48 protein-coding genes (1 of these 48 running past the window's edge) are annotated in these 57671 nt (G+C 41.7%); 15 read left to right on the forward strand and 33 right to left on the reverse strand.

Features of this window, described 5'->3' with window-relative positions:
* Together J8L98_RS18355 and J8L98_RS18360 are read right to left on the reverse strand one after the other, a co-directional pair.
* A partial coding sequence (locus tag J8L98_RS18355) for a calcium-binding protein (RefSeq protein ID WP_282098781.1) occupies window positions 1-2809 on the reverse strand: 2809 nt, incomplete at its 3' end.
* A gap of 468 nt (window positions 2810-3277) precedes the next feature.
* Window positions 3278-4270 carry a LysR family transcriptional regulator gene (locus J8L98_RS18360; protein ID WP_247682610.1) on the reverse strand — a complete coding sequence of 331 codons (993 nt, stop codon included), beginning with the start codon at window positions 4268-4270 and terminating at the stop codon, window positions 3278-3280.
* 139 nt (window positions 4271-4409) lie between these two features.
* Between J8L98_RS18360 and J8L98_RS18365 the strand changes: the two genes are divergently transcribed.
* The 3 genes from J8L98_RS18365 (at window position 4410) to J8L98_RS18375 (ending at window position 8767) form a co-directional block, all read left to right on the forward strand.
* Entirely contained in the window at window positions 4410-5573 is a 1164-nt protein-coding gene (locus J8L98_RS18365; RefSeq protein WP_210997629.1) for an MFS transporter, read from the forward strand.
* 232 nt (window positions 5574-5805) lie between these two features.
* On the forward strand, window positions 5806-6363 hold the full coding sequence (locus J8L98_RS18370; protein ID WP_210997630.1) for a hypothetical protein: 558 nt from the start codon (window positions 5806-5808) through the stop codon (window positions 6361-6363).
* A gap of 220 nt (window positions 6364-6583) precedes the next feature.
* Window positions 6584-8767, forward strand: a complete 2184-nt coding sequence (locus tag J8L98_RS18375; protein ID WP_210997631.1) for an OsmC domain/YcaO domain-containing protein — start codon at window positions 6584-6586, stop codon at window positions 8765-8767.
* 141 nt (window positions 8768-8908) lie between these two features.
* Here J8L98_RS18375 and J8L98_RS18380 read toward each other — a convergent pair whose 3' ends face one another.
* Window positions 8909-9814 (reverse strand): LysR family transcriptional regulator, encoded by a 906-nt coding sequence (locus J8L98_RS18380; RefSeq protein ID WP_210997632.1) that lies wholly within the window; start codon window positions 9812-9814, stop codon window positions 8909-8911.
* Window positions 9815-9930: 116 nt separating this feature from the next.
* On the opposite strand from J8L98_RS18380, the gene J8L98_RS18385 reads away from it, so the two are divergent.
* A complete protein-coding gene (locus tag J8L98_RS18385) occupies window positions 9931-10233 on the forward strand; it encodes a hypothetical protein (protein ID WP_210997633.1) in 303 nt (100 codons plus the stop codon).
* Window positions 10234-10260: 27 nt separating this feature from the next.
* On the opposite strand, the gene J8L98_RS18390 is transcribed toward J8L98_RS18385, so the two are convergent.
* From J8L98_RS18390 to J8L98_RS18405, 4 genes are all read right to left on the reverse strand, one after another.
* On the reverse strand, window positions 10261-10614 hold the full coding sequence (locus J8L98_RS18390) for a HopJ type III effector protein (protein ID WP_210997634.1): 354 nt from the start codon (window positions 10612-10614) through the stop codon (window positions 10261-10263).
* 107 nt (window positions 10615-10721) lie between these two features.
* Window positions 10722-11939 carry a hypothetical protein gene (locus J8L98_RS18395; protein ID WP_210997635.1) on the reverse strand — a complete coding sequence of 406 codons (1218 nt, stop codon included), beginning with the start codon at window positions 11937-11939 and terminating at the stop codon, window positions 10722-10724.
* Between the two features lie 551 nt (window positions 11940-12490).
* A complete protein-coding gene (locus tag J8L98_RS18400; protein WP_210997636.1) occupies window positions 12491-13102 on the reverse strand; it encodes an FMN-binding negative transcriptional regulator in 612 nt (203 codons plus the stop codon).
* Complete coding sequence (locus tag J8L98_RS18405; protein WP_192509890.1) at window positions 13099-13674, reverse strand: GNAT family protein; 576 nt, start codon at window positions 13672-13674, stop codon at window positions 13099-13101. The genes J8L98_RS18400 and J8L98_RS18405 overlap by 4 nt, the downstream gene beginning before the upstream one ends.
* Window positions 13675-13852: 178 nt before the next feature.
* On the opposite strand from J8L98_RS18405, the gene J8L98_RS18410 reads away from it, so the two are divergent.
* Window positions 13853-15346 (forward strand): PLP-dependent aminotransferase family protein, encoded by a 1494-nt coding sequence (locus J8L98_RS18410; protein ID WP_210997637.1) that lies wholly within the window; start codon window positions 13853-13855, stop codon window positions 15344-15346.
* A gap of 5 nt (window positions 15347-15351) precedes the next feature.
* Here J8L98_RS18410 and J8L98_RS18415 read toward each other — a convergent pair whose 3' ends face one another.
* From J8L98_RS18415 to J8L98_RS18515, 21 genes are all read right to left on the reverse strand, one after another.
* Window positions 15352-15792, reverse strand: coding sequence for an SRPBCC family protein (locus J8L98_RS18415; RefSeq protein WP_192509892.1), 441 nt, complete (start codon window positions 15790-15792; stop codon window positions 15352-15354).
* 50 nt (window positions 15793-15842) lie between these two features.
* Entirely contained in the window at window positions 15843-16316 is a 474-nt protein-coding gene (locus J8L98_RS18420; RefSeq protein WP_210997638.1) for a histidine phosphatase family protein, read from the reverse strand.
* Between the two features lie 105 nt (window positions 16317-16421).
* Window positions 16422-18110 carry an acyl-CoA dehydrogenase family protein gene (locus tag J8L98_RS18425; RefSeq protein WP_210997639.1) on the reverse strand — a complete coding sequence of 563 codons (1689 nt, stop codon included), beginning with the start codon at window positions 18108-18110 and terminating at the stop codon, window positions 16422-16424.
* On the reverse strand, window positions 18091-18771 hold the full coding sequence (locus J8L98_RS18430; protein WP_210997640.1) for a 4'-phosphopantetheinyl transferase family protein: 681 nt from the start codon (window positions 18769-18771) through the stop codon (window positions 18091-18093). Before J8L98_RS18430 ends, J8L98_RS18425 begins: the two co-directional genes overlap by 20 nt.
* 9 nt (window positions 18772-18780) lie before the next feature.
* A complete protein-coding gene (locus tag J8L98_RS18435; protein ID WP_210997641.1) occupies window positions 18781-19086 on the reverse strand; it encodes a RedY protein in 306 nt (101 codons plus the stop codon).
* Window positions 19087-21783, reverse strand: a complete 2697-nt coding sequence (locus J8L98_RS18440) for a PEP/pyruvate-binding domain-containing protein (RefSeq protein WP_210997642.1) — start codon at window positions 21781-21783, stop codon at window positions 19087-19089.
* A 26-nt stretch (window positions 21784-21809) separates the two neighbouring features.
* Complete coding sequence (locus tag J8L98_RS18445) at window positions 21810-22823, reverse strand: class I SAM-dependent methyltransferase (RefSeq protein WP_210997643.1); 1014 nt, start codon at window positions 22821-22823, stop codon at window positions 21810-21812.
* A gap of 9 nt (window positions 22824-22832) precedes the next feature.
* A complete protein-coding gene (locus J8L98_RS18450; RefSeq protein WP_210997644.1) occupies window positions 22833-24026 on the reverse strand; it encodes a hypothetical protein in 1194 nt (397 codons plus the stop codon).
* The gene (locus J8L98_RS18455; protein ID WP_192509899.1) at window positions 24023-24742 is read right to left on the reverse strand and encodes an ABC transporter ATP-binding protein; all 720 of its coding nucleotides are present in this window, start codon (window positions 24740-24742) and stop codon (window positions 24023-24025) included. Before J8L98_RS18455 ends, J8L98_RS18450 begins: the two co-directional genes overlap by 4 nt.
* 10 nt (window positions 24743-24752) lie before the next feature.
* Window positions 24753-26009 (reverse strand): FtsX-like permease family protein, encoded by a 1257-nt coding sequence (locus J8L98_RS18460; protein ID WP_210997645.1) that lies wholly within the window; start codon window positions 26007-26009, stop codon window positions 24753-24755.
* Window positions 26006-27415: an FtsX-like permease family protein gene (locus tag J8L98_RS18465; protein WP_210997646.1), complete on the reverse strand. Its 1410-nt coding sequence runs from the start codon at window positions 27413-27415 to the stop codon at window positions 26006-26008. Before J8L98_RS18465 ends, J8L98_RS18460 begins: the two co-directional genes overlap by 4 nt.
* Before the next feature lie 9 nt (window positions 27416-27424).
* Entirely contained in the window at window positions 27425-28186 is a 762-nt protein-coding gene (locus J8L98_RS18470; protein ID WP_210997647.1) for an outer membrane lipoprotein-sorting protein, read from the reverse strand.
* A gap of 10 nt (window positions 28187-28196) precedes the next feature.
* The gene (locus J8L98_RS18475) at window positions 28197-29276 is read right to left on the reverse strand and encodes a nitroreductase (RefSeq protein ID WP_210997648.1); all 1080 of its coding nucleotides are present in this window, start codon (window positions 29274-29276) and stop codon (window positions 28197-28199) included.
* Window positions 29251-32076, reverse strand: a complete 2826-nt coding sequence (locus J8L98_RS18480) for an aminotransferase class III-fold pyridoxal phosphate-dependent enzyme (RefSeq protein ID WP_210997649.1) — start codon at window positions 32074-32076, stop codon at window positions 29251-29253. The genes J8L98_RS18475 and J8L98_RS18480 overlap by 26 nt, the downstream gene beginning before the upstream one ends.
* Before the next feature lie 11 nt (window positions 32077-32087).
* On the reverse strand, window positions 32088-33254 hold the full coding sequence (locus J8L98_RS18485) for an acyl-CoA dehydrogenase family protein (protein ID WP_210997650.1): 1167 nt from the start codon (window positions 33252-33254) through the stop codon (window positions 32088-32090).
* A 27-nt stretch (window positions 33255-33281) separates the two neighbouring features.
* Complete coding sequence (locus J8L98_RS18490; RefSeq protein WP_210997651.1) at window positions 33282-35579, reverse strand: polyketide synthase; 2298 nt, start codon at window positions 35577-35579, stop codon at window positions 33282-33284.
* Window positions 35576-37108 carry an AMP-binding protein gene (locus J8L98_RS18495; RefSeq protein WP_210997652.1) on the reverse strand — a complete coding sequence of 511 codons (1533 nt, stop codon included), beginning with the start codon at window positions 37106-37108 and terminating at the stop codon, window positions 35576-35578. The genes J8L98_RS18490 and J8L98_RS18495 overlap by 4 nt, the downstream gene beginning before the upstream one ends.
* Before the next feature lie 9 nt (window positions 37109-37117).
* The gene (locus J8L98_RS18500) at window positions 37118-38728 is read right to left on the reverse strand and encodes an aminotransferase class I/II-fold pyridoxal phosphate-dependent enzyme (RefSeq protein WP_210997653.1); all 1611 of its coding nucleotides are present in this window, start codon (window positions 38726-38728) and stop codon (window positions 37118-37120) included.
* A 16-nt stretch (window positions 38729-38744) separates the two neighbouring features.
* Window positions 38745-39863 carry a Rieske 2Fe-2S domain-containing protein gene (locus J8L98_RS18505; RefSeq protein WP_210997654.1) on the reverse strand — a complete coding sequence of 373 codons (1119 nt, stop codon included), beginning with the start codon at window positions 39861-39863 and terminating at the stop codon, window positions 38745-38747.
* Window positions 39860-40132 carry an acyl carrier protein gene (locus J8L98_RS18510; RefSeq protein ID WP_192509910.1) on the reverse strand — a complete coding sequence of 91 codons (273 nt, stop codon included), beginning with the start codon at window positions 40130-40132 and terminating at the stop codon, window positions 39860-39862. The genes J8L98_RS18505 and J8L98_RS18510 overlap by 4 nt, the downstream gene beginning before the upstream one ends.
* Entirely contained in the window at window positions 40126-42207 is a 2082-nt protein-coding gene (locus J8L98_RS18515; RefSeq protein WP_210997655.1) for an AMP-binding protein, read from the reverse strand. Before J8L98_RS18515 ends, J8L98_RS18510 begins: the two co-directional genes overlap by 7 nt.
* Window positions 42208-42954: 747 nt before the next feature.
* Between J8L98_RS18515 and J8L98_RS18520 the strand changes: the two genes are divergently transcribed.
* The 6 genes from J8L98_RS18520 (at window position 42955) to J8L98_RS18545 (ending at window position 50265) form a co-directional block, all read left to right on the forward strand.
* Window positions 42955-44217 (forward strand): HlyD family efflux transporter periplasmic adaptor subunit, encoded by a 1263-nt coding sequence (locus J8L98_RS18520; RefSeq protein ID WP_210997656.1) that lies wholly within the window; start codon window positions 42955-42957, stop codon window positions 44215-44217.
* Between the two features lie 70 nt (window positions 44218-44287).
* Window positions 44288-44992, forward strand: coding sequence for an ABC transporter ATP-binding protein (locus tag J8L98_RS18525; protein ID WP_192509913.1), 705 nt, complete (start codon window positions 44288-44290; stop codon window positions 44990-44992).
* 2 nt (window positions 44993-44994) lie between these two features.
* Entirely contained in the window at window positions 44995-46308 is a 1314-nt protein-coding gene (locus tag J8L98_RS18530) for an ABC transporter permease (protein WP_210997657.1), read from the forward strand.
* Between the two features lie 9 nt (window positions 46309-46317).
* Window positions 46318-47523 carry an FtsX-like permease family protein gene (locus tag J8L98_RS18535; protein WP_210997658.1) on the forward strand — a complete coding sequence of 402 codons (1206 nt, stop codon included), beginning with the start codon at window positions 46318-46320 and terminating at the stop codon, window positions 47521-47523.
* A gap of 82 nt (window positions 47524-47605) precedes the next feature.
* Window positions 47606-48946 carry a sigma-54 dependent transcriptional regulator gene (locus J8L98_RS18540; RefSeq protein WP_192509916.1) on the forward strand — a complete coding sequence of 447 codons (1341 nt, stop codon included), beginning with the start codon at window positions 47606-47608 and terminating at the stop codon, window positions 48944-48946.
* A gap of 83 nt (window positions 48947-49029) precedes the next feature.
* Entirely contained in the window at window positions 49030-50265 is a 1236-nt protein-coding gene (locus tag J8L98_RS18545) for an ATP-binding protein (RefSeq protein WP_210997659.1), read from the forward strand.
* Window positions 50266-50304: 39 nt separating this feature from the next.
* Here the strand turns inward: J8L98_RS18545 and J8L98_RS18550 are convergent, their stop codons facing one another.
* Both J8L98_RS18550 and J8L98_RS18555 read right to left on the reverse strand, forming a co-directional pair.
* Complete coding sequence (locus tag J8L98_RS18550; RefSeq protein WP_210997660.1) at window positions 50305-50943, reverse strand: 2OG-Fe(II) oxygenase; 639 nt, start codon at window positions 50941-50943, stop codon at window positions 50305-50307.
* Window positions 50944-51046: 103 nt separating this feature from the next.
* The gene (locus J8L98_RS18555; RefSeq protein ID WP_210997661.1) at window positions 51047-51517 is read right to left on the reverse strand and encodes a low molecular weight protein-tyrosine-phosphatase; all 471 of its coding nucleotides are present in this window, start codon (window positions 51515-51517) and stop codon (window positions 51047-51049) included.
* Between the two features lie 457 nt (window positions 51518-51974).
* Here J8L98_RS18555 and J8L98_RS18560 point away from each other — a divergent pair, with 457 nt between their 5' ends.
* The gene (locus tag J8L98_RS18560) at window positions 51975-52142 is read left to right on the forward strand and encodes a hypothetical protein (RefSeq protein ID WP_210997662.1); all 168 of its coding nucleotides are present in this window, start codon (window positions 51975-51977) and stop codon (window positions 52140-52142) included.
* A gap of 271 nt (window positions 52143-52413) precedes the next feature.
* A complete protein-coding gene (locus J8L98_RS18565) occupies window positions 52414-52752 on the forward strand; it encodes a hypothetical protein (RefSeq protein ID WP_210997663.1) in 339 nt (112 codons plus the stop codon).
* Between the two features lie 323 nt (window positions 52753-53075).
* Here J8L98_RS18565 and hmpA read toward each other — a convergent pair whose 3' ends face one another.
* The 3 genes from hmpA to J8L98_RS18580 are packed head-to-tail and all read right to left on the reverse strand — an operon-like array spanning window position 53076 to window position 55692.
* Window positions 53076-54230: an NO-inducible flavohemoprotein gene (gene hmpA, locus J8L98_RS18570; RefSeq protein WP_210997664.1), complete on the reverse strand. Its 1155-nt coding sequence runs from the start codon at window positions 54228-54230 to the stop codon at window positions 53076-53078.
* A 20-nt stretch (window positions 54231-54250) separates the two neighbouring features.
* The gene (locus J8L98_RS18575; RefSeq protein ID WP_210997665.1) at window positions 54251-55468 is read right to left on the reverse strand and encodes an NnrS family protein; all 1218 of its coding nucleotides are present in this window, start codon (window positions 55466-55468) and stop codon (window positions 54251-54253) included.
* On the reverse strand, window positions 55468-55692 hold the full coding sequence (locus J8L98_RS18580; protein WP_192509923.1) for a hypothetical protein: 225 nt from the start codon (window positions 55690-55692) through the stop codon (window positions 55468-55470). The genes J8L98_RS18575 and J8L98_RS18580 overlap by 1 nt, the downstream gene beginning before the upstream one ends.
* Window positions 55693-55852: 160 nt before the next feature.
* Between J8L98_RS18580 and norR the strand changes: the two genes are divergently transcribed.
* Window positions 55853-57415, forward strand: coding sequence for a nitric oxide reductase transcriptional regulator NorR (norR, locus tag J8L98_RS18585; protein WP_210997666.1), 1563 nt, complete (start codon window positions 55853-55855; stop codon window positions 57413-57415).
* Between the two features lie 238 nt (window positions 57416-57653).
* On the forward strand, window positions 57654-57671 hold the start of the coding sequence (bfr, locus tag J8L98_RS18590; RefSeq protein ID WP_192509925.1) for a bacterioferritin. Its footprint extends 453 nt past the window's final position; the window shows 18 of its 471 coding nt (coding positions 1-18); the start codon lies at window positions 57654-57656; its stop codon lies off the right edge, out of view.

Genomic DNA, 57671 nt, shown 5'->3' on the forward strand with positions numbered 1-57671 from the left:
GAATATCATTGTGATTACCACCGTATAGCATGTCGTCGCCAAGCCCGCCACTAAGTTCATCGTCACCGCCATAGCCGTATAAGGTATCATTGCCAGCGAGACCCTTAATAAAGTTTTTATGTATACTCCCTTTAAGCGTGTCATTATCCTGCACTGAACCAATAACAAATACGCCTTTTTGAGTCAACATATCATTTAACGTATGAGTGCTTCCTTCAATGACAATATTTTCGATTTGATAGGATGAATGATAAAAGTGGCGTTTGAGTGTTATGTGGTCGCTCGTGCCGAGGATATTAATGATTAAATCATCATTTTTTCGACTAAAGTTGATAGCACTAATAGTAATATTACTACCTATAATTAGGGTATTAATAAGAGTGGTATCAGTGTCAATATTCTCAATACAATCCTGACCATCCCCAAGGTTAAAAATGAATGTATCAGCGCCATAACCGCCGATGAGTTGGTCATTGCCGCGCCCGCCATAAAGGGTGTCATTACCTAAATCACCATGTAATATGTCATCACCAGCTCTCCCAAGTAAAACATCATTTCCATCTCCTCCATGAGCAATATTGTCACCACTAGAACCTAAAATAATATCATTACCAGCGAGGGCTTTGACAATATCAGCGTTTAAACCAGCAACCATGTCACTTTCATGAGTCATATTTTCTCGATAAGAGGTTATACTCAATAGTTCGTTCCGCGTGTGCTCTTCAATTTCTTCAAGAATATTGAGCAACATCAATTTAGTACTTTCTGAAGCCTGAATGATTGTGATGTTTAAATATAGGTCAATGAAGTCAGCAATACCGCTGACTTCATTTAACGTGATATGGGTTTGGATTGCAGATTGAAACTTATCAAAATTGTATTTAAAACCACCGTCGCTGAATACTATATCAATGGTGTCTAGTAAAGGTTTTAAACGAGTTTGGGAAGCAAGACTAAAGTAAACGGTATTTTCAATTTTTTGATATGCAATCCTTTTTGTTCTGCCAACAGCCTTTTGCTGCTGCTCAGACATAGAGATCATGTCCTCATACTGTTTATATTGATCGCCCTCACTACTCGTTGTAAAAGATGGATTGTGATATAGGCTATCTAAATTTGCACCAAATGCTTGCATAATTGACCGATTAGCAAAGCGCTGATTTATGGCATGAGTCGTGTGAGGTAAGGCATGATAGATTTGTGTGTTCTTAAAGCCTTCAATAATTTGTATCCAACCCCTATTATTTTGTCCTTTTCTATAGCCTAGTTTTGTAAATTCAGTGATTAACTTTCTCATTCTTTGAGCTGTAGTAGGGATTGGTGATGTTTCACTCCATTCAAAAAGGATTTCTTCCATTAGGCTTTTTTGTGCTGATCGTGTGTTTCTTGTGGTAAAGGTTTCAATAGAGGTTGCTAATCTTTCATTTAGAGTGGCAGCTTCACGCAGATTGCGCTGTCTATATACCCCTTTAACGTCGGGCAATAATGCTGCACGTTCGCTAATTTCAATTGGTTCAATATATGCGCTAACGTAATTATTATGTTCAAACAATAAAGAAGAAACATTCCCTTGTTCTCCAGTTTGCCAATTAAAATGGCCGTCATATTCGATTATATTTCCATTTTGAATTCGGTAATTTCGAGTGGCTCCTAACGAAATTGACGCTATTTTCCAATACTCTAGAGTGTTTAATTCAGATGTTTGGCTTATCCCATCTAAGTTACTGTCTTGCCATATCTTTAAATTAGCGTAAACACTATCTTGAGAGTTTATTTGATTATCCGCATTTTTATCATGCTGTGCTAATGCGTGAAAACCATGTATTGCCGTTTCGCTTGTTGTAGGGTCGATAATGGTATTGTCACCAAATAACTCTCCCCCATTATCAATTAAACCATTGTTATTGATATCAAGTACGAGAAGGCCATCATCAGGAGCGACCCAACCAGTGGCAGTTTTTACAGCATTCCTCGAGTGATCGAACAATACTCCAGTATCGATATTAACAGTGTTGATCCCATCACCATTTAGATCGAACACGAGTGGGTCAACAGGGGCAGCTGCATTTCTGATAGCATCGAAGTAAGTTTTTAGTTCAGACCACAAGTTATTATTAACTTTTTTAATAAACTCGCTTAGTGCGTCAATTAATTTATTTAAGCTATCATAGAATTCAGCAATGTTATTATTAAACCAATCGGCTAAGGTATTAAATTGCCCACTAATATCATATAGAATTTTATCAATTAATGTATATATGATTTCATTTCCTCCATTGTCTAGAAAGTCTATAAAATCATTGCCTAATTTGCCACCAGCAATTCCACCAATTATTCCACCCATTAATGCTGCGGCGGTTAAAGGAACACCTACATAAAATACGACTGCGCTAATCCCCATACCGAAAAGGTAGCCTAGGCAAGCACCTACTACTGCTTTTTTAAAGGTATTGCGTTCTGCTTCTGGAGTTGACCGGTCACCAATTAGCAAACTAACAAATACCGCGCCTACAGGACCACCGAATGGGGCAACTAGTTTTTTAGCAACATTCAATTTATCGGCAGAGGTGGCAGCCTGCCATTGACGACCAATAGAATAAATGTCTGATGGGTCTCCCCCTAACGATCTAAGCCGCAATGTTTCTGCTCGCATATAAGTGGCAATTGTTGCAGCCGTGGCTGGGGGAAGCACCTCACCAGAAGTGGGGGAGTTCTTATTCCAGTCGTTTGTTCCTGTCCAGGTATATTTCATGTACAAGAGTAATTCGTAGTATGAAAAATCATTTGGGCTGTAGGATGGGTTTCTCATTTTAAATTAATTCCTTCTGATATAAAAATGATGAAATCTATAAAGTTACTTACATATAAAAAATATAAATTTTACTGTGGGAATATCCGTTTTTGTGGTTTTTTATATAAATACGTTGCTTTATTTAAATGGCGGTGTAGTGATGTTTTGTGCTTAACTAAATATTTATAAATGTAAACTAGGCTATCCTTCTTGTACTTAAATTTTTTTTTCGTGTTTTTTTACATTTAACTGAAGGTTTAAATTTACCTTGGTGTTTTTTTGCCATCCGTGCAATTTTTTTCATTCGTTAAATTTACATATCTATTAGAAAATAAAACCAACAAAATTATAATTTTAAAAAATTTATCTGAACTTTGTTTTCTTGTCAATGTTTAGTAATGATATTTTATCAATGGTAATTAATTTATGTGGTGCACTTCGGACTTGTATCTACACTTAAAAGCCTAAGGTTTAATATAAACGTTATCATGGGTCTATTTTCGATAAATTGACTAATGGCTGCCAATTCTCAGCCCATGTATGGTTCGTTGTTTCGTCCATATCCTTTAAAGACGATTGGATGAACTCGATAAAAACACGGACTTTTTCAGGCAAATAATCACGTTTTGTATAAATCGCAAAGACGCCATTATCGGGGGTAGGAGGCCTAAAGTAAGGGTAAAGTGATATCAGGTCACCTGAATCTAAGCCTTTTTTGGCTAGAAAGTGAGGAAGTTGTGCAAACCCAAAACCATCCGCACACATGTGTGCCATTGCTTCACCGTCATCGGTAATATGGCTGCGCTTTAATTCGTACGGTACGTATTCACCTTCTTCATTTGGTAAGAAAATAGGCTGTAATTGCTGTGTTTCTTTGATGCGAAAACCAATCCAATTATGTTGATGAAAATCATTGGCGCAACGGGGGATGCCGTGTTTTTTAATATATTGCGTCGACGCACAAATCAGGAAGTCCATTGGACTGAGTCGCCGAGCAACTAAGCGGCTGTCTTTGATGTAACCCGTACGTAATGCAATATCTATATCAGCATCAATAATATCCACATGAAAATCACTGACTTGAAAGTCTAATGTAATGTCGGGGTAGCGCTGGCAAAAAGCCATGAGTAGCGGGCGAAGATATAAGTGACCATAGCACACCGCGGCGCTAATGCTTAAGATACCACTGGGGGAGTCATTACGCTGTTTTAGCTCTTCTTCGCAGACGTTTAAATCTTGGAGCATTTTACGGACCGTGTTTGCGTAGCGTTTTCCCGCTGAGGTTGTGCGCAATTTCCGCGTCGAGCGTTGAAAAAGCGTTAATTCTAATTGAGCTTCTAAGCGTGTTATCGCTTTACTGACCGTTGATGGGTCGGTATTACACGTTTTGGCGGCCTCAGCGAAACTTCCTCCATCACATGTGGCTAAGAAAATCTCTAATGCACGCAGTTTATCCATCATATCGTCCCACAAAGCCATTTTAATGACCTTAATATAGCATGGGAAATTCGTGAATTATATTCATGATAGATAGGTTTTTTTACCTATTTTTTATTTATTATCAGTTGCATAGAATTTATATACACACAAAATATTCAGTCTAACTGAAGGAGGTTGGATGAAGGACGCTAAGTTAGCGAGCGTATCTATCACGGGTGCCATGAGCTATGTACTGTTTGCATTTATCGCCATGGCGGGGTTGTCGTATATTAATTATTTGCCCGGAGTTGTAAATGCGCTGGCAGGCGGGATTGGGTTTACGGATGTAGAGGCGGGTGAAATTGTTGCACTCAATGGTTACGGTGGTTTGGTTGGCAGTCTTGTGGCAATTTTCCTGGTGAGACGAATTCGTTGGCGGCCGGTGATGTTTGTACTGTTAGCGACATTGGTTGCTGTGGACTTCGGCAGTGGGTGGGTGGAAGACTACACCATGATGTTAGTATGGCGTTTCTTCGCAGGTGTGTTAGGCGGGCTATGTGTGGGTATTGCATTTGCAACCCTTGCTAAATTAAATAACCCTGATGCGGCGTTTGGCACTGTGCTATTTATACAATTTAGCGTCGGATCCTTGATCATTTATTTGCTTCCTGTATTGGTGCAAAAAATTAATGCCTACGCCGTCTTTTATGTTATGGCAAGTTTGGTGTTAATGAGTTTAATAATGCTCATGTATGCACCATCTCTTCCAGAGAAAGCGCTACCACAACGGCAATCATCGATGTTGGTTGGGGTCTCAGGCCGAGCGATACTGTTATTGTTAGCAATTACTTGTTATCAAATTGCGGCCAGTGCTATTTGGACGTATGTTGGTTTGATTGGTCACAGTGCAGATATTGTCGAAACTAAGGCCAATTTATATATTGCAATTACGGGGTTATTGGGGTTGTTAGGAGCTATGTTACCGGTGGTTAGTGGTCATCATTTTGAGCGTAAATATATGATTATTTTCGGTATAACCTTATCTATTATAGCTGCTATTTTACTTAACTTTTCTTATTACACGCCGCTTTATATTGGTGCTATGGCTTTATTGTTTTTTTCATGGCCCGCAGTTCAATCATACTTATTGGCCATCACCGCAGAAATGGATCGAACGGGCAGGCTATCAACGATGGCTGTGGTTGTTACTTCTGTGGGTTTAGCGACTGGACCGCTATTTGCGTCAAGTTTACTCGTGGATGGAGAGTTCACTGTGATGCTGTATGGCTGTGCAATCGTGTTCTTTGTGAGTTTTTTGTTTGTTATTTCAACGAACGCTGAAGCCAAGAGACTGCAAAGTTAAAAGTTGTTTTTCTATTAATATTTAACCTCAGCTCTGGATAAGCGAATTTGCCCAATAAAGCTATTTTTCTCACTCTCGGCGTTGCTTTCATTTGTAATAGCCCGCTATTACTGCATAAAAGCGCCTTGGTATTGAACGAAATATCATCATTGGATTGGACGTAAGTTTGCTTACAAAACATTTTCTATTCCAAAACCCTTATCCAAACCTGAGGTTATTTAAGGAGCACGTTGTGATTAAAACCATGTTTAATAAAATACTATTGTCGATGAAAAGCCGTTACAACTATGATGTGCGTTATATGCAAGACATTCTAAATGCAGACCTCATGGCTTTTTTAAAGCTCATGGGGTGTCAAATAATGTCTTCTCATGCAGGAAACTTACCCACAGGACCTCTGTTTGCGGCAAGATTACGCGCAATTATCTGGGATGACTGCGGGCCATGCACTCAGCTAGTGGTTAATATGGCGTTAGAGGCAAATATAGAACCGCGCATTGTACGGGCAATTGTAGACCGAGATTTGGCGCAATTACCTGCTGATATTGCGTTGGTGGTAGAATTTACAGAGCGGGTACTTGCTCATGACCCGCATGCCAATGAATTACGAAAAAAGGTGATGTCCTTATGGGGACAAAAAGGACTGATAGCGATAGGGTATAGCATTAGTTCATCACGTGTGTACCCTGCTTTAAAGTATACTTTGGGGTACGGGGATACATGCCATAAAGTGAATGTGCATGACTTATCTCTGGTGCCAAGACGGTACTCTGATGCTCACCAAAACTGACTGGCTTGATTCTACATGATGTTTGAAGCAATTGGGCGATAGTGCACTGAATGATGAAATAGCGGCATAATTCGGTATTTTTGTAATTAACCCAAGACTATTGCCGCGAAAAAGCAGATAATTAGCCTAATTTAGATTAGTTTGTTCGCGGCTTTTGTGTGGGAAGTGTAAAGCATGCCCATATACGATAATGCGCAGCACCAAAACGTGGAATACCTCAATGGAAATTAAAGTTAATTTTCTCGATAACTTAAGACTTGAAGCTAAGTTTGATGATTTTACTGTCATCGCAGATCAACCGATTCGATATAAAGGTGATGGCTCTGCGCCGAGCCCATTTGATTACTTTTTAGCGTCTTCAGCACTGTGTGCGGCTTACTTTGTAAAAGTATATTGTGTGGCCCGTGATATTTCGACAGATGGCATTCGGTTATCGCAAAACAACATCGTTGATCCAGAAGATCGTTACAATCAAATTTTTCAAATTCAAGTTGAATTACCTGAGAGTATTTCAGACAAGCACCGTGAAGGCATCTTACGTTCAATTGAGCGTTGTACAGTTAAAAAGGTGGTACAGACAGGGCCAGAATTCAAGATAGAAACGGTTGAAAATCTTGATGAAGATGCACAAGCTATGTTGATGACGCAAGCTGATAATGGTTCGAGTACGTTTATTGCGGGTAAAGATTTACCCCTAGAGCAAACTATTGCTGATATGACCGATATTTTGGCTGAGTTAGGGATGAAAATTGAGATTTCATCTTGGCGGAATATAGTACCACATGTGTGGTCTTTACACATTCGTGATGCTGCGTCACCGATGTGTTTTACCAATGGTAAAGGGTCAACAAAAGAAAGTGCATTATGCTCCGCGTTAGGTGAATTTATCGAGCGTTTAAACTGTAACTTTTTCTATAACGACCAGTATTTGGGCCAAGACATTGCTCACAGTGAATTTGTACATTATCCCAATGAAAAGTGGTTTAAGCCAGATGAAAGCGATGCATTGCCCACTGAAATACTCGATGAATATTGCTTAGAGATCTATAACCCTGAAGGGGAATTACGTGGTTCCCATTTAATCGATACCAATTCAGGCAATGTAGAACGTGGAATTTGCTCAATTCCATATGTGCGTCAATCAGATGGTGAAACGGTTTACTTTCCCTCTAATTTAATTGAGAACTTATTCTTAAGTAATGGCATGAGTGCCGGCAATAATTTCGAGGAAGCCAAAGTTCAGTGCTTGTCTGAAATCTTTGAGCGGGCGGTTAAAAGGCAGATCATTGAGCAAGAGATTGTTTTACCTGACGTTCCTCGCAGTGTGATTGAAAAGTTTCCAGGTATTTTAGAAGGCATTGAAGGGTTAGAAGCGCAAGGGTTTCCAGTCGTCGTTAAAGATGCTTCACTTGGTGGCCAGTTTCCAGTGATGTGTGTGACTTTGATGAACCCGAAGACAGGCGGCGTTTTTGCTTCATTTGGAGCACATCCAAGTTTTGAAATTGCGCTAGAACGTAGTTTAACCGAGCTCTTACAAGGACGCAGCTTTGAAGGGTTGAACGACGTACCAAAGCCAACTTTTAACAGTATGGCGGTGGCTGAGCCGGAAAACTTTGTGGACCATTTCATTGACTCAACAGGTGTGATCTCATGGCGCTTCTTTAGTACCAAATACGATTATGCGTTCTGTGAGTGGGATTTCTCAGGCTCTAACGAGCAAGAGTGTAAGCAGCTATTTGGGATCTTGAAAACATTAGGTAAAGAAGCATATGTTGCTGAGTTTTCAGATTTAGGCACGGCCTGTCGAATTTTAGTACCTGACTATTCTGAGGTTTACCCAGTTGAAGACCTTATTTGGGATAATACCAATAAAGCGTTGCAATATCGTGAAGACATACTGAATTTGCATGCATTGGATGATGATGCGTTAGTAGATTTGGTTGAGCGCTTAGAAGAAAGTCAACTTGATAATTATATTGATATTCGCACCTTAATTGGAGTTGAGTTCGATGAGAATACAGTGTGGGGCCAAGTCACCATATTAGAGCTTAAAATATTAATTTACCTTGCATTAGGTGAATTGGAAGAAGCGATTGAGTTGGTAGATTCATTCTTACAATACAACGATAACACGGTTGCGCGAGGCTTGTTCTATCAAGCGGTTCATGCAGTACTTGAAGTCAGTATTGATGAGGCGCTTGAATTAGCTCACTTTGAGGGTAACTTTGCCAGAATGTTTGGACAAGAAGTCATTGAAAATGCCATTGGCTCAGTGTTTGGTAACGTGAAGTTTTATGGCCTAACACCAACAAACATGGCATTAGAAGGGCTTGATAAGCATTTACGCTTAATTGATAGTTATAAAAAGCTGCACCAAGCACGCGCCGAAAAAGCTGCGCAATAAAGTCGCAGTCTTATACCGCATGAAAGCCGATACCGTTAATGTATCGGCTTTTTTATGGGCAGTGCTTGTTTATAAATCCTGACATTCGTATCGGGTTCACTTTTGCATTGGCTTTAAGCACTTGAACTACCAGTCTGTAAGTTAATCAGGCAGTTCCAATCGGGCTAAGCGTTGCTCAACAAAGCGCAAGAAGGTATCTAGTTTTTTAGAACTTTCTCGTTTTACGCGATACAGTGCGCCTAAGGTTTTTTGTTCTCGTGTTAACTCAGGCAATAGTTCAACAAAACCTCCGGATGCAATGTCTTTTTGACAAAAGTAGGATGGCAACATACCAATCCCAATACCGGCTAGAACCGCCTCTCGGATATGAAATCGATTGTTAGCGATTAAGTTACCAGTAAAAGTATATTGAGGGCCATTGTCTTGTATCCATGCATTTTCGAGTACTGAATGACGGGTGAGTAATACATTGTGCTGAGCTAGGCAATCAAGGCTGTTTGGCGTGCCACAACGTGTTAAATACTCAGGAGAAGCAACAAATAACAGCTTCACTTTGAGTAGACTCATACAATAAAATGGACTGTCGGGGAGTGTGTGCCATGTACGAAATGCAATATCTATGTTTTCTTCAATCAAGTCTAAATGGGAGGCGGTAAATATGAGCTCTAGCTCAAAATCTGGGTAAGATTTTAGAAAATCATTACAGATTTGGCTAAATAACATGCGGCCTAAAGTATTCGGAAAAGTAACGCGTAGTTTGCCTTTTGGGGCACTGCTTAACTCTTCTAACTCCTCTTCGAGAGAGCGAAAGCCCTCAAGTAAAGCTTGTGCGCGTTTATACACGAGCTTACCTTCGTCGGTAGTTGATAGTGCTCGTGTGGTGCGCAGCAATAAGGTTTTACCTAAATGGCTTTCAAGTTGTGATACCGCTTTACTAACCGAAGAGTTAGGTAAATCAAGGTGCCGAGCTGCTTTTGAAAATGAACCTTTTTCAATTACTTGGCAAAATACATTGAGCAAGTGATGCTTGTCCCATTCTCGTCGCATAGGTACCCTTTATTATTTCCATAAAAGAAAAAGAGACTTTCTTTTTTACATCTATATTTTCTTTATAGCATAAATATAATGTGTACGTAATTCAATAGGAATACCAAGGAGCTAATATGATAGAGCAGCAATGTTATTGTGCGGAAGTAAAATATCAAGTGTTGTCCGATTACGTGCCAGTGTACAGTGAGCATGATAACTTGTGCTTTATACATGCTGTCGGATTAGTGAATGATCCCAAAAAATGCGTAAAGAAGTATGTGCAAAGGGCTGAGGGAGCATTTGAACATGCGTTTTGCGGCCAATGTGGTTGTCCAATTTATCAAATTAATGAAAAAGGTGAAGTAAAGTACTGTATTTGGCAAACAAGTACAGTACATAAAGGTCTTTATAGTGGTGCAATGCAGTTTGGTTTGTAAGACAAATTTTGCCTGTGAGCACGTAGTTTAGGTGTTCTCAGACAAGGGGACTGCATCAAAATGGACTTCTTCTAGGCCATTCCGATTTGCTAAAAACGCGCGAATGTTTTGGTGGTCAATTGCATCAGGGTGAGCTAATACATCTTTTCTATAATAGTCGCCAAAGCAATGTAATGTTTGTTGTTTAGTTAGGTTATGTAATTGGGCAAAGGAAAATATTTTACATGATCCCGAGTTTGTACCGGCTTCGTTGTGCACACCACTGTTTTTAAATGAGGTGGCTGTAAAATGATACAAGCTGTCTATTACGCTCATAGTTTGTGTGAAAGAGACTGAATCAGGATTGTCTTTTAAAGATTGCAATAATGCGTCTAGTTTCATGCTATTACCCTAAAATTATGATGATATAAGCATACAATAGAAGGGTATAAATGTTGAGTGAAATATCTCAATAATGGCCACAGCAGCTTGATACTGTGGCCAGTGTTTTAGTCTTGAATCACTGATACATCACCAGTGGTTGAGTCATATACCAATCGCATCGATGCATCGTCGTTTAAGCTGTAAGTACACAAACCATTTTGTGCACTGACTACTTTGTAGTCGCCATCTGTCGTAGAGTAATACCATTTAGTTGAACCATCGGCTTTTTTGCCCCCAGCACCACTTTGATTCAGCGTGTATTGGTGGTCCAGAAAGTTATTCCACATCCTTGCACAGCGGTTTGCATTAGGGTGCTTGGTTATTTTGTTGTGATTTCCGCCTTGGTCTTTAGACTCTACCGGAAAACCAGCTGCATTAAAGTTAAACGAGCCGTCTCTAAACCCTTCAACATTGGCTATTGCACCATTGAATGCATTATCAAGGTAATATTGGTGTGCAGCATTTACACCATTACGGTATAAATTATCAATGCTTATCAAACGATTTCCGCAACCATTCACATAGGTCAAGTCAGCCATATGCCTTGGGCCATCCATCAGATAAGCGGCCTGTGCCGTATTTACATCAAGCGTATAGATCTTTGCATTTTCATTGGTATTGCGTGCCGAAACATAGAGGGTACCGTCGCTGCCAATCGCTAAGCCAGACGCCCAGTTGAGACCATGTTCCCCAATTTTGTCTAATGTCATGTCGTTTTCATTGAGCATGTACAGTGATTTTGCGTTCAATACATATATAACGTTGCCATCATTGGAGTAAGCAATATCGCCATGTTTAAAATCTGCATAGCTGGCATCGCTAGTTTGCATTTTCCCCATGACTGTTTTTACACCCGTTATAGCATCAAATTGATACATGTAAGTTTGGCTCGTAGCCAGTAAGTAGCTGCCATCGGGTGACATTGCAGAGCGCTTAATCGTATACGAGGTCGTATCTGCCAATGTGCGCTGTTGCCCAGTTGATAAGTCAAATGCATAAAGCTTTGATGCTCTGGTATTACTGTCCACTTTCTCCATCATATATAGGGTATTACCAAAACTTGCGATATTGCTTGCGGCAGTAGTAGTACCTGATAGTAAAGTGAATGATAAATTGGCCGTGTCCAAATGATACAAACTTCCTTGTTCACTTTGCCCTGTGCGGTCGATCGCAATTAACCCAGATAAACAGGCATTGTCGTCCGCAGCCATGCTTACTGTGCTCAGTGCGACGGCACCCATCAAGGCACACTGTAGTGACGTTTTGGTTAAGGTTTGTGTCATATTTGACTCCTAATAAGTCTGCTATTTAAGCAGTGTTTACTTTGTATTTACTTACTAAAAGCAAATTTCACGCCATTGCACCCTAAAAGTACAACTAAAGTACTGAATTTGTGATATTTAGAAATTAACGTTAGCGAATACAGTAGGTTACTGAGTACACATAATATAAATTTAAGCGTATATTCTTTGTACTCTGGGTAAAGCAGTATATTTACTTTGTTTTAGATTCTGAACATGCTAAAAATTCATTGCAAAGTGCGATCATGTCTATACTTATCTTTGCAAAATGCGAATGATGTGATAGCTGAGTGTTTGTAATAGGACCTATTTTGACATGTGTCAAATAACGATTACCCGAGCATACCGAGCATAGTTATGAGAGCTGAGAGTTATAAAACTTGTATAGTATCAACTGCCGGTGGTGACTTTGCTGTATAAGTATTGCGCTTAATTAATGAGTTTAAAACGCGTCGTTGCTTTTCAACTTGATGGATTAAGTTAAAAAGCGATCACGTCGTGTTACTTACCAAGCAGGCTATAAAAACCTAATCTCAGCGCTGCTTCGAGTGTGTTCTCATTAATTCAGCGACAGAATCTTGGCCCTCAGTCATTAAGCTTTTGATTACTTGTTGTCTAATGTGACTGGGTTTATTTTGGCTTAGCTTAAATACGCCTGTGCACTGTAAGGGTTTGATGCGTAAAAAGCGAATGTGTTTGAACATAGCATTTACCAATTGGTCATCCAGATCTGCTACTTGCCATGGCGTATCAAAGCCACGTTCAAAGTGATCAGTTAGCGTATTCATCGCAGCAAGTTGCGCTTGCGGTTCAGTGATTAATTCCAAAATGCCTTCAACTTCGACTGTGGCGTACAGCCAGCTTGGCAAGGTTTCATTATTACAGTGATTTGGGGATAAATACGCGTTTGGTCCATTAAACAATAGTTTAACGCTTTTACTTATTTGCAAAGTGAGAGGATTGTTTGCTGTAACATGGCAAATAAAGTGCGAACAAGTTTCATCAAATAGCATTGGAATTTGACACGTATTATTAAGTGCCGTGTTGGGGTCAGCACTGAGTATGGTTGCCAGTGGATACTGGGCCATAAGGTGATATAAGTCGGTTTCATTCACTTCGGTAAATGGCTTTGGGGGATAATTCATAGGCGGCTCTCCAAGAAACGTTTAACCTCAGGCCAGGTATCATCGGTGATACTATGAATCGCTGAGTTACGAAATGTTCCGTCGGGGGATAAACGGTTTTTATAGGCAATGCCTTCTAATTTTGCACCTAAGCGCAAGATAGCTGAGCGCGACTTGTCATTTTTTTCATTGGTACATATGGTCACACGTACTAAGTTAAGCTGCTCAAATGCATAAGTTAATATCAGATGTTTCGCATGCGTATTAACGTAACTTCTTTGCCATGGAACACCAATAAATGTGTGCCCTACCTCAGCACTTAAATTATGACTATCTAGTCTAAACAAGCGAGTGGTACCTACCACGGTGTGTGTGTCGATGTCGATGATGGCAAACGTTAATTGTGCTTGTGGGTTGAACTTAGCGTTGTCGTCTAACCAAGTTTGTAGTGTGCTTGGTGACCGGCAGTAATTGGTGGGTACCCAGCGCCAAATACTGGCATCTTGTCCTGCTATTAACAGCTGCTTAAGGTGCTTCTGAGCGATCGGTTCAAGTGTTATTTTGTGGCTTGATAGTGTCGTTGGAGTAAGCATAATATCTTCCTGAATCTGTTTTATACTGAGTAATTTACGATATTCTGGTTGTATATATACAACCAGAATGAAGAAATGATATAGACCAGATTAAAAGCCTCACACCTCGATACTGGTTTCATTGCTCCAGTCATCTGGTATGGTAGATAACAACAAATTGAATCAATGTATTAGACCAATGAACCCAATTAGTATTGAATTTAGTTCGATAGGGCCGGCACGTTATTTACAACTGGCAAAAGCGCTTAGAAAAGCCATCAAATCTGGTGATTTAGTACCGGGTACAAAACTCAGCTCGGCACGCAAAATGGCTGACATATACGCTTTGAATCGCCATACAGTAATGAACGCATTGCAAATACTGGTAGCCGAAGGCTGGTTGGAGTCTCGTCAGCGTGCAGGGTATTTTGTGACAAATAGCCTACCCATAGATTCAAGTGTTACACGCAGTGAGAATAAACACACTCAATCCGAAGGAGGGCGTGAATACAGCACTTACCAGTTTAGTTTTGCGAACGACATTAAATTTCAAAAGACGATGTCATTGGCCGATTATCAATATAATTTTGCTGGTGGCTTGCCTGATCTGGCCGCGTTTCCATTTGCAGAATTTAAACGGGCGACAAGCAGTGCTTGTCAGCGACTCAATACCAATTTACTCCATTATGGTGAAGCAGCTGGGGTGCCTGAGTTAAAGTCACAAATTTTGGCTTATTTGCACCGAGCCCGTAATTTGAATGCAAAGGAGCTATTGATCTGTAATGGCTCGCAAGAAGCTCTGTTCATAATTGCGAAAGCATTTGTTAAACAGGGAGACTTTATTGCTGTCGAAACATTAGGTTATCCGCCGGCTCGCAAAGTATTTTCAGCATGTGGTGCATCTTTAATTGATATTCATCAGGATGAAGAAGGTTTATGTGTGGATGATTTAGCCATGCAGCTTAAGCAATATCCGATAAAACTATTGTACTTAACGCCGCTTCATCAATATCCAACAACAGTCACACTGTCGATGACTCGGCGTATGCAAATTTATCAATTGTGCTACGAACATGGTGTTGCAATTATAGAAGATGACTACGATCACGAATTTCATTATCGATGTCATCCGGTTGCGCCTTTGGCATCCGATGACCCCGCAGGCATTGTAATTTACGTATCGACCTTTTCAAAATTGATGTTTGCAGGCGCAAGGCTTGGCTACGTGACATGTAGTTCAGGGATCATGGCGCAATTACAAGCCATTAAACAGTTGATTAATCATAAAAATGATGTATTGACGCAATTATCGGTTGCTCAGTGGATGAAAGAAGGTGGGTTTGAGCGTCATTCAAAACGCATGACCAAATTGTATAAGCAGAAATACGCTCACCTCGATAGTTTGCTTAAGTCATATCAATTAAAAGGATATCCAATTACCTATGATAAACCTGATGGTGGTATGGCAATGTGGGTGAACATGGGGGTCAATGTCAGCAAGTTAAAAGAAAGCGTCAAGTCACACGGTGTTTATGTGCAAACTCAAACTGAATTCTACTTTAATGAGAGTAGTCGGTCGCTAAACTTGGCTGAGAATAAACATACTCACCTTCGCCTTGGTTTTGCAGGCCAATCATGTGAAAACGCCAGTCATGGATTAAAAATAATTATTGAGCAATTGTATCATTTATGAGCATGTTAAAGCGCACTTTTCAGATCAAGTAAGTCTTGTGACAATGCTGTTTTTAATTGCCGGTTCATAAAAGGGGAAAATACCCAGTTGAGTATTTTCGACAGTGTTGTATGTGCTTCTGCCCTAAAATGCATTGTTAGTTCACACCCTTTGGACTTTTCTATAATTTCTAACGTTGTAATATAAATACAGCCATGGCTTTGGGCGCATGTGGTGTAATATTTGTTGGTTTGTGCGCTGGTGATCCACATGGTTTCTGTGGCGTCTTTACCAAACATGGTGCGTGTTTCTTGCCACTTTAGGCCAATCAACCCTGAACTAGGTCGGGATAATACACGCAAGGTTTTAATGGCGCGTATGCGTTGTTGTGCGCCGTCGATGTCGGTAATGATAGACCATACATGCTCGGCTTTGGCGGGGAAAAACGCACTGACACTGACTTTCATAACAGGGTTACTCGGCAGGTTACTTAATGTCAGTGTAGTTGATTAGTAAGCTAATTGGATGATAATTTTTGCATTTTCCACTGTGATTGATTAGGTGTCAAAATAAAGACTTTACTAAATTGATTTTCGTTAATTGTCACAATGTGACCACTTAATAGCTTTATGAGCGCCGGCGTTGTATTACTGTGACCAGCAATCGCTACCGTGCCTGTGAGTTTTCGTATATTGTCAGCGAAAGTACTCAGATCATGCGGCTCATAGTGGGTAACGGGTAGAGCAACTTTTTTAGCCAGCGGTAAAATCGTTTGCTGCGTGCGGTTATAATTGGTACTAAACAAATGTTTAGGCGCATAGGACTGCACCATCGTCGCTAATCGCTTAGCGCGTTCTTGACCTTTGGCTGTGAGGTGTGGGTCTTTCCCTTGCATTTTTTCTGCATGTCGAAATAAAATAATGTGGTCAGGCTGTGAAAAAGCGTGCCAAGTTGTTAATGTACACAGCAATCCGATGAGTATAATTTTCATGATATGAAACGTAAGCTTGTTGATTTTTAGAGACTTTACCAAAGAGAAAAGCGTGAAGCAAATAGGCAGGTTTCCCTGCCAAAGTGCGTAACTTTATCTTTAACATCAGAAATTTAATAATGAATAAATAGCTTGCGTTTGATGCTGTGTGTTGAGTGTGTGAAGTAGTGCCTCACTTGGTTCGAACAAATCAGAGTCATTTAGAGTAACCTGCAATAGATCTTCAGCAATCGTGTTATTGCTAAGCAAGGGATGTTCAGGGTTATAAACAATGAATAGTGCACAGCAACTCGCTGCAAATAGTTGTGTATATTGTTTGGTTATCGCAAAGCGAGCGATACTTGTTGGTTCGTTTTGTTCACTATGTTGAAGCGTTTGTACGCAATCGCACCAGCTTAAAATTTGCTGTTTCAGGACTGCGAATTGCTGCGCTAAAGACGCGGTTACTGTATGTTCATGGAGTTGCTCGGTGATGGCGAGAAATGACGATAGAACCGGATCATTACCCATGTTATTTATTGATAAATCATGGCTATCAAGGTTTGCTACTGGTTTGGTGGTATCTAGGCTGAACCACAGCTCTAAGTCTTGATGAAGCTCCACTTGAGCCAGCAATTTGGCTGCAATGGCATTAGTTTGTGACGATATCAACCCGAGATTCAACTGACTACTGCCATCAAACAAAGAGACAACGGCATTGTCCCTTTGCATTTTTTGAAATATACCCGCTTGGTACTCTTCACGTAAATAATACCGAGCGCCTAAAATGACTTTTAGTTCGTCAATCGCTAACTCAGTGGTTTTAGGCACCCAATATTTACAACATGCAGAATAGACGCTTAAACTTTTACTAGCATAACTAATGGCTTTACTACTGGCTAAAGACACCATTTCAGCAACAATTAGCTTCGCAAAACTGCGGCCAAGACCTTGCTTCACCGTTGGCATATCAAGTACGGTTTTTTGGTATAAAGCGCGGGACTTTGCAAAGTCATACGTTAAGCGTAAGCAGGTATCAAAAGCCCCCAATGAAAAGCCCGCACATAATATGCGTGAAATTTGCAATGCTTTAAGCACGCCATACATACCGGGTTCATTGGTTTCAATCAGTGCTGACTTGGGCACTTTTGTGTTATTGAAACGAACTCCACTGATATCTGCGCATCGGATCCCATGAGTGTTAATTTTCTCGATTGCTTCATAATCAGTAAGCTGAGTTTTATCTAGTAGAAATACTGCAAGCGATTCACGTTGATTGCTATCGTATTTGCGAACCAGAATAGTCATAGTGTGGCCCTCAGTTGCATTGTTGATAAGCCACTTTTCGCCATTTAGCAGGTAACCATCGGTGCAGGGCGTCGCACTGACTTCACTGGCCAATAAGTTACTGCCATGGCGTTTTTCGGTGAGCGCCAAGCAGCCTAAATGGCCTTCGAGTATATGTTTAGCTAATTGCTTTTTTTGCGTCTGATTAGCACATAACCAAATAGGCAGTGCACCTAACATGGTTTGCCCAGTTGCAATGGCTGCGGTCAAATCTCGACGAGAGAGTGCTCTGCACATAAGCAGTAGCTCTGAAAACTCACCTAATTGCCCCCCCAACTCTTGTGGAACAAAGTAGCGAAAATACCCGATGTGGGTTAAATAACTGATATATTCTTCTGGAAATTGCTGTGTTTCATCCAGCGCGACAGACCGTGCAAAGTGAATGGTATTGCTCGCATCGGTTGGGTCGCCGAGGGTGTTTTCAAGTAACTGAACATGATGTAAAAAATCAGGAGTAAGATGCGTCATAATTAGGTTCTAATAATAAAATATCGTGTTGATGAAGTTGCCACGCCTGATATTGCCAATGCGTGATTTGTGTGTAGAGATTGTTGTTAATGATGATGCTATTTGGTTGCCATTTTACAACGGAAACAGCTTGACAAAATGTAAGGAAAGGGCCATGCCCAATAGCTTTATAAAGCGCTTCTTTAATACACCATAACTGGGTTGCAGTGCGTTTTTCCAGTGTACTCAAACATACTTGTTCACCGGGAGTTAGCCAAGGAGCGGGTGTGTTATTAAACCTTGACTGGTGTTCGGTATCAATGCCGAATGTGCCAGTACACAGTGCCGCAATGGCCAACTCAGCGGTGTGACTGAGGCCTACTGGTAGACCAGAAACTGCACAAAAAGGGGCGCCTTTATTATTCTTAATTAATGATAATTGATGGGTCTTTAGATGAGAGTGAACGTGGTTTTTTAATAACCATTTGGCACTAAGACGCGCACCGAGCCAGCGCAGAGCCGGTTGTTTGAATGTAAAGTCATGATATGTGGCAAGCTCATCATCAGATAAATGTGACATGAGCTGTAGCTTCATAGCAGGGACCATTAACCGCAGCTTTAACTGCGGTAAATGGAGTGCATAGACCTCATGTGTGGGAGATGATTTAAGTTGCGTAAGCATATTAGATGATCACCATTGATAACCCGGCATGAGCTCATCTGCGTGGATGGTTTCCACCACATCTGCCATTTGTGTGAATCTTTCGACTAGAGACTGAAACAAAGGAGTATGGGTTTCTAACTCGAATTCAGCCAATGACGTGACGGATACAACTTCTACATAGTCATAATCTAGGTTATGTACTTTACTCACCACAAAACGTTTTACGGTTTGTAAATCATGACATGCGACGTAATCCGTGTCTGTGACCCACTGTTCAAACTGCGCTCTATGTGCGGTTGATTTCAATTTTATTTTATCGATAATAATCGGCATTTAATCTTCCTTATCTACAATTACCAGCCCTCTATGGGCATCAATAGTGACTACGTCTGCGGTGTTGATCAGGGTGCTGGCGTGGTGGGTATTTACCACACACGGAATCCCAAATTCACGGGCGACAATTGAACTATGAGATAGCATTGAGCCAATATCCGTAACAACCGCACTGGCAAGTGCAAACAGTGGGGTCCACGAGGCATCGGTGAAGGGCGCAACCAGGATATCGCCTTTTTGAAAGTCGCTGGCTTGGGTTGCTAAATCGGTGATCACGCAGGCACGTGCTCTGCAAAAACCTTCTGAGGTCGTTAACCCCTGTAACGACGTTAAGCTCGGATCAAAAATAAGATCAGGTTGACTGTTAGGTTGACCAATGAAAGTCAGCGGTGGCTCTGGTTGTGTTTGCCATTGCTGGTATTGCGTGCGATGCTTATTAAGTTGCGCTTGATCGACGAGGTGTTCGGCTGTGCAGCGCTTGTCTAAGTATTTAATGATGTTTTCAAAATCGAGATACGCGACGTCGTCAAGATGGGTTAACAGTCCTTTTTGCAATAAACGTCTGGCGACTTCATACACTACGCGACGAATTAACCAAATTGAGGTGGTCATACTCATACGTGTTTCTTCGCGTAATTTGGCACATCCACAATATAGTGAAATAACTCGGTTAATTGTAAAACGTTGTGTCCAGCTCAGTTCATTCAGTAGATCACGACTGATTTTTTGCTGTTTTTGTGTTTGTTCAGCCAAGGCACCATCAACTTCATAGCCTTGTTTTAGATAGAGCTTTATCATTTGTAGCACGTAGGTTCTATCGTCTAACCAACGTGGGTTTGTGAGTTCCATTTCTTCACGGCCACGTACACCATTATCGCGCATAAAATTGGCCAAAGGGCCTTGCGAAAATCTCAGTCCGAGTGAGGTCGTGGTGAGGAAGTCTTCAATTTCAGAAATCGTTTTGTTCGTAAATACATCTTTAACCTGAGGCCATGCATTTAGTACTTTACACAATTGCCAAAGCTCTTGTGCACTGGCGACGGTTCGCAAGTTTGACATGTCACCTTTAATTTTATTTTGTAGGTGCTTACTTTTATCGCCTAACCATTTAGCACTGAGCTCTTCCAATAACCCATAACAGGCAAACGCATTGATATAATAGGGTAAATAACCTTCGTGCATGGTTTTAAAATACGTTAAGCAATGTGTAAATTCATCGTTGAGTGCTTCGTGAGACAACGCGGTAATATCTTGAACTTGGACTCGATCAAACTCTTCATAACGTGATGCTATCATTGATTTAGCACGACGTTTTGCTTGAAAAAATTCTTTAATATTTTGCTTGATCCAATACTTTAAACACTGTTTAGGTGTCATATCGGGATGGCTGTGAGCGGTACCGTAGGGGTTTTCATATCCAGTTAGGTCGATGGCTTCACTACTAAAGCGTGCTAAAAATGGGGTTTGGTCTGCTCCGACAGGAGTTTGAGATAGCTGCCACGCTGTATACGATACGTTTAAATAAACGTGACCTTTGTAATAAGCGATAGTTTCATTGGCTTCACCGAGATCCAGTAAACCAAGCTTTTTACCGCAATCAATGTGTACACGGGTTTGATAGTACTGGGCAAATGACAGTCCCAATGGTGTCATACGACCGGTAAATATTTCACCAATGTCCATACGAGACCAGAGAATGTCTTTTTGTACGTGCATTGATTTATTACCTAAATAAAAAGGCTCTGGTTTCACTTTTTGACTGGTAATAGGTCGACTTTGTAGTAGCCAGACTTTGCCGTCACTGATTGTCCATTCGACATCTTGCGGACGGCCAAAATAAGACTCGATTTGACGGAGCACACTATACAGAGCTTGTTGATCAATATGGTTGAGTACTGGCTCATTTTGTAAAGTTGGTGGAACTGAAAGCTTTTTTATATCGCCATTAAGATAAACGACTTGATGTTGCTTTGGTTGGGTTGCATGCGCAAGTAACTCGCCATGCGTTTTATCAATATGATAACTATCACTGCTCACTTGGCCTGAAACTAGCCCTTCACATAAACCGTAACAGCCTTCAATAATAAATGCATTTTGTTCGAGTGTGGTTGGGTGTTGGCCAAATGCCACTCCGGATACATCACCAAATTGCATTTGCTGGACAACTACAGCAATTTTTGGCAGCTCAGTTGCTTGGCCCAAGGTTTGCCGATATTGAAATGCGGCGTCACTCAATGCCGAAGCCCAACAAGCTTTAACTGCCTGTAATATATTGTCGGTGCCTTCTACTGCAAGTTTAGTCAGGTGTTGGCCTGCAAATGAGTGGCTTTCGCTGTCTTCATCCGTTGCAGAAGAACGCACTGCAACAGGGCCAATTAATAGGGATGCGGCATTACTGATTTGCTCAGCGATGTGCTCTGGTATACTGGCTATCAAAATAGCCTCAGCCAGTGCGCGCCATTGTGTCGCGCCCTGGTTCAGATCAAAGTGTACAAGTAGCTGAGTTTGCTCAAGAAATTCTTCAAATAATGCGACACTGATGCAGTAGCCATTGGGGACTGGTAAGCCAGCATTGTGCATCGCAATTAGTGACGCACCTTTACCACCGACCTGTTCGGCACGCGCACTGCGCCGAGTATCAAAATGAATAATGCCCTCACAGAGCGGTTGTTTAATGGCAAGAGAATGAATTGTCATGTGTATGTCCTTACGCAAGAAATAACTTATTTTTGTGCCAAAAATGCAAAGTAGCTTTCACCGGGCATTAAGCGTTTACTGTTGACTTGAGAAAAGCCCGTGCGAGTGAGCGAGCGTTTAAGTTGTTCAACATCAGGCAATGCCCCGCCAATATCACTTAAGCTGAACCAGAGATTTAACGCCGTGATGGCGCTACTGCCCCCTTGGCAACTGGTGGTCATGAGTAGCTGTCCACCCGGTTTGAGAAGCGAGTGGGCTTTGGCTAGCACTGCTTTTCGCTGGCTCTCAGTGAAGTAATAAATATTGTTATGTAACGTGATCAGGTCATAGTGTGATTCGCCTTGTAAATCAAAGAATGATTGATGGCGTAAATCGACACCTTTGATACCGTGCTTAATTAAGGTTTGACTAGCGTGGGCAACAACATCAGCTTGATAATCAATTGCGGTAATATCGCAACTGTTAAGACGTTTACTGAGGTACACTAAATACTTGCCAGCACCACACCCGACTTCTAAAATGGCCTTCGGTTGAGGTTGCTTTTTTAGTCCCCACTCGATGGCTTCTTCCACGAAAGGTTCTAAAATTTGGGATGACTGGGCAATCACTTTACCGTCTTGGTCTGAGAGTTGGTAAGCGTTGTTTTGTTTCATTCGAGTTGGGGCACTCAGTAGCGCGTCATAATGATAACGAATGGCTTCTTCGAACATGGCCGCAGCAATTTGATTTTCTTGTTTAGCTAAGTGACGACTTAGTTTACCTTTTAAACGATATCGGCCTGCGCTAAACCCAAGCTCACCTAAACGTACACCACATTCTAACCAAGCCTCAAGCGCATCTCGTTTATTGTCTTCAATGGTGAGTTGCTGCTGTAACTGGTCTAAGCTTTGTTCAGCTTGACTCAAACTGTTGAGTAAACCACTGGAGTTTGCTGCGGTGACAAAGCTGGTTCGATATACGGTATCTACTTGCTTTCCAAGGCGCAGGAACGCAAAGATATTTTTATCAAAGATGAGCTTTCTTAAAGTGCTTAATTGCATCATTTATCCTTAAAAATAGTAACGGATCCCAAACTGCAAAAGATCTGAAAACTGTTCAAATTCACTGTTTCTTTGCCCTTTCTGTGGGGTATAGGCCAGCGCGAGTCGTATTTGTAAGTTGTCACTTGCAGAATGGGTAATTACGGCTGAAATGTTAACGTGGTTGTCAATTAGGTTTTGGATTGCCAATAATTCATAGCGAGTTAAATCGCTCCATTCATCAGTGAAAGAAACCGCCATGTAACGCTTAGCAATTCCGAGGTTGGAAATGTTGCTTTGTGCGTAACGTTGTTGCCAAAGCAGATAATCAGAAGCAGTGTCGGCTGCCAGCGTTTGTTGAGTCCATTCGATGATCAACATGCCATTGGCACCGAGTTTCCTACTTAACCCTAGCAGCATGCGTTGCTGGGATGATTGCTCAAAAAGTTGTTTACTGGTTTGTGATAAATCACCGTATAAGTACTCGGCATATGCATCAACGTTGAGCCAGTCGATGAAATGCTGTGTACTCAAAGAGGCGTATTGCTGTGACTCTCGGTTTGCCAGAGTCAGCAGCCAAACACCCTGCTGTAAGCTTCCCTTTAGCGTTTGTAGCAGATTGACGTGGCCATTATTATTTACAGTGATAACGCTCTGGGTTTGTACTGTATTGGGGAAGAAATAGTCGTATTTAATGGCATCTACGCCTGACTTGTATAGCCTATCCAAATCGAAGACGTTAAATGCTCCAAGCGGGTCAATTGGTGAAAAAATCCGACCCAGACCAATCGTGATCGGCTGTCGACCAAGCGTGAGACTGCTACGAGAAAAACGGCGTTGCCAGTAACTCCAATCAAGCTGTCCGAGCCATTGATGATGGCTGTGTTCATCTTGCCATGTCGCAGCGAGTTTACGGTCAACAACTGGTGACGGTGTGAACATGGATAATGCCGATTGATTATCCACGTAATCGAAATCAATTTGTGCATGATTTACCCACTCGCCTTGCAAAAGGTAGGACTGCGATTCTAATCGAACGAATTGATTGGAGCCAAGTGCAGCGCGGTCATGGCCATCAATGGCAACGATATTAGCTTCATACACGCCAGACCACTTGGGTGCTGGCGAGCTTTGTGATTCTAATAGCAGATCAAAGTCATCTTCGAACGCGGTGCTGGTAACCTGCATTAATATGCAGGTACTGATGAGTACTTTTTTTATCACGATGGGATTGCCGCCGGCGAATGTGTCGATGAGATATGTTGCAATTGTTCGTCACGGATGACTTTGCCATCTTGTAGATGAATAACGCGGTGTGCACGTTCGATAACACGGGGATCATGAGAGCTGAATATAAACGTGATCCCTTGCTTTTGGTTCAAGGACACCATGAGATCCAGTAAGCTTTCGGTGGCGCGTGAGTCTAGGTTTGCTGTAGGTTCATCTGCAATGACTAACAAAGGCTTAGCTGCAATAGCGCGTGCAACGGCTACGCGCTGTTGTTGGCCGCCACTGAGTTGTGCTGGGAAGCGGTCTTTAAATTCACCTAACCCAACGGCTTCAAGCGTTTCTATGGCGCGTTGTTTTCTTTGCTTTTTATCGATACCAGAGAATTCCATTATCATTTCAGTATTCTCCAAAGCAGTTAGGACCGGCATTAAGTTATATGCCTGAAATACAAAGCCAATTTTTTCTCGGCGGATGTCTGCCAATTTATTATTACTGAATTTAGCAACCTCTTTGTTATCAAATTGATAGGTTCCATTTGTAGGCTGATCTAACATACCAATAATATTGAGCAGGGTGGATTTTCCTGAACCTGAAGGTCCTGCGATAACTGTGAATTCGCCTTGTTTAACCGTCAAATCTATCTCTTTGAGACAGTGGAAAGATTGGTGCTTGTCGGCAAAAACTTTATTAATTTTATTAAGAGTGATCATGATTATTCCTTTAGGCATCTTGGGCTGCAGCAAGCGGTGAACGGTGACCTGCACGGATCGCAGGGATCAAAGTAACAACAAGAGTAAGCAGAAAAACAAATAGAACGCTAAGTGATAGTTTGCTTGCGTCTAATATTGAGTAAAATTTGTCAGGTAATAATACCCCACCTGCTTCCATTGCAGTGCCAAAAACCTCTTTAAAGTCTAGACCTTGCGTTGCAAAGTGGTGATGTCCCCACAAACCTAAAGCAAGGCCAAGCGTGAGAGAAAAAGCACTGAGATATACCGCTTCTAGTAGCACAATTTTTGATACGGTACTGGGCCTTGAACCAAGTGCTATCATCATTGTGAATTCTTTTTTCCGCTTAAAAGTCGACATCAACACCGTATTCAAGATACCAACCGCGACTACGACATAGACGATAAGCATCAGTAGGTACATACCAGCAGCATCGAGCGTGACGGCCGAATAGAGTTCGGGAGCGGCAGTTTGCCATGGTGATATGTTCACATGGTTGAATGACGTTTGAAGTTGCGTGGTGGTGTGGGCTAAGCTTTCAGGTGTTTCTAGACTGTATAGACTAATTTGACTGACTTGATCTGGTACCCCTAACAGTGTTTGCAAAGTGTGTAGCGGGACCTCAGCCCAGAATGTATCGAGCTCATGTAAGCCGGTTTTGAAAATACCGGCTACCACAAATGCTGCGCGGGATAAATCGGCGCCACTGGCTGGTTTAGCTGTGATTGTGACTGTATCTCCAACACGTACTTCCAAGTTATTAGCCAAGGTTTCGCCTATGACAATGCCATCAAGGTGGTGGAATGGTTTACTTTGGGGGAACTCAGCGAGCGTTTTCCCTTTAGTGATGGCTCTTTGGTCGGCAATGGCTGACATTTTGACTTCTTTGGCAGGCTCTACACCAGAAATGGTTAATGCAACACCATGGCGGCCAGCTTGAATGAGTGCATCGACGCGTAATCGTGAAACGGCAGTCAACTCTGGTTTATTTTGCCGTATTTGTTGAATTAACTGGTTTGGTTGAACGATTAAATGCTGTAATGATGGGTCATCACTAAAGGATTTATGCTGCACGATGATATGCCCTAAGCCCATGCGTACGCCAATATCAATCATGGCCTTATGGCCTCCATCAGAGAGGCCCATAAATAAAACCATCATGCTAAAAGCAAAAACAATGATAACCGACGTTAAGCATGAACGGCGTTTATTTCTAAGTAAGTTTCGTAATGCGAGCTTATGTATCATGAGCTTCTCATTCCTTGTGCTGGTATTAATTTTGCGGCAGACAAAGCAGGGTATAGCGCGGCGAGCAATGCGATGATGAACATGACAAATACAGGAGTGAATAAGTTATCTAATGTTAATTTTGCTTTAAGTGCGGTGGTCATACCCACACCCGCCAAGCTAAATTCACCAAATTGGCTAATATCCCAACCATACTGTTGTAAATAGCTACCCAGCGTAATTCCCATGATAAGCCCAGCAATTGATGCGATAAGCGTAAGTAGTAAGGTTTCTATTGTCACCACCCACACAACATTACTGCCTTTTAGACCAAGCGCTTTGAGCAGGCACAGTTCTTTTTTGCGTTCCATCACACTGACCAGCATTGCATTCATTACTCCGACGCCAGCGATTAAGAAAATGATAAACACCAACGTGCCCATGAGCGCTTGATTTGACTGGATCAAGGCCAGTATATCTGGGCGTAACTGTGACCAAGTTTGTACGGTTAATGGTTGCTTATGCTCTGCAATAACCGGAGTGAGGGCATTCTGTGTACGTGCCACTGTGGTTAAGTCATATGTTTTGATGGCAATTTCATGACTTTGTTTGGGCAGCTGCAACAGTTTTTGTAGGTCATTTAAATGAAATATAATTCGAGTTCGATCTATAAGATCAGTACCCTGACGACTGGTACCAGCTACTTCTAGCTGTAACGATTGTTGGACTCCCATTGATGTTTCATACAATAACGTAACAACATCCCCTATATTGGCTTGTAAATTTCTTGCCAATTTCACACCTAAAATAACCTTTGGTGGCACATCCGGTAACGGTGCGAGTGTGTCAATCAGTTGATTGGTGTGTTGTTGAGTTGATGAGGTATTCGAAGATAAGCCATCTAATTCAGCAAATGCGGCAGCGACAGCTTGTGCAGTTAATTGTTCATCTAAGCGTAGTTGTGCATCGGTCAATGGACGACTTAATGGCCAAGGAGTCGGTTTGCTTAAAAATTCACCGCTGACCATTTGTTGTGCCAATGTTGTGACTAAACGCTCGTGCTGAGGTTCAACACCGAACAAACTAACACCCACAGATTTATCATTTTTACTGAGATAGCCAAAACTATATAATCTCGCCGCGACGGCAGAAATATCTTTACGGGCGCGCAAGACGTTGAGCAGCTCGGTATCGTGAGAAATGGTTTGCTGTAATTGGCGTTTTGCTAAATAGTCCTGCTGGTGGATTTGTAGATGTCCGACCTGTCCTGCGGTAGTGCCAGTGACTAAATCATGACTTAATCCATCCATGATGGCTAAGGTGGTGATACAAAAGCCAATACCTAAAGTGATCCCCAATGCGGTCACTGTACTACGTTTGCGGTTCCGTAGTAGATTTCGCCAAGCGAGTTTTATAAATAGTCTCATGTTTTGCCCTTATAAAAATGCTTGTTCTGAAAACTTACTTGCAGCGAGGTCAGTGTTAAATTTAATTTTTTGATAGTGCATACGGGTGAACTCTTGAGGTTTATCACTGACTCGCATTTCCATCACGGTGGGTACCAACATGCCATCCATATTTTTTACTTCTGAATAGGTCAATGTGCGTTCTGGATGCTTGTCCTCTTTTCGTCGGTAATAGGTCACTTGTTCAGGAAAAACACGGTCATTGTCGATATATAGTCTGTATAGCACCTTTGCCCACACAACGGGCGCCGATGGCTGTGGAGTGAGTTCAATTAGGTGGTAGTTACGAGCGTCTTTTTGCCATGCTTCTTTTGCTTCATAGCTGTAGTGCCTTGCTAAATCAGTTTCGCGCATCAGATCGTCATTACTAAAATGGCTGCCCATCCAACTCGATGCCAACATTGAACTACTCATAATTGTCGTGCGTTTATTTCGAGGTTCAAAAAATGAAATACGGTCATCGATTTTAAGCGTCATATTGCCTCGCCATAATGCTGGCCCGAGCATACGAACCATCACTTTTTGGGTATCGTTTCTATCGTCAGTAAGCACCAATAACGTAAAATCACGCTGGTATTCGGCCTTATTAATATTCATTTTCAGAACAGAAGCAGAGGTTTGAGCGCGTAAAATACGTTCAGCATTGTCTATCCAAAGACCTAACGGTAAATCTGTTTGTGCCTTACTGCCAAAAGAGGCAAAGCACATCAAGAGAAAAATGAGTTGTTTCATAATGATCCTTTTAGTGTTGTTTTAATATGCGCGACAATGATGTGCGATATCTAAATTGAGACGTAAATCCGGGATTAGCTTCACTGGTGCCCACTCTGGCAATAAACAAAGGGAAGTATTGCGGACCTAAATTGTGATGCAGTGCTGCTTTCGCATCTGGGTGTTGCAGAAGTACACTCAGCGGGTGGACTGCTAACCCTTGCGCGGTCGCTTGTAACCACATTTCAATCATTTTTTGTCCGGCACAGAGCCAATCATAAGTTGACTGTTGCGCATTTTGGTATAGGCAAATAATTTGTGTACTGTGTGCTGTTAGCTCCCCCAGTGTTTTTGCCATATGCTCAGCAAGTCCAAACTTTTCTAATAACGTCATTGTGATAGGGTTGAGCAATACTTGATGAAAGCGCCGCTTAAATAATGACATTGGTCCCATCAATTGTTGAATATTGAAGCCTCGGTCGCTATTCGGTGTCTTTGAGAAGTCGATAAATCGATATGTCTCTTTCCATGCATTGGCATGTTTGAAATCTTGACTGGCAAATTGACTAACAAGCTCAGCTGTTTGTTGGTGTTTGCGAGTATCTAAGCTTAACCACCTAATGTTCGGATTATGCCAAAGTTCGGTCGTTAATATGTGCTTCTGAGGCATTAATTTTGCACAACCACGTAGTGCGCCTCTGTGGGTATGTCGTTGTTCTAATAATGACTTTATGTGGTGAAATTTGGCTAAATCAGGCTGTGTCGGGTGATAGCTCAAATGGACTTCTAAGAGATAGCTGTGTTCACAGGCTGAAATATGAACGCCTTGCACTATTGGGCTCGATATCACACACTTAGCCCCCAATGACTCTAGCAAATTGATTAATACCGTACTAAAGCCTGCCAAACTCATCCACATTTCGTTCTGTAACGCAGGAAGTGCATTAATCATATTTTCACGGTTAAAGCCAATTTGAAGGCAGCCATCAAATGGTACACTTTGCGCGTACCATTGAACCTGCCAAGGCTGACAATTATGTGAAGAGGGCACGAGTTTTGCCAACTCCACACATTGTGCAACAAGATCAGCTAGCGGCTTGCAAGGTGTCATTTTGCGGTTTCTCCTGATCGAGTTCAAAGCCATGAATAGCCGCTAAAGCTTGCACTTGTTCTACCTGCGAGCAGGTCAGGGCGCCCATGCTGAAATGGCTAAATATACCGGCTAAACCAAGCAGCATTGTTTCGCCGCAACAAGCATATACTTGGCCTGATGGCAGTAACATGCCAGGCAAAGTGAAATGAGGATTATTAGGTAAATTAACGACTCCGCCACGGATCAATTTAACATTGGGGCGGGTCAATATAATGTCTTCAGGTACATCTTTTGGTACTGCGACATCACTTATTAATACTGGCTTATGTTGGGCAATATAGGCGGGGGTGAAAACTGTCGCTGGACTACTGGTATTACTGACAATGACATCGGCCGTTTGACACGTTTCAAATTGCTCACTAACAGTGATCAGCTGACGCGCGAGCAGCATACGTTGTAATGCTTTGATCAAGCTGCTCGGTGTCTCATTGCCTAAACGAGGGGATAACCAGTCTCGACATGCTTTTAGTAACCTCCCTCCTTTTTGCTGCGTATCTACAGCTAAGTAGAGATTTTCGCAAATAATATTGAGGGTTTTGTTAATGTTATTTGCACTGCCTGAGCGTGTTATTAGTAACAGAGATTGGCAATATTTCGCTAGAATAGCACTGTGTACTTGACCAATATTGCCTGCAGCGCCACATATTGCGATTGACGCATGTTCTAAATCAATACCATGACGTACTGCGCTACTTAAAACAGTATTGATACTGGCGGCGACGGTAAGGGCATTGCCTGATGTTGCAGCAGGTGTATTGAACGTAAAGTCGCAGCAGTTGTTGGTAACAATTGAGGTATAGCCACCAAACCCAACCAGTTTACATCCTTCTTCACGCGCTAATCTGTAGGCTTCATGGACTTGGCTACGAATGACTTTAGCTTGATTGAAGCGCCTATCAGCTTCAATACTTTCAGCATCCATCTGAATACCGAATAATACCAGTTCAATTTGCTTTCCGGTATTTGAGGTGACGCGTCTTCTAGCTAATATACTGGGAATGGTGACGGGTAGAATATGTTGATTGAGCTCTTCTTGCTCATATTCATCGAATACCTCCCAACCGGGGTCAATTTCGTTAAGGCTATTGAGATCAATTAGGTGACTAATAAAAGCGACTTTATCAATTCCTGCGCTGATGGGTTCATCACGCTGTGGATGATTCATGATTTTATTGCAAGGACTAACGGCTACGTCGCTGTGAATTAAATGAGCCAACAAAGGGGCAATTTGATGGCTGCGAATTAAGTCAAAAGCGGTTCGAAATGCGCTAACCACGTTAGGGATTTGGGTAAGACAGAAGTAACCTGAAGGCTGCATTCTCAGTACTTTACGTTTACCTAAAGATGGTAATACGCGAATGTGGTGTTTATGTAGTAAATAACCCGCTAAGGTCATGGAGAGCACATTTTCACTGTCTAAATTAGCGATAGTGGCACTGGGGTGATTAGCTTGTGACGCCAGCTCTATTCCCAACATACACCCACTGCCCCGAACATGTGCGATCATATCGGGATATTCCTTCGCAAGCGTTGAAAATGCACTTAAAAATGCGTCACCAATACGTTTCGCTTTGTGTTCAATATCATCTCGGTCAATCAGTGCTAAAGTTTTTATTGCGACGGCGCTACTTAGGTCATCATCAGAAAATGTGGTACTGTGTAGCATACTGAACTCTTTATGATAACGACTCTTTTCGATGGCTATCGCCGATATTTTGCACAATCCACCCCCTAAAGATTTCGCCAAGGTTATGTAGTCATTTGGCGTGTTTAACCTCGAGCTTTCCAAAAATGAACCTGTGCGGCCCAACCCACATTGAATCTCATCGGCAATAATGGCGGTATCTGGGTAGTGAGTTTGAATATTTTGCAATAATGAGATATGTGCTGAGGATAGTGGCACGACACCACCTTCTCCTTGGATGGGCTCATAAATTAACGCCGCCAGTTGATTTATTGGTTTTTTCACGAGACGCACAGGTGAGAATTCAATATACCAATAGTGGCTTTGCCATGTATTTAATTTTTCAATAAACGCGTTGGTGTCGTTAATAAAAGTGGTATCAGTATTGTTTGATATAAAAGGCAAGCGCGCATCGCGATTATATGTTGTTGCCAGGCTCCCTCGGGTTTTCCCGTGAAACGCGCCCTTAAAGGCCGCCACTTTACTTGGCAAATTAAATGCAATTTGGTTTCTATATTCAATAGCAGATTTAAGCTCATCCAGCGTTTCAATAGGCTCCTGTTCAAGTAACTGTTCGCATTCAGTGAAAAAGTCGCGATTGAGTAGTGTATGATTACTTGATAGTCGAACGAGTAGCGTGCGCCAGTTTTCTGCACAGTCTTTTTGTGCGTTACTGAGCCGTTGAAAATATTCATATTGTGCATGCTTCAAGGCCGCCTCTACAGCCTCTGTTCCTGTATTTAATAATATAATTTGATATTGCTTTTGTGTTTCGCTGTAAAGTTTATCAGCCAAAACAGCACGCAACTGACGAGCCATTGGGCGTTGTGCACCTTGCACCCACATTGGCCGTTCAGCACTAAGCAATTGTTGCATTGTTTGTACTAATTCAGGGTGATTGTGGCCCAGTAACGTACTACCAAAGCCTCCTACTAAATCTAATACTTGATGTTGTTGGTCATCTTTTTTCCACGTGAGCATATCTCCTTTAGCTTGTGTAAACTCTACTAATAGCCCAGCACTATCTAGCAGGTCTTCTCGGCTTAATACTTCTTGTCCTAATCGAATTTGCATATGTTGTTTTCCTAAATCCACTGAGCTTTTAAGCGCTTGATGAGCGTGTTGCTGATATTGTTTTTGAGCACATTGGTGGTCCCAGAAAAAATGGCGCTGGGCATGGCATCTCGAAGCATTCGCTCAATATCACCACTTAAAACTCCCTTAGCCCCATGTAGCTGGACGGCAGTTTGGCCGTTACTAATCGCGGACTGAGACACGGTTATTTTTGCCAAACTACTGGCGACACCAGACACATCGCCTTTATCTAGGGACCAGGCAGCCTTATATAAAAGCAGCCGGCTAGACTCGTAGTTTAGATACATGTCGCATAATTGGTGTTGTACTGACTGATAGCTGGATAGGGGAGCATCAAATTGGTTTCGCTCACTGATATAACGTGCTGTTTTTTGTAGTTGCCTTTTCATTTGTCCAAGATAAAGTGCAAACAAACACACTCGCTCCCATTCCATAGAGACCTGGAAAATTGGCGCGCCAGCGCCTAAACGCCCAATAAGAGCCGACTCGGGTAATAGGCAGTTGTCGAAATATATATCGCCCATCGCGGTTGTGCGTAAGCCTGATTTATTATGAGGTGTTTTTGAAATTGATACGCCACATTCATGGGCGTCTAAAATAAAAGTAGAATAATCAAAGTAATTATCTCTATCTTCAGTACGAAGGTGTACCACCACAAAGTCGGCCGCAGGTGCATTTGTGATGTATTCTTTGTGCCCATTTAAAACAAACCCTTGGGTAGTTCTCTCGGCACGTGTTGTCATGGCGTAAATATCAGAGCCCGCTTGAGGTTCTGTAATTGCGTGGGTGCCAAGCCATGCTTCACTGGTGATTTTTGGTAACCACTGTGCTTGTTGCTGGTCGGACGCAAATGCGCGAATAGGATGGACACAGGCACATAAATGGGCGGAAAGTGCAAAAATTAGTCCAGAGTCTTCACAATGCTCAGCTAATGATTCAATGCCAGCTGTCAGCTCAAGGGCATTGAGGTTGTCGCCTTTCATACTGATTGGCAGCAGCCAGTTGCCAATGCCTTGGTTGATCAATTGACGAAATAAAGGCTTGGAAAATGTACCGGCCAAATCGCGTTGCGTTAAATCGTCAAGATTTAACGTTTGAGCAATCATTTTTGCTTGGTCTGCGACACGCTGTTGTTTTTCGGTAAAGTTAAAGTTCATCGTTGGTTCCTTGATACTTTGCAAATATTAAGCAAAGTCGCTCATAATTACGTGATAGTTGACACCACCTGTGCCAAACCCATTGACCGTTGCATGGCGCATTCCTTTGGGCGTCGAATAAGCTTGGTTTGAGTTCAGAGGGTCATAGCCAAGCTGAGAAAGTTGTAAGTCGCTGTGTAGATCACCTCGAATTAAATTTCTTGGTATTTGATTATGTTCAAAGCTCAGTAGCACTTTAATAATGCTTGCTAATCCGGCTACTGCGAATGTATGCCCAAATTGTGTTTTGAGCGCACCTAGCTTCAATTGGTTGTGTGTACGGGCGCCATAGATAGATGAAATGGCGTTGATTTCGACTGAATCCCCAACAGGCGTGCCTGTCCCATGTGTTTCTACGAATTCAATATGCGATGGTTTTATGAATGTTTGTGCAAAAGCATGGCGCATTGCCTGAATCTGGCCTTCAGTATTAGGCGCTATCATTGATTTACTGAGCGTACTGGAGCCAATCGCATTAAGTTCAGCTTTTATTGGCCAATCGTATTTCTGAGCCAGCGTGTTGGTGGTTAGCATGACCATTGCACAACCGTCACCGGGTGTGAAGCCATCAGCAGTTTGGCAAAAAGTTGCTATAACGTCACGTGAAAGCATTTGTTGGTTAGAGCATACACTGAGGTCATGTAAATTGACGGGCAGCTCGAGTGCGGCGACAATTGCAACGTCAATTCTGCCACTGGCGATGGCATTTTTGGCACAATCCAATGCGGCAATAGATCCAGCACAAGCGGCTTCAATCGCAAGGTGCTGGCAATCCTCTAATGCAAAGTGCGCGGCTACTTGTTTACTTAAGTTACTGGCTTGAAAGTCTTCACTTAATGCATCTTCATTAAATTGTGTTTGCCATTCACTGAGAGACGTAAGTGCTGAACTGTTTGGATTGTTGCCATTGAGTATCTCGTAGCATTGCGTACATAGTGCCTTTAATTTCGACGCCAGTAGTTTGCGACGTTCACTATATGGGCCTAAATTAGTCGCCGTGATAACCATGGACCGACTATGTTTTGGTATATCTAAAGATGGCCATTGCTTGAGCGTTTGGGCGAGCACGCTTTTAGGGGAAGGTTGCCCAAGTTGATCTCGGTGTGTCGTATTAAGCTTCGCTGCCGCATTGCAATAGTAGCTGTCATGTTGCGCCCCATTTTCATGATATAAGGAGCCTGACGCATATGTATCATGGATTAAAGATGATATACCGCCCGTTTTATCCGTGAGGCCTTGCCAATATTCAGTAACGCCAGAGCGGTTAGCCATCCAAATCTGATGGTCGCATAGCACAACCGCATGTGCCTCATTTACTGCGATTGGGCAAAAAGTACGACTGATAGTAAAGCTCGGTGCGGAGTGCCCCTCGTTTGTGTCGAAAAATAAAGCTCTGGTATGATTGTTTGGCTTTTTTAACCAATTATTAAGTACTAAAGCACTGCCGACGATACCGGTATCGGGCAATATATTTGCACGAAGGTCTAAATTAATATTATGTGTGTGAAGCGCGGGTTTTAGTTGTTCAGTCAGTGGCGCATTTGTGATTGAGCACAGTACCACGCTCTGTGATGATTGAGTCTTTGCATGCTCAACAATGCGGTTTTTTTCACACATGAAGGCGTTGACTAGATATCCTCTCGCGTTGTCTATGGGTTTATTACAACGCTTCAAAAGCAGCACACTCGCACCAAGGCGCTGCGTATTGGAGTGGTTGGGTATGTCGTTAGCAATTGCAATTAGAACAGAGTCAGTTTGTTCAGTTCGTAAGCTATCGAACGCCAATGCCATAGCTTGTGCAAAGCTATTATTGGCCGCTTCTATGGCAAACGAACGGCCATTTAATCCGCAGCTCTGTGCTATACGGGTTGCCATTGTCGTTGCCATCTCACCGACTTTATCATGGCTGCTGTTTAGCTCAGTGGGTAACAAATCAGCCAACTGTGATGCTGACTTATCACAGCTTAAATGCATTAGTTCCCTGAGCATCGCATTCGCAGTGAGCCGATAGTGATTCGCTAATTGTCTATCAGTGCCAGCGTGGGTGCATAGAATAACGTCTGTTCTATCGTTATTGATGTGCCCTTTATGGGTATCAATTAACGTACTACTGAGTTGTAATAGGGGTAGCTGCATACGATTGATTGCTGTGCGATAAATTGGCGGAATAGCAAATTTAGCGTATTGCTTTTTATCATTTAGCAAGGCCAAAGAGCCATCTTTTGGTGAGCCAATAAGGTGCGCACAATCAATCAGTGCAATTGCAGTGTTGTTATTTAATGTCATGAGCACTCCACCTTCGCCAGTTGTGGATAATCAATCTTTCCATTGGCGTTTTTAGGTAACTTACTGAGTGCTTTAAAGCGATGTGGGATCATGTACACAGGTAAATGTTCTGCACAGTATGCTTTTAGTTCAATGGCGCTGGGCTTATTTGCCATATTTGTTGGTGAGTACGTCGCAATGATTTTTGCTGACTCTATACAGTATCGCGTTGCGACTTCTGTGATACTTTCATGCAGGCTCAATCGCGCTTCGATTTCACCCAGTTCAATACGAAAGCCGGCAACTTTAATCATGCGATCACGGCGGCCAAGAAAGTAATATTTACCAGCTGCAAATTGCACAATATCACCTGTTTTATGAAGGTGCTGCTGATGGTTTTTACTTTGTTGGCCTTCATTACAATAACCAGGGGTAACGCACGAACCCCTGACGACCAATTCGCCGATTGCACCTTCTAATTGCGGTATTTCTGCGTTATCTTCACCGATTAACTGGACTTGGCTATCGCCAAAGGGTGTACCAATGGGTATTGCCCCGTCGCTGATAATATCTTCATCTGTGATGGAGTATGCAAGGCAGACGTTTGTTTCAGTTGGCCCATAAAAGTTGAAAAACTGGCAGTGTTGAATGTTGTCATTTAACGTCCGTAGACAGGATTTTGGCATGACCTCGCCAGCAAAAATAATATGGGTGAGTGATAGCACTTGAGCTTGTTGCCAAAGTGCAATTCTATTCATTAAATTCAGCAGGGAAGGGACGGTATACATCACGTTGATTTTTTGTTCTTTTAAGATATTTGCCAAAAGCAAAGGCTGCTTTACGACGTCTTCTGATGTGACGTATAAACTGCCGCCAACAGTCAAGCTCATAAAGAGATCAAAGGTACTTAAATCAAAATTGAAACTGGCGATATTTAAAAAACGATGTGTGCTTGATAACGATAATGATTGTTGACACCAGTTGATAAAATGTAACAAATTCTTGATTGATAACTTCACACCTTTCGGCCGGCCTGTTGAGCCAGAAGTAAATAAAATTGCTGCTAGGTCATTGTTATCAAAGCTTACCTTTGGTTTTTTGTATGACGTGTGAATATGCTTAAACCAATTAAAAGAGGTTATGTTAGGTGTTGATGTGCCTGTTTTTCTTATTTCAATGATGCGAATATTTGGATATTCACTTTGTAGGGCTATTGCTTGGGTTAGGTGTGTAGAGTCTACAATAAGCGTATCCACTTCTGCGTCGCCCAAAATGAGTGAGACTCGTGCCGTAGGCTGCTTTGCGTCAATTGGCACATAAGCAGATCGAGCTGTTAAAGAGGCTAATATTGCCAATACATAGTGATTGTTCTTCTCAAGCCAAATAGCCGTTCGTTTGGTTGGTTGAAGCACAGTTGCCAAGGCGCCAACATAATTTGCGGCTTGTTGGTAACTACACATTGGTTCAGCCAATAGAAACGGCTGCTCTGGTTGGGATTGAGCCCAATGAAATAGCGCGGTATGCAGCGCATTTGACAACGTGTTATTCATCACTACTCCTTAGCTATTAAAACCGGGTAAACCCACTTCTTTTGCGGCTTTAATTAATATTTCTATTGCTTGATCTAAATCCTCTTTAGTATGTTGAGAGAGCACACTGATCCTGAGTCTTGCATCGCCTACGGCAACGCCAGGAAAGACAACGGTTTGGCAAAACATACCCATTTGTCGAACATGATGGCCCAGCTCCATTGTGCGCTTTTCATCGCCAATAACGATGGGAATGATGGCACTTTCTGAATCACCTGTATCAAATCCACACTCACGAAGTGCGCTATGTAAGTAATTGACATTACTCCAAAGGTTTTCTAGCCTCTGGGGTTGTGTTTCCATGATATCGATGCACTGTATTAACCCTGCAGCAACATGGGCAGGAATGGTGGCTGCAAAAACGTATGAGTTTGCATAAAAACGCAAATAATCAATAACCTCTTTATCCCCGCAGACGAACCCCCCCATACCAGCAAGTGTTTTACTCATGGTGCCAAGTTCAAGATCAACTTCATGTTTTAAGTTGAAATGTTCAGCTGTGCCAGAACCAGTGGCACCTAATATCCCAGTTGAATGAGCATCATCAATGAGAATGCGGGCTTGGTATTTGCGCGCTAACCTTACCATTTCAGGGAGTTTGACGATGTTGCCGTGCATGCTAAATACACCGTCAGCGACAATGAGCTTACCACCGTCATTATCACTACAGTTTTTAAGGACTTCTTCCAATGACGCCATGTCATTGTGTTTGTAAATTCGCTTTTTAGCACCAGACAATTTACAACCATCTTGAATACTCATATGGTTATACACGTCAGTGATAATGGTGTCTTTAGGGCCCATTAATGCTGAAATTGTGCCTAAATTAGCAGAGTAACCTGAAGGGAATACAATACAGGCTTCACGGCCTTTAAAGCGGGCTAAGCGCTCTTCTAACTCAAGGTGTAAGTGGTTCGTACCGCCAATTAAACGGCACCCCGTGTTAGTGGCTCCATACTGCTTTACAGCATCACTAATTGCGTTAACAACCCGAGGTTCATTGGCTAAGCCTAAGTAGTTGTTTGACGCAAACATTAAAAACTCACGCTCTTTATTTTGATATGCATCAAAAATAATGGCACGATTCTCACATTTTGAACTAAGTGGCATGCCGTACCAAAAGTCGCCCGTTTTTTCATGTGATGCATAAAAATCATTGAACTTTCTCACTTTACTGAACAGATCAGGACTCCCATCCGCCACGAAATCTCGCATGGTTTGAGAGGAGATTGAGGTATCAGCAGTAACAAGTTGGTTAGTATCTTTCAGCACAGGTTGTGCACCGATATTCATGCCCAGAGAGGCAAGTTTTTGTTGCCCTTTTTCTGTAATTGCAACGTCTTTACAACAATTAATAAGATCGGCAATGGTATTAAAGCTTGCTGTATTGAGTTTGTTCTCAAAAGCAAATAGCGGCTGCATTTCATCCACAATACTTGCCAATATAATGGAGTCTATACCTAGGCCTTCCTCCATAGCTTGATCGAGCAATAAGTCTGACTCTGAATAGCATGTTTGCTCTTTAACGATATCGAGTATGAGCGGCTGAATCTCAGCCGCTAAATGGGTGTTTAGTGTCATGTATAAATCCGTTTATTTAGTTGATTTCTTCAATGCCAATGATTTGTTCAAGTGAAGGCGCCTCAAACTCACTTGTAGGTTTAGTGGAAATTTTTTCCTTCAAAACCTTTTGTTCGTTTGCTTCACGGATCAGCTTTTCTCTAAAGCGGATATAATGCGCGTTTACTTTATCCAGTGGGATCAGACGATTGGCTTTTGGACTTGATACTTTTGGATTTTGATATGAAATCACAGCCATATCTTTATCCTGTTGTACAAAACGTTCGATACGGCACATGTACCATGGGCGCACTGGTCGCCAAAATGGTATCGGCAGTGGTTTAATGAGTGGCAGTAGCAAATCACGTTTGGGTTCTTGGTAACAAACACAGACCCAGCAGGTATTGTCGTCTATGGGGGTCGGTATGAAAATAACATCAAACACATCACTTCTGATCAATACCAAGTTAGGCATTTGAACATCAATACCAAATTTCCAACCACGAGTCCAAGGCTTACGAGCGACGAGGGTTTCCTCTGCTGTACGCTCATCATCAGGGCGTAATACAAAATCACTGGTTATTAGCGTGCCATCTACTTTGCACTCAAAGTTGTCTACTTTACCGCCTTTAGGGTCCCAAATGTTGATTGCAGATCCTTTGTGAACAAAGGGTATATGATAAATTTCACACACACTTTCAACGTAGCGAGTGTAGTTGATTGGTGCATCCCAACCGTAAAAAGAATAGTACCCTTGGTATTCTTTGAACTGTTTAAACATAGGAACTTCTGGATACTCATTCTCTGGTAATTGATCACCATACCAAAACCAAATGAGTCCGAACTCTTCTTTTACTTTATAGGTTTTTACACACATTCCTTTAGGAACGTCACCGTTTTTTCCCAATACAGGCATGTGAACACAATCACCTTTTTGGTCAAATTGGAAGCCATGGTAAGGGCAGGCAATTACATCACCATGCTGCTGTCCGCGACTTAACATAACGCCTTTATGTGGACATTTATCATCCATGCAGACGAGCTTGCCTGTTGTATCGCGATATAATACGAGTAGCTTATTTAGACGTTTTAGCCCGATTGGTTTCTTTTTGACATCTTGGATTCTTGAAATTGCATACCATTGATTAGGGATCATAGTGCGGCCTCCTTATTGCTGTGGTGTTCGACGACTTTGCTGAGTACTGCGACGGTCGCAAAATTGTCAGGGTGAATATCGATAACCGGTAATCGCAATGCAAATTCGCGATGTATAAACTCAACAACGTCAAAAATAGACGCTGAATCTAAGATGTTTAGCTTGATTATTGGTGTGTCAGGGGCAACTTGTTCATCGTCATCGAGGTAGCTGGTGGCGATAAAGTGGCATAGCTTTGCTGACACAGTTTCAACTGAGGGGTTTAACATGTTGAGTCTAACTCCGTTGGGGTCGTTTTATTTGCTACTTGGTGTATTTTGTTCGCCAGCAAAGAGGGAGTATTACAGCTATAAAGTATGTCTGGAGCCAAATAAACGCCGGTTTGCTGTTCTAATCTAAATAGGATCTCCATGGCCAATACCGAGTCTAGTCCGACATTAGCGAGAGAGTCTTTAGGTGATATTTGTGCACTTGCAACACCGGTTAGTTCAGTAACTTGGAGAATTAACCAGTGTTCAATATTGAGGATATCTTTCAAGTTAAGCGTGTGCGAAGTGCTGGATTTTGGGTTAGAACTATGTCGTTGCTCTTGAAAATTAAAATGGAAATACGTATGCAACTCAGATTTCTCAAACGCCTGCTTAATTGCAATGCGTTGTAACTTACCTGATGAGGTGATCTTGATGGTTTTGCGGGGCAAAAACAGTATTTGGTCTGCTTTGACACCAAAACGATCAATTAATCGTGTGTTCAGCGACGTAGTTAGTGCCTCAAAGTTGTCAATATTACGGGGCACCTCGATGGCCATCACCAATTGCTCATTCTGTTCATGCATGACCGAAAACGCAGCACTTCGGCAATTTTTTAACTCAGGAAAAGCCAGAGATGCCTCATACTCAAGATCTTGAGGATAGAAATTGGCACCTCTGAGAATAATGACTTCTTTTAAGCGGCCAGTGATGAATAATTCGTCATTGTCATAAAAACCGAGATCTCCTGTACGATGAAATGTTTCGTCGTAGCTATCCAGTTGTAGGCCAAAGTTTGCGATGGTCCGAGCTTCATCTTGCCAATACCCTGGGCTTATGCTGCTGCCTTGTAGCCACACTTCCCCCACTTGCCCTTGTGCCACCTCAGAGTGTGAAATGGGGTCAACTACTTTAACATTAAGAGAGTGATGTACAGTGCCGCTACTGACCAACCATTGACTGTGTTTCGCTTCAGCTGATGCTTGTTTTACTACACCGCGTTTAAGTAATGGTTCATCAACACACAGTTGTTTGTATTGGTGCCCATGAGGTTTCCCGCTTACCATGAGGGTTGCTTCAGCCATACCGTAACAGGGTAAAAAAGCATTGGCTTGTAGACCGCATTGCGCAAATTTATCAAAAAACTGAGTAATGGTATGCGAATTTATAGGCTCAGCACCACAAAATAGATTCTCAAGCGATGATAAATCAAGCTCGGCTAATCTAGCTGGACGAATATTTTTGAGTGCCAAATCGAATGCAAAATTAGGCGCGCCTGTTGTGGTCGCCTTAAAATCAGTGACTGCCTTCAACCAAGTAAATTGGCTACGTAAAAATAAATCAGTTGGCATTAGTAAGGTTGGGTATCCGGTATAAACACCTTGCATAACACCACCGACTAGCCCCATATCATGATGGGGAGGAAGCCATAACATCATTCGAGTTTTATCTTCTACGTGTCCGAAACTTTGGCGTATAAGTTCAGAATTTTCTAGGGTGTTTTGATTGGTAATGATGACACCTTTAGGCTTACCTGTGGTGCCAGAGCTATATTGCAATAGGGCAATATCGGCATTATCAGTTTTGAACTCATGTAACCCAGGCGCATCCGTATTGGTACAATCCTCGACCAATAACCAACGAACATGTTTATCAACAAGTTGTTCTTGCAGTAAGGGAAGGATCTCCCTATTAGTGATTATGATTGGATTGCCTAAGTCACTAATCGCATAATCGAGTCGTTCAATTTGTAGCTGATTTTTAGGTGGGAAAGAAGGGACTGCAATAACTTTCGCGGCCATACATCCGTAAAAAGCAGATACAAAATCAGCACCTTGTGGGAGCACAATGAGTGCTTGATCTTGTTCTGAGTTCACACATTTAGATAGCGAGAGCAATGTGTGAGCTATTTGGCTTATGGCCGTCGCGATCGTTTTGTAATCATAGCTTACTGATTGCTCACCCTTCGCAGTTATAAACTGAAAAACTTCTTGGTCAGGCTTATTTAGTGCGTCCGATGCGAGTAAATCAATCAAGCTATTTGCTTCACATTGTAAAAGGTCTCTTTTTGGAAAAAGAGGGTTCGAAGTTCCCATGCTACATAATCCTTTTTGCTTTACTTGGTTACATAATTGAACACAAATGTGAAAGAAGTGTGTAGATATGTTAAATATTAATCCGAATTAAATGGTACTTATTAACATTGAATTAACTATTGTGGGCGAGTATTTTCGTTTTTTGGTGATTTTTTAGCAACTTTGTTGATAGTGCTTTTCATTACCGTTCCTGTGATAGATGTATTTTTGTCGTCTTTTTGAACAGGTGGATTCAGGTGGGGTGATTTTATTTTAAGTTAAAACAATAATTTAAAATTTAATTTTAAATTGATTTCGATTGCCTCCTGGGTAGGGGCGGGATTGTTGTGAATTTTGATGACGTGGATACTCTATTCTTAATTTTAATAAATTAAATAAGTCATGAAAATAATTTGTATTGGGTTTAGTTCCCATTATTGCTGCATAATGCGCAATATTTAATCACTATCATTTAGATCACGTTTTACTGTGTTGAGTGAACAGGATTTAACAGTAGTAAAAGTGTCCATGCGGACACTTTGAAACTGTCCGCGGACAATAAATATTACCCATAAAAATTAAAATTCCTTTATAATCAATAATTTATTTTTTGGCATGATATTCGGATAGTAAAAGGAAAGTCAGATTATTTAAAGAGTACAAGATGTTGTTAACGAGTGCGTTTCTAATTTCTCCAGTAATTATGTTTATTGCTGTTGCTTTGGTCACCCTATGTGAAGCAATGAGTACTGTTGTAAGGAGAGGAAAATGATAAAAGACACCAGTGGACAAGATCTGCCCGTTCAAGTGAGCAAACCATCATATGTTAAAAAAGGCCTATTGGGCGTTGCATTACTTTTGGGGATTGCAGTATCTGCAAATGCAGTGATTAATACTAGCAATGCACAGTTATCTTTAGCGAAAAGTAGCTTAAACATTGCGAAAGTGACCGTGGGTAATTTTGTCAGAGATGTTGCGGCAACGGGGTTTGTGGTTGCTGCGAATGCGCCACAAGCATATAGCCCAGAGCAAGGCTTTGTCACACTCAAAGTGAAAGCTGGAGACTCAGTTAAACTCGGGCAGACTCTGGCGTTAGTAGACAGCCCTGAATTGGAAAATATATTAAAGCAGCAACAATCAGAGTTACTCCGTCTCCATGGAGAGCTGTCACGTCGTGAATTAGAAGCCAGACGAGATACGCTAGCACTGAACAATGCATTAGATTTGGCAAAAGTTGAGTTAACGGCAGCCCAACGTGAAAATAGACGTGCACAACTGTCTATTAAGCAAAGCCTTATTAGCCAAATTGATTTGGAACAAGCACAAGATGAGTTAGCAAGAGCTGAGCTTACCTTTCATCATGCAGTTAAAGAAGCGGAGATCACAAAAGACACTTTGGCGTTTGAATTAGAGTCAGCAAAAAATACCGTAGCACAACAGCAGCTCGCGGTGGATGAGTTAATTCGTAAAGTTAATAACTTAGATGTGAAAGCAAGTGTTGCAGGTATTGTGGGCAACTTGTTAGTACAACCTAAATCAGCCGTATCAAAAAACCAAGCATTAATGACGTTAGTAGATTTAAGTGCCTTTGAGGCGCAGTTGCAAGTACCCGAAAGTTATGCAAATGAATTAGGCCTCGGTATGGATGTAGCGCTGAAAATTGGCGGTAAAGATGTGCTGGGCAAATTGTCAGCTATTTCTCCTGAGGTTAACGATCGGGAGGTCACTACTCGCGTTCGCTTTTCTCAAGAACACATCAGTAATATCCGGCAGAACCAACGGTTATCAGCAAGGATCATATTGGAAAATAAAGAAGACGTCTTGATGATCCGTAGAGGCGCATTTTTAGATGCTGGAGGTCATGTTGCTTATAAAGTCGAAGGTGATACTGCAAAACGTATATCAATTAACACCGGCGCGACGAGTATCCGCAGCGTAGAAGTACTCGATGGTTTGCGTTTAGGCGATGAAGTGATTGTGTCAAATTATGCCCAGTTTAAAAAAGCAAATACGGTGTTGCTACGAGAGTAACTCTATTTAGCAACCCTGTTTTAAATCAAATATTCAAATTGTAGAACAATAAAAACTATTAGGAACAAACATGTTAAATATGAATGGTATAAGCAAAGTGTATCAAACAGAAATGGTGCAAACTCATGCCTTGCGAGACTTTGATTTGCAAGTTAATGAAGGGGAATTTATTGCGGTAACGGGGCCTTCAGGCTCAGGTAAAACGACCTTTTTAAATATTGCCGGTGTACTGGAGCCGTTTACACAAGGCCAGTATTTACTTGATGGTGTAGATATTGGCAAGCTAAATGACAATCAACGTGCAGATATTAGGAACCAAAAAATAGGTTATATTTTTCAGGGGTTTAATTTAATACCAGACTTAAACTTGTATGAAAATGTTGAAGTGCCATTACGTTATAGAGGCATTAAAGCTGCTGAGAGAAAGCGTCGAATTGAATCGAGTTTAGAGCAAGTAGGTTTAGCGAGCAGAGCGAAACATTTACCGCAGCAGCTATCAGGCGGTCAGCAGCAAAGAGTAGCTATAGCTCGCGCATTAGCGGGTAAACCACGCTTTTTATTGGCAGATGAGCCAACCGGTAACCTAGACAGTTTAATGGCTCGGCAAGTAATGGAACTCCTAGAACAAATTAACCGCGATGGGGCGACCATCGTCATGGTAACACATGATCCGGAGCTTGCTCGTCGAGCGCCAAGGAATATTCAAGTTGTTGACGGTCAAATCGCGGATTTTTCTCTTTATCAGGGAAATCCAGCAGCAGTTGTTGGAGCGTAATTATGTTTTTTCATTATGTTGATTTAAGTTGGCGAAGTTTGAAGCGTACACCGATGGTGAGTTTACTGATGGTGATAGCCATTGCTGTGGGAATTGGCATCACGATGACGAGCCTCTCGGTTTACCACATGATGTCAGCAGATCCGATCCCGAGCAAAAGTACACAATTACATCACGTTCAATTACAAACGATGGATGACGGTCGCGATTGGTGGTCAGATGATAATATGCCTTATCAAGTTACTTATCCGGATGCGATAAATTTATTAAATGCAGACTTACCCTATCGTCGAACCGCAATGATTGCAGCAGGGTTTGCGGTACATGTGGATGATAGCGATATGAAACCGTTTCTAGAGCGAGCACGGGTCGCCAATGCAGATCTCTTTTCCATGTTTAATTTGGAATTTATTTACGGAAGTGCCTGGACGCGAAACGATGAAGACACGCAAGCATCGGTGGTGGTTATTTCACAAAGTTTGAATGACACACTGTTCCAAGGTGAAAATTCGGTTGGTAAAACAATTAACTTGGATGGTATGACGGTGCGTATTGTTGGTGTTATTAAGGATTGGCCAACCTACGTCAAGTATTATGACCTGAATAACGGGGCATTCCGTGACCCTGAGCACATATTTTTACCATTTAGCTTAATTGCACCAAATGAAATCATTACGTGGGGGAATAGTAATGGTTGGAAAGCGGAGAATGTCAGAGGCTTTCAAGATAAACTCAAATCAGAACAGTTTTGGGTACAGTTTTGGGTTGATTTACCTACAGACGAAGATGAGTTGGCATATGGGCAATTTTTAATGTCGTATATGGCCGAGCAGCAGAAACTAGGTCGGTTTGCCCGTAAAGAGTTGGATTTTGCATTACGTGACGTTAAGCAAATGATGGTGTATCGCGAAGTGGTTAATGAAGATAATAAAATATTGGTGATGCTGAGCTTTATGTTTTTAGCTGTTTGCCTTGCCAATATACTCGGACTGCTGTTGGCGAAGTTTTTACGACGCGCACCTGAAGTTGGTGTAAGGCGTGCACTTGGGGCAAGTAAGACACAGGTATTTATTCAGCATTTAGTGGAGGTAGGGTTACTTGGTGTAATAGGAGGAGTACTCGGTATTTTCATTGCACAAGCTGGCTTATGGGGAATGCGAAAAAGCAATGATGCGTACACGGTGATTGCAGATATGGATTTAACTATGTTGCTTTCAGCCCCAGCCATTGCTGTAAGTGTCTGTATTTTAGCTGGCCTTTACCCGGCATGGTTAGTATGTCGAACCACACCAGCCACTTACCTTAAAAGTCAATAAGGACCCATTATGTTTGAATTTAGACCCATTATTAACGCATTGCTGCGTGCTAAGTCTGGTGCGATCTTATTACTAATGCAGATTGCCATTACCACCGCCATTGTTAGCAATGCCGCCTTTATTATTAACGACCGCATTGCGTACCTAGAGCAAGAAACTGGATTACCTGAACAAGATATTTTTCAATTTAATATGATGATTTTTGGGAAAAACATTGATTTAGCAAAACAGATTGAAGTTGATGAAAGCTTATTGCGCAGCATACCAGGCGTGATTGATGCAGTGTATATTAATGCAGTACCGCTGTCGGGCGGTGGTTCAGGGGGGAGCTATAATTTACTGCCCTCAAATGAAAAATCCCCGTCGATAAATGCCTCCTATTTTAGGGCTGATAGCCATGTGTTAAATACACTCGGGGTGGAACTGGTCGCTGGACGAGATTTAAATGAATCAGATGTAATGTTCACCTCTGATGTAAGTGAATTGCCTAAAGTGGCTTTAGTAACTCAAGCAATGCATGACGAAATGTTTCCACAAGGCAACGGTCTTGGTAAAACCATTTATCGTCGAGATAATGCGATAAAAATTGTGGGTATTATTAAACTTTTAAAAGGGCCGTGGTTGCAAGATGAAAGAAGAGACCGTTCACTTATTTTTCCACAAGTTCGACCAAGCAGTTTTCAAAAGTTTTTGATTAGAACAGAGCCCAATGAAAGAGCCGCAGTGATGCATCGAATCGAAGATGTTTTGCTTGCGGAGTATCCTGATAGAGTCATTGACGTGATCAAAGGCTTAGATCAATTAAAGGCGGAATATGTGGCTGAGGATACTCTGATGGTTCGCATGTTAATGGTGCTTATAACGGTGTTAGTTTTGATAACAGCGTTAGGGATCTTTGGTTTAACCCTATTTAATATCAATAAACGATTAAAGCAGATAGGGACTCGACGCGCACTTGGCGCAAGAAAATCTGCAATAATACGGTATTTTTTAGTAGAAAACACATTAATATGCTCTGTGGGGGTTGTATTGGGGAGCGCGGGTGCGCTGTGGATGGGGGCGAAGTTAATGGCGTTATTTTCATTACCCTCATTATCAGTGTCTTACGTTATTGTAACGGGCGCATTCGTTATTTTGATGAGTTTGTTTGCTGTCATTGGGCCAGCCAAACGCGCAGCAGATATATCCCCTAGCATTGCCACTAGAAGTATATAATTATTCTTTATTTATTAGTTGTTTAGCATAATTAACCAACATGTTACACTGCATCAGCGGTGTAACATAAAAGAAGAAAAAGATGGATAAAATACTGATTGTGGATGATAACCAAGCGGTGCTTGATGCATTATCTTTATTACTTGAAATTCACGGATATGATGTTGTGACAGCCGTATCGCCTTTTGATGCAGAGCAAATAATTCGATACCAAAAAGTATCGCTTGTAATGCAAGATATGAATTTTACCGCGGATACGACATCTGGTGAAGAGGGCATTGCACTGTTTAATGTGCTAAGACGTTTAAACCCAACATTACCTATTATTTTGATGACGGCTTGGACCGAGTTGGAAACGGCCATAGAGCTGGTCAAATTAGGCGCAGCTGATTACATTGCGAAACCTTGGGATGACACCAAGCTGCTGACCAGTATTACTAACCTAATCGCCTTAGGTAAAGCCAATGCACAGAATCAGACCCATGAACGACAGAAAAACGAACGCAGGCTGCCTAGAGCGCAGGCAAATCTTGTGGGCTTGGTTTATGCGAGTACAGCAATGGAGCGAGTGGTTGATATGTCGTTACAGTTGGCAAAATCTGATGTGTCGGTATTGATCACTGGACCTAACGGCAGTGGTAAAGAGCGTATTGCGGAAATTATTCAAGCCAACTCAACCGTGGCAAACAAGCCATTTATTAAAGTCAATGCGGGGGCACTACCGCAAGAGCTGATAGAAGCCGAGTTATTTGGTGCAGAAGCAGGTGCGTATACAGGCGCAAACAAAAAGCGCATTGGTCGATTTGAAGCGGCAGATGGTGGCACACTCTTTCTAGATGAAATAGGGAACTTACCTTTATCAGGGCAAATAAAATTATTGCGGGTGTTACAAACGGGTGAGTTTGAACGATTGGGATCAACGGTCACTCAAAAGGTGTCAGTGCGGGTTGTCTCTGCTACCAATGCAAATTTGCACAATGATATTCAAGCTGGGCGATTTCGAGAAGATTTATATTACCGCTTAAATGTGATTGAACTTAATCTTCCACCATTAAACGCCCGTCAAGACGATGTTATTCCGCTTATTCGTCATTTTCTGCCAAGGAGAGAGATAAGTTATCATGCCGAACAAGCACTTATTGCACATAACTGGCCAGGTAATGTGAGGGAGCTTGAGAATGCCTGTAAGCGCGTAAGTGTATTAAAGCCACAGGGCATACTTGAAATCGAAGACTTTGGATTATCAGAGTCTTTGAATATAGAGTCAAACCAAGCACCAACACCAAAGCTTGAGCCGAGTAAGCAAGAGATTGAAGCTGCAATGCATTCACATCAAGGGGTGATCGCCAAAGTTGCTCGCCAGTTTGGATTAACACGTCAGGCGCTATATCGTCGTTTACAAAAATTTGAGATTGACTATTGATGCACACATTAAGTAGCTGGACTCCACGGTCATTGAAAGGGCGGTTTATTGCTGCATCTAGCGCGGTGGTTTTATGCGTTTGTATGCCAATTTTGACCTGGCAATTTAGTAACTGGCAATGGGTCGTGTCAGCGACTATTGGCATATTACTACTGACTAATGTGTTGTGCCGATGTTTTTTGTCGGCACTACTTGAGCCAATTAAAGCCCTTGAAGTGGGGTTGCTGAATTTTAAAGATGGTGAGTTTTCTCATTCATTGGCTTACGCTGAGCATGATGAATTAGGGCGGTTGTGTACGTTATATAATGAAACAGCTCTGCAATTGCGACAGGAAAAACAATGGATCTATCAGCGAGAATTAATGCTAGATAAAGTATTACAAAGTTCTCCGCAGGCACTGCTTTTAGTCGACAGCAATGACACGGTTGTATTTAGTAATTATAGTGCAAGGGCATTGTGTAAAAGCAGTGCAGCATTGGAAGGTATGAAAATTGATGTGTTAATGCAAGAGACTTCTGCTGAATTTTTTGAGGTATTACAGGCTGGACGTGAAGGGCTCTTTAGCATTCAAGTTGATAAAGATGAAACACAAACTTGGCACTTGGCAACTGGACAATTTTTACTTAATAATCAAAATCATAAGCTGTACTTATTTAAGCAATTAACCCGAGAGTTAAGTCGTCAAGAAGTTGCTGTATGGAAGAAAGTGATACGTATTATTAGCCATGAGCTGAATAACTCATTGGGACCAATGTCATCTATGTTACACAGTGCAAAACTGCTAACTGACCACGTTGATGACCAGCGACTTGAGCGGGTATTTTCTACTATTGAAGAACGTATTCATCACTTAACTGAATTCGTGCAGGGTTATGGTAAGTTTGCTAAATTACCACCACCAAAATATAGTCAAATAAATTGGACTTCTTTATTAGCAGGTCTTCATCAGCAATGGCAATTTAACGGACCAAACATTTTACCTACACAGCCGTTTTTGGCTGATCAAGTACAATTAGAACAGTTGCTAATTAATTTAATCAAAAATGCTCATGAATCAGGCTCTAAACCTGAACAAGTCACAATGCATATTACTCAAAGTATGCAAGGTGTTACTCTCTGTGTTCAAGATCAAGGCAAAGGAATGAGTGAGACTGTTATGGCAAACGCGTTGATCCCGTTTTACTCAACGAAGTCGACTGGAAGTGGCTTAGGGCTGGCACTATGCCGTGAAATTGTAGAGGCACATCATGGTCAACTTAGTTTGCATAATCATGAAGAAGGTGGTTTGAAAGTAAAAATATTTATACCACATGAGTGAGCTAAGTGATACGCCGTACCACCGAGCTTTATCAACATACTACCTCGGTGGGTCTATTTGTCCATTGACAGAACTGTTTACTCTAAACCACCCTGCAATTGAATATCGTGGACGTGTGGCTGGAAGCACCTCATGTGGATATTCATCACTTAAAAAAGTGACTAATGTACCAAACTGTGGCGTGATTTTTTGCTGTAGAATACTGTGATCGTGGGCGTCAAAAATAGCCAGTTCACCACCGTAATCGGCTCGCCAGTTTTGATTTAAATATAACACAGTAGAGAGTACGCGATTGGTATTGCCTTGGAAGGCATCGAGGTGTTTTTTATAAAAAGCACCGGGTTCATAATGAGCAAAATGACATTCATAGCTGAATAACCCCATAAAAAGCCGGCGATTCAGATGGTTTTTCAGTTCGTCCATATACGTTAAAAACGTATTTTCTAACGCATGACCGCTGTCAAGCCAATGAATTTTATCGCTGCGTATTTCGGTGTTTTGCGTGTGCTCCGTTTGTCGACCAATGCCCGCGGCCGAAAAATCACTGCCTGAGAATAATGTCAATCGTTGTACTAATGCTTGTAAGGCAGGTTCGGTTTTATCTATGGTTTGAACACTTAAACCCGTGACTCGTAAATCTTGGGCGATACGATCAAATAGTTCGTCAGTTGTGTGCAAGAAGACCTCGGCTTGGGCTGTGCTGAATAATATTCAGGGGTTTTACCATATTGCGACTACGTACGCGACTTGAAAGTGTCAAAATAAGCAAAAATGAAGGTATTTACTGATCTAGGTCTGCCATTATATGTTGTGCCGCATTTTCAATGAGATCAAGCACAACTTCAAAGCCATCACCTTCACCATAGTATGGATCTGGGATTTCATCGTAGCGCGAATCACCATAACTTAGAAAAAGCTTTAATTTATGTTGATATTGTGCGGGACATATAGCGGATAGATCACTGAGGTTTGCTTTGTCCGCGGCCAATATCAAGTCAAAGTCAGCAAAGTCTTTTGAATTAATTTGGCGTGCACGCATATTACCAAAGTCATATCCTCTTCGCTCACCCGCAGCACGACTTCTTTTATCGGGTGGGTTGCCTTGATGGTAGGCAATGGTACCTGCTGAGTCGACAATAATATTAAGCTTGGTATTAAGTGCCAATTTCCGTAATACCGCTTCACCGGTAGGGGAGCGACAAATATTGCCCATACAAACGATGAGTATTTTAAAGGGGGTATGTTGCGTCATTTTATTATTTAATGGTGTATAGATTGAGTAAAAATACACGAAATCGTCTCGTTGGCGTAGTCTTTTTGAACGAAAGCGTCATTGAGTTATAGGTTTTTACATGATTATTCACGGACTGTTGAGTGGCTTTTTTGTGATACCAGAATCACAAAAGGATTAATCGGGCTAGGAGAAATAGCTTGGTATATAGGACTCGAATGGAGTCTTATCCGTGTTTAATTTGAATTGTATATTTTCCTTGGTAAAGGAACCAATATCGGTAAATTTAAGGGGGAATCATGCGCGATAATAGTAACCGTATTAAAATATCTAGTGTAGAAATGGCGACATAACAGGCCGTAGTTCGTCAACTTGATGCTTATAACAATCGAGATATCAAAGTATTTGCGGCACCTATCATGATGATGTTGAGATTCATGAATTTCCAGGAGGATGACGTTTTGAAGGGAAAAGTAAGTTGATTGAACATTGCGGGCCTAAGTTGACGCGTTTAAGACGTGTACATACTGTTTCGTTAACTCGCATTGTGAATAATATACTGGCTGACCATGAACTCGGGCAATCATGTAATGAAGACTCTGATGTTGTTGACCGTAGCTTCCATGTTATTGCCAGTTATAAGTAGTTGATTTTTTTATTAAGTATTTAATTTTATGTGGAAATAAGCGTGAGTGTGATGTCGTGGGGCTTTATTAACCCAGTGTTTTGAAGCCGTGTAATTATCAGCAATGACTTTCAGGGCTCTATTTTTTAAGTAGGCTTATTTACTGTTCTAGTTATTTAAGTTAAATGCGGTGAATTATCTATTTTAAATAAAAGCTAAACATATCTTAAATATCACGTTAACAATGGCAATGTATTATTATCGGGATTTTATAACACCATAAGGAAATCACATGAATAAATTAGCTTTCTTACTTGGTTTATCAACATTAAGCCTATCAATGACAGCAAGTGCAGCACACTGGTGTGAAGCATATATAGATGCAGTTGTACCAAGCGCATCAGGCATTACCGTAGTTGCAACAAGTAGTTATAATGGTAGATCGTTAGATATACTGACAAAAGATTATGATGATGGTAATTTTGGCGCTATGTATATGCGCTTATTAGATGCTAAAAAGGGTCGATATGTTGTACGGGTATATCCTGTAGAAGCGAAAGGCGAAGAAGATGGCGCATCTTGTACTGATGGTACACAAGACTATCTGAGAACAGTTGTTCGTCCGTTTTAGTTATAACTAGTTGAATAGAACCAAAACTGTTCATTTTAGATAATACAGTTTTGGTTCTTATGCTTGTTAGGATTTAATTTCTCACACTTTTTAATTATAATTTTTAATCTTATAAGTTTGGTGGTGGGTTTTAATTGATATCGCTATTAATGGCTTTATCACTAGTGAATTATAGTGACGACGTTATCATGTCATCGTTATTAAAATAATGAACATGATGATAAATCATGATTTTTATAAAAGTAAAGCCCACAGAGTATACTCGTGTAGGCTTTGCGATATTTATTACTGTAAAGATTTACCAGCGTATCTGAGTTTTGAATTTATAATGACTCGTGCGACCCAAATACTTCATATAGTATTCGCTCAGGAGCCACATTGAGTGCGAGCAACTGTTGTTTCATCGCAGCCATAAACGGTGTGGGTCCGCACAGGTAAAACTCACCAGATTCAATAGGTAATGACAGCTGCGCTAAATTTATTCGCCCTTGATGATGACCTTCGCCTTGTTCGTACCAAATGTCAGTACATAGTTCTGTGTGGCTGGCCGTTAGCATGTCAAGGCGTTTTGCAAAGCTATGTTCTGCTTGATTAATACAGGCATGGATAAAGTGTGTTTTGGGTAGTTGTGTTAAAGTTGCGATTGATTCAAGCATTGCCATCATTGGCGTAATGCCAACACCTGCACTGATCAGTACTTTGGGAGACATATTACTCTGAAGCATAAAATCTCCAGCTGGTGGGCTGAGCTCGACTTCATCGCCTGCTTTTAAGCTATGCATGTGGTTAGACACTAACCCTTGTTGCTTCACGCTGATCCGGTATCCATTAGGTTGCTTTTCACCTGATAAAGAGTACTGGCGTATTTGTACATTTTGGCATTCTACTGGTTTAACATGTACGGCAATGTACTGTCCAGGTTGAAAGTCGACAACGGCTTTGTTATCTGCACTGCGTAAGTAAAAACTTTTAACTTTGGCAGACTCTTGCACAATGCTATCAACAATAAATGTTCGAGTGTTGCGCCATCCGCCGAGTTTTTCCTCGGTGGTTTTATAAATTCCTTCTTCTTGTGTAATAAACACATCAGCCAACAAAGCGTAGGCTTCACGCCAAGCTTGTTCTATATCTGGGGTAAATTCATTAGGCGCGAGCTCTTTGAGAGTTTCAATTAGATGCAGCCCAACAATGTCATAATGATGCGGCAAAATATTTAAACTCGCATGTTTATGATTAATACGTTCAACGGCTGCTGCCAGTACCGGCAAGTTATCAATATGAGTTGCATACGCTGCGAGGGCGTTAAATAGCGCAAAATGTTGTTTACCACTTTGCTGGTTGCTCATGTTAAAGATATCTTTTAGCTCAGGGTTATGTGTAAACATCCGATCGTAAAAATGGGCGGTTACAGCGGTACCTGCTTGAGAGAGCAAAGGGATAGTACTTTTAACAAGTGCAATTGTGTTGCTTGATAGCATTAAATTCTCCAATGAATAAATTAACCACGACGTCCATCTACACGTTTTTGTGTTAAGACTTTAAAATAAGAAATACTGAATACAGCAAATGCAGCGCTCCATAATATTGCGCTGGCGATCCACGCTGGGTGTGGGCCGATAAGTTGGGGTAAGAAAGTACGGATCACTGCGCCTAGGGCCAATAAGGCAAAAGCGATGGACATAAATTTATTTGGCGTCAAAGCCCGTCCGGTATGGCCAAGTGACACGCGTGCAATCATCGCTAAAATAGTTAACCCGATTCCGCCTAATGTTATGAGGTGCAGCGCATCAGTGAATATGATTGTTGGTGTGAAAAAACTAACCCCACACAGCAGCAGTCCACATGCGGCGAAGAAATAACCCAGTTGTAATGACCATAAAAGAGGAACGTGGACGATGCCTTTGTGAAACCATAAAGCACTTCGCGTCAAATGTAATACAGAAGCTAAAACAATAAGGTAGCCAGGATTTATTGGTACGCTAAAGAGTTGGTTTACGGCAAATCCGCCGATCCCAAAAGTACTAATAATGAGTAGTAGTTTGTCAAGTAGAGGTGTACGTATTTGCTGCTCAAGTTTAAGTCCACGAGCAGTAAAAAATGGGATAACGCGCCCACCGACGACGCCAATCAGTAACATAAACCCCAACACGGCAAGTTGACTAAAAGTACGCGCAATCATGAATTCACCTTGCGCGCTGACAATCAGAAATAAAATATTAAATGTACACAAACCGCTTAATATTGCGATGAATGCGTAGTTATTCTTCGATTTTGCGCTGATCAGCATATGGCTTAGATATACAATTGAGTATAACCAAAAGGCCAATTGACCTAGGATCACCACAGGCAACAAATGCGGTGAAACAAAAAAAGTGATACGAGTTATACACCATATGAGTAGTAATGTTATGAGTCGAGGCCCAGACATACTGGGCACATTGGTCCATGTTTGTGCTGCAGTAAGTAAGAAACTCACGGCAATGGCACCAGCAAATGCAAAGATCATTTCATGGGCGTGCCAAAGACTGGCGGGGAGGCTGGTTTGCCACTGTAATTGCCCAGTCAGTAACAACGCCCAGAGTATAATGGCCAGTGCACCCCAGATACTGGCGAATAAGAAGAAAGCCCTAAATGGCATCATGAATAACGGCCATTGGGACACTTGATACCATTTGTATTGTTCTAGTACAGGCTCTGCTAGGTTGATTGGCCTCATTAACGTACCTCCATGCCGAGCTGATATTGGCACACACAGCGCAATACATAGCTAATTTTAAATAAGCCGGCTAATACAATATTGCTTATGTGGCTGGCAATTTGTGTTGTTAATGTAAAGTGCTCAGCAAGCGGGTAGCTCACGACAATACTTGCGATAAAGCAAAGTCCAAAGGTCAGCAATGCAGCATTGGAATAGTCTAAATGTTGTTGTGATATGAGCATGCGGTTCACCTGAGTTTATCAATGTTGTTTTAGTTATTGCACGCGCTGTGCCAATAAAAAACACGATATAATTCAGTGCATTAATGTTTTTTCGTTTGTAAATAGAGTCTAATTGACATATATTGTATAAGTCTTTAAATAACGAATGGGTCATATTGACATGGACCAAAGAAGCCTTTCACAATTACTCACGCTTAGCTCTTTGTTAACAAAGGCATTACCTAAAAAAACCGAGCAAAACTTAAATCAATTTTATAGTGCTGTAGTGCAAGCAATTAAAACGTGTGTGAGCGCTGATGCCGTTGCTTTACTATTGCATCAACAAGGTGCGTTAGTTCCTGCCGCAATAGATGGTTTGACGCGAGATACGTTTGGTCGACGCTTCAATATTGAAGATCACCCTCGACTGTTGGCAATATCCAGTAGCACAACCCCTATTATTTTTAATGAGCATAGTGAATTACCAGATCCATACGATGGTTTGTTGTTAGCGCAAGAAGGTGATATTCCAGTGCATGCCTGTATGGGGATCCCGTTGTATCACCAACATACACTACAAGGTGTTTTGACATTAGATAGCCTGACTCCAGGCATGTTTAAGCAATACCCCATGCCTTTTTTGCAGCATATTAACGATATTTTGGCGGAGCATTTGAATGTCGCTTTGTATCACGAGCAGTTATTACGTAAAGCCCAACATGGCGATGCGTTAGTGTCTGAATTAAACCAAGCAGCACACGATATGGTTGGCAATAGTACGCTGATGCAATCGTTGAAAAGTGATATTGAACTTGTGGCAAGTTCAGATTTTACGGTGTTGGTATTGGGCGAGACTGGTACAGGTAAAGAGCTGGTTGCGAGAAACATTCATGGTGCGTCACGTCGCTCAAACCAAGTTTTTGTACAAGTAAATTGTGCCTCACTACCAGAAAGTCTTGCTGAAAGTGAGTTTTTCGGGCACCGCAAAGGCGCTTTTACAGGCGCAGACAAACACCGAGATGGTAAATTTTTATTGGCAGATGGCGGAACTTTATTTTTAGATGAAATAGGGGAGCTCCCTTTGAACATTCAAAGTAAGCTATTACGCGTGTTGCAAAGTGGTGAAATTCAACCCGTGGGTGCCGATAACACGCAACATGTTGATGTTCGCATTGTCGCTGCGACCAATCGGGATCTTAAAACTGAAGTTCAAGCTGGGCGCTTTCGGGCTGACTTGTACCATAGGTTAAGTGTATATCCTTTGCAGGTGCCGCCGCTTCGAGCCAGACAAGATGATATTCCGTTATTGGCTGGTTTTTTTATAGAGCAGGTTCGAAAGAAGTTAGGCATTGGTCAATTGACCTTAAGTCACACATTAAGCCAGTCGTTAAGTGAGTATGATTGGCCCGGTAATATTCGCGAGCTTGAACATGTAATAAGCCGCAGCGCACTCAAAGCGAAGCAGGCGCAATGGCAACAAGATATTGTACGAATTGAGTTGATACATAGTGAGTTGAGCCAAAGTGAGCAGCAGGATAAACCCGTAAAAACCGCTGTTGTTGAGGTTGATTCGGCCCTGCCTTTTAAAGAAGCGGTCGATAATTTTCAAAAATCACACATTATTGCTGCACTCAAAGCGCATAAGCTTAATTGGGCTGCAACAGCTCGTGCGCTTCAGATGGACAGAGCCAATCTCGTTCGGTTAGCGAAACGGCTAGGGATAAAAATGACAAAGAATTTATAACTTATTGAATAATGATGATTAAAAACATTGATTATTGATATAAATACCGATGGTAAATATTACGAAAAAGGTATTAGTATTGCAACTCGAATTAGCAATGAAAATAAGTCTCAATAATGTTATAAGTTGTTTATTTTAAAAGAGTATATTAAAAAAATTATTAGTTTTAAATTATCTTGATTCGTACATATTTTGGACTAGGGTTAGAGGGCAAGTAACTTTTAACTTAGGGGGCCCTATGCAGGGTAACAAAAAA

Source organism: Pseudoalteromonas sp. MMG013, from assembly GCF_018100885.1.
Classification (GTDB): domain Bacteria; phylum Pseudomonadota; class Gammaproteobacteria; order Enterobacterales; family Alteromonadaceae; genus Pseudoalteromonas; species Pseudoalteromonas aurantia.

What these genes read in the sequence shown, in the direction of transcription:
- J8L98_RS18360 (WP_247682610.1), bottom strand. Translation starts at nt 4,270, where the DNA reads ATGGCTTTGTGGGACGATATGATGGATAAACTGCGTGCATTAGAGATT.
- J8L98_RS18365 (WP_210997629.1), top strand. Translation starts at nt 4,410, where the DNA reads ATGAAGGACGCTAAGTTAGCGAGCGTATCTATCACGGGTGCCATGAGC.
- J8L98_RS18375 (WP_210997631.1), top strand. Translation starts at nt 6,584, where the DNA reads ATGGAAATTAAAGTTAATTTTCTCGATAACTTAAGACTTGAAGCTAAG.
- J8L98_RS18380 (WP_210997632.1), bottom strand. Translation starts at nt 9,814, where the DNA reads ATGCGACGAGAATGGGACAAGCATCACTTGCTCAATGTATTTTGCCAA.
- J8L98_RS18385 (WP_210997633.1), top strand. Translation starts at nt 9,931, where the DNA reads ATGATAGAGCAGCAATGTTATTGTGCGGAAGTAAAATATCAAGTGTTG.
- J8L98_RS18390 (WP_210997634.1), bottom strand. Translation starts at nt 10,614, where the DNA reads ATGAAACTAGACGCATTATTGCAATCTTTAAAAGACAATCCTGATTCA.
- J8L98_RS18395 (WP_210997635.1), bottom strand. Translation starts at nt 11,939, where the DNA reads ATGACACAAACCTTAACCAAAACGTCACTACAGTGTGCCTTGATGGGT.
- J8L98_RS18400 (WP_210997636.1), bottom strand. Translation starts at nt 13,102, where the DNA reads ATGAATTATCCCCCAAAGCCATTTACCGAAGTGAATGAAACCGACTTA.
- J8L98_RS18405 (WP_192509890.1), bottom strand. Translation starts at nt 13,674, where the DNA reads ATGCTTACTCCAACGACACTATCAAGCCACAAAATAACACTTGAACCG.
- J8L98_RS18410 (WP_210997637.1), top strand. Translation starts at nt 13,853, where the DNA reads ATGAACCCAATTAGTATTGAATTTAGTTCGATAGGGCCGGCACGTTAT.
- J8L98_RS18415 (WP_192509892.1), bottom strand. Translation starts at nt 15,792, where the DNA reads ATGAAAGTCAGTGTCAGTGCGTTTTTCCCCGCCAAAGCCGAGCATGTA.
- J8L98_RS18420 (WP_210997638.1), bottom strand. Translation starts at nt 16,316, where the DNA reads ATGAAAATTATACTCATCGGATTGCTGTGTACATTAACAACTTGGCAC.
- J8L98_RS18425 (WP_210997639.1), bottom strand. Translation starts at nt 18,110, where the DNA reads ATGACGCATCTTACTCCTGATTTTTTACATCATGTTCAGTTACTTGAA.
- J8L98_RS18430 (WP_210997640.1), bottom strand. Translation starts at nt 18,771, where the DNA reads ATGCTTACGCAACTTAAATCATCTCCCACACATGAGGTCTATGCACTC.
- J8L98_RS18435 (WP_210997641.1), bottom strand. Translation starts at nt 19,086, where the DNA reads ATGCCGATTATTATCGATAAAATAAAATTGAAATCAACCGCACATAGA.
- J8L98_RS18440 (WP_210997642.1), bottom strand. Translation starts at nt 21,783, where the DNA reads ATGACAATTCATTCTCTTGCCATTAAACAACCGCTCTGTGAGGGCATT.
- J8L98_RS18445 (WP_210997643.1), bottom strand. Translation starts at nt 22,823, where the DNA reads ATGCAATTAAGCACTTTAAGAAAGCTCATCTTTGATAAAAATATCTTT.
- J8L98_RS18455 (WP_192509899.1), bottom strand. Translation starts at nt 24,742, where the DNA reads ATGATCACTCTTAATAAAATTAATAAAGTTTTTGCCGACAAGCACCAA.
- J8L98_RS18460 (WP_210997645.1), bottom strand. Translation starts at nt 26,009, where the DNA reads ATGATACATAAGCTCGCATTACGAAACTTACTTAGAAATAAACGCCGT.
- J8L98_RS18465 (WP_210997646.1), bottom strand. Translation starts at nt 27,415, where the DNA reads ATGAGACTATTTATAAAACTCGCTTGGCGAAATCTACTACGGAACCGC.
- J8L98_RS18470 (WP_210997647.1), bottom strand. Translation starts at nt 28,186, where the DNA reads ATGAAACAACTCATTTTTCTCTTGATGTGCTTTGCCTCTTTTGGCAGT.
- J8L98_RS18475 (WP_210997648.1), bottom strand. Translation starts at nt 29,276, where the DNA reads ATGACACCTTGCAAGCCGCTAGCTGATCTTGTTGCACAATGTGTGGAG.
- J8L98_RS18480 (WP_210997649.1), bottom strand. Translation starts at nt 32,076, where the DNA reads ATGCAAATTCGATTAGGACAAGAAGTATTAAGCCGAGAAGACCTGCTA.
- J8L98_RS18485 (WP_210997650.1), bottom strand. Translation starts at nt 33,254, where the DNA reads ATGAACTTTAACTTTACCGAAAAACAACAGCGTGTCGCAGACCAAGCA.
- J8L98_RS18490 (WP_210997651.1), bottom strand. Translation starts at nt 35,579, where the DNA reads ATGACATTAAATAACAACACTGCAATTGCACTGATTGATTGTGCGCAC.
- J8L98_RS18495 (WP_210997652.1), bottom strand. Translation starts at nt 37,108, where the DNA reads ATGAATAACACGTTGTCAAATGCGCTGCATACCGCGCTATTTCATTGG.
- J8L98_RS18500 (WP_210997653.1), bottom strand. Translation starts at nt 38,728, where the DNA reads ATGACACTAAACACCCATTTAGCGGCTGAGATTCAGCCGCTCATACTC.
- J8L98_RS18505 (WP_210997654.1), bottom strand. Translation starts at nt 39,863, where the DNA reads ATGATCCCTAATCAATGGTATGCAATTTCAAGAATCCAAGATGTCAAA.
- J8L98_RS18510 (WP_192509910.1), bottom strand. Translation starts at nt 40,132, where the DNA reads ATGTTAAACCCCTCAGTTGAAACTGTGTCAGCAAAGCTATGCCACTTT.
- J8L98_RS18515 (WP_210997655.1), bottom strand. Translation starts at nt 42,207, where the DNA reads ATGGGAACTTCGAACCCTCTTTTTCCAAAAAGAGACCTTTTACAATGT.
- J8L98_RS18520 (WP_210997656.1), top strand. Translation starts at nt 42,955, where the DNA reads ATGATAAAAGACACCAGTGGACAAGATCTGCCCGTTCAAGTGAGCAAA.
- J8L98_RS18525 (WP_192509913.1), top strand. Translation starts at nt 44,288, where the DNA reads ATGTTAAATATGAATGGTATAAGCAAAGTGTATCAAACAGAAATGGTG.
- J8L98_RS18530 (WP_210997657.1), top strand. Translation starts at nt 44,995, where the DNA reads ATGTTTTTTCATTATGTTGATTTAAGTTGGCGAAGTTTGAAGCGTACA.
- J8L98_RS18535 (WP_210997658.1), top strand. Translation starts at nt 46,318, where the DNA reads ATGTTTGAATTTAGACCCATTATTAACGCATTGCTGCGTGCTAAGTCT.
- J8L98_RS18540 (WP_192509916.1), top strand. Translation starts at nt 47,606, where the DNA reads ATGGATAAAATACTGATTGTGGATGATAACCAAGCGGTGCTTGATGCA.
- J8L98_RS18545 (WP_210997659.1), top strand. Translation starts at nt 49,030, where the DNA reads ATGCCAATTTTGACCTGGCAATTTAGTAACTGGCAATGGGTCGTGTCA.
- J8L98_RS18555 (WP_210997661.1), bottom strand. Translation starts at nt 51,517, where the DNA reads ATGACGCAACATACCCCCTTTAAAATACTCATCGTTTGTATGGGCAAT.
- J8L98_RS18565 (WP_210997663.1), top strand. Translation starts at nt 52,414, where the DNA reads ATGAATAAATTAGCTTTCTTACTTGGTTTATCAACATTAAGCCTATCA.
- hmpA (WP_210997664.1), bottom strand. Translation starts at nt 54,230, where the DNA reads ATGCTATCAAGCAACACAATTGCACTTGTTAAAAGTACTATCCCTTTG.
- J8L98_RS18575 (WP_210997665.1), bottom strand. Translation starts at nt 55,468, where the DNA reads ATGAGGCCAATCAACCTAGCAGAGCCTGTACTAGAACAATACAAATGG.
- J8L98_RS18580 (WP_192509923.1), bottom strand. Translation starts at nt 55,692, where the DNA reads ATGCTCATATCACAACAACATTTAGACTATTCCAATGCTGCATTGCTG.
- norR (WP_210997666.1), top strand. Translation starts at nt 55,853, where the DNA reads ATGGACCAAAGAAGCCTTTCACAATTACTCACGCTTAGCTCTTTGTTA.